The 57,671-nt window shown below is 48.4% G+C and carries 48 protein-coding genes and 1 pseudogene (1 of these 49 running past the window's edge); 29 read left to right on the top strand and 20 right to left on the bottom strand.

Annotated elements, in window-relative coordinates; all coding sequences use genetic code 11:
* From HMPREF9442_RS07610 to HMPREF9442_RS07575, 8 genes are all read left to right on the top strand, one after another.
* Positions 1-668, top strand: partial view of a ribonuclease Z gene (locus HMPREF9442_RS07610; RefSeq protein ID WP_008627058.1) — the 3' portion only. The gene continues 247 nt to the left of window position 1, outside the view; only the last 668 of its 915 coding nucleotides appear in the window; its start codon lies beyond the left edge, outside the window; it ends in the stop codon at positions 666-668.
* Positions 669-761: 93 nt separating this feature from the next.
* A complete protein-coding gene (locus HMPREF9442_RS07605) occupies positions 762-1,067 on the top strand; it encodes a T9SS type A sorting domain-containing protein (protein WP_232038491.1) in 306 nt (101 codons plus the stop codon).
* 8 nt (positions 1,068-1,075) lie between these two features.
* Positions 1,076-2,602 (top strand): L,D-transpeptidase family protein, encoded by a 1,527-nt coding sequence (locus HMPREF9442_RS07600; RefSeq protein ID WP_008627055.1) that lies wholly within the window; start codon positions 1,076-1,078, stop codon positions 2,600-2,602.
* 48 nt (positions 2,603-2,650) lie between these two features.
* Positions 2,651-3,196: an RNA polymerase sigma factor gene (locus HMPREF9442_RS07595; RefSeq protein ID WP_008627053.1), complete on the top strand. Its 546-nt coding sequence runs from the start codon at positions 2,651-2,653 to the stop codon at positions 3,194-3,196.
* 49 nt (positions 3,197-3,245) lie between these two features.
* On the top strand, positions 3,246-3,620 hold the full coding sequence (locus HMPREF9442_RS07590; protein ID WP_232038490.1) for a hypothetical protein: 375 nt from the start codon (positions 3,246-3,248) through the stop codon (positions 3,618-3,620).
* Positions 3,621-3,639: 19 nt separating this feature from the next.
* Positions 3,640-4,101, top strand: coding sequence for a hypothetical protein (locus HMPREF9442_RS07585; RefSeq protein ID WP_008627049.1), 462 nt, complete (start codon positions 3,640-3,642; stop codon positions 4,099-4,101).
* 143 nt (positions 4,102-4,244) lie between these two features.
* A complete protein-coding gene (locus HMPREF9442_RS07580; RefSeq protein WP_040602815.1) occupies positions 4,245-6,107 on the top strand; it encodes an SLC13 family permease in 1,863 nt (620 codons plus the stop codon).
* Between the two features lie 361 nt (positions 6,108-6,468).
* Positions 6,469-7,794 carry a DUF1593 domain-containing protein gene (locus tag HMPREF9442_RS07575; RefSeq protein WP_253271059.1) on the top strand — a complete coding sequence of 442 codons (1,326 nt, stop codon included), beginning with the start codon at positions 6,469-6,471 and terminating at the stop codon, positions 7,792-7,794.
* Positions 7,795-7,805: 11 nt separating this feature from the next.
* Here HMPREF9442_RS07575 and mazG read toward each other — a convergent pair whose 3' ends face one another.
* On the bottom strand, positions 7,806-8,603 hold the full coding sequence (mazG, locus tag HMPREF9442_RS07570; RefSeq protein WP_008627041.1) for a nucleoside triphosphate pyrophosphohydrolase: 798 nt from the start codon (positions 8,601-8,603) through the stop codon (positions 7,806-7,808).
* Between the two features lie 194 nt (positions 8,604-8,797).
* Here mazG and HMPREF9442_RS16435 point away from each other — a divergent pair, with 194 nt between their 5' ends.
* Genes HMPREF9442_RS16435 through HMPREF9442_RS07550 form a run of 4 tightly spaced genes read left to right on the top strand, consistent with a single transcriptional unit; the run spans position 8,798 to position 11,166 of the window.
* Entirely contained in the window at positions 8,798-8,962 is a 165-nt protein-coding gene (locus HMPREF9442_RS16435; protein WP_008627039.1) for a hypothetical protein, read from the top strand.
* On the top strand, positions 8,934-9,755 hold the full coding sequence (locus HMPREF9442_RS07560) for a threonine/serine exporter family protein (RefSeq protein ID WP_008627037.1): 822 nt from the start codon (positions 8,934-8,936) through the stop codon (positions 9,753-9,755). Before HMPREF9442_RS16435 ends, HMPREF9442_RS07560 begins: the two co-directional genes overlap by 29 nt.
* Positions 9,746-10,249: a threonine/serine exporter family protein gene (locus HMPREF9442_RS07555; protein ID WP_008627035.1), complete on the top strand. Its 504-nt coding sequence runs from the start codon at positions 9,746-9,748 to the stop codon at positions 10,247-10,249. Before HMPREF9442_RS07560 ends, HMPREF9442_RS07555 begins: the two co-directional genes overlap by 10 nt.
* Positions 10,250-10,260: 11 nt before the next feature.
* Positions 10,261-11,166, top strand: coding sequence for a LysR substrate-binding domain-containing protein (locus tag HMPREF9442_RS07550; protein ID WP_008627034.1), 906 nt, complete (start codon positions 10,261-10,263; stop codon positions 11,164-11,166).
* Here the strand turns inward: HMPREF9442_RS07550 and HMPREF9442_RS07545 are convergent.
* Complete coding sequence (locus tag HMPREF9442_RS07545) at positions 11,158-12,525, bottom strand: MATE family efflux transporter (RefSeq protein WP_040602813.1); 1,368 nt, start codon at positions 12,523-12,525, stop codon at positions 11,158-11,160. The genes HMPREF9442_RS07550 and HMPREF9442_RS07545 overlap by 9 nt on opposite strands.
* Positions 12,526-12,679: 154 nt before the next feature.
* On the opposite strand from HMPREF9442_RS07545, the gene HMPREF9442_RS07540 reads away from it, so the two are divergent.
* The 3 genes and pseudogenes from HMPREF9442_RS07540 (at position 12,680) to HMPREF9442_RS16980 (ending at position 18,360) form a co-directional block, all read left to right on the top strand.
* Entirely contained in the window at positions 12,680-13,879 is a 1,200-nt protein-coding gene (locus tag HMPREF9442_RS07540; protein WP_008627032.1) for an efflux RND transporter periplasmic adaptor subunit, read from the top strand.
* A gap of 11 nt (positions 13,880-13,890) precedes the next feature.
* A pseudogene (locus HMPREF9442_RS07535) lies at positions 13,891-16,989 on the top strand (efflux RND transporter permease subunit); the annotation flags it as partial.
* Between the two features lie 27 nt (positions 16,990-17,016).
* A complete protein-coding gene (locus tag HMPREF9442_RS16980) occupies positions 17,017-18,360 on the top strand; it encodes an efflux transporter outer membrane subunit (RefSeq protein ID WP_261795443.1) in 1,344 nt (447 codons plus the stop codon).
* 62 nt (positions 18,361-18,422) lie between these two features.
* Here the strand turns inward: HMPREF9442_RS16980 and HMPREF9442_RS15345 are convergent, their stop codons facing one another.
* The 5 genes from HMPREF9442_RS15345 to HMPREF9442_RS07510 form a co-directional block, all read right to left on the bottom strand.
* Complete coding sequence (locus HMPREF9442_RS15345; protein ID WP_008627029.1) at positions 18,423-19,040, bottom strand: hypothetical protein; 618 nt, start codon at positions 19,038-19,040, stop codon at positions 18,423-18,425.
* Positions 19,037-19,732: a hypothetical protein gene (locus tag HMPREF9442_RS07525; RefSeq protein ID WP_008627027.1), complete on the bottom strand. Its 696-nt coding sequence runs from the start codon at positions 19,730-19,732 to the stop codon at positions 19,037-19,039. Before HMPREF9442_RS07525 ends, HMPREF9442_RS15345 begins: the two co-directional genes overlap by 4 nt.
* Positions 19,733-19,870: 138 nt before the next feature.
* Positions 19,871-20,284, bottom strand: a complete 414-nt coding sequence (locus HMPREF9442_RS07520; protein WP_040602806.1) for a hypothetical protein — start codon at positions 20,282-20,284, stop codon at positions 19,871-19,873.
* Positions 20,285-20,385: 101 nt separating this feature from the next.
* Entirely contained in the window at positions 20,386-20,709 is a 324-nt protein-coding gene (locus tag HMPREF9442_RS07515) for a hypothetical protein (RefSeq protein ID WP_040602805.1), read from the bottom strand.
* A gap of 317 nt (positions 20,710-21,026) precedes the next feature.
* Positions 21,027-21,845, bottom strand: a complete 819-nt coding sequence (locus HMPREF9442_RS07510) for an ion transporter (RefSeq protein WP_008627020.1) — start codon at positions 21,843-21,845, stop codon at positions 21,027-21,029.
* 255 nt (positions 21,846-22,100) lie between these two features.
* On the opposite strand from HMPREF9442_RS07510, the gene HMPREF9442_RS07505 reads away from it, so the two are divergent.
* The 5 genes from HMPREF9442_RS07505 to HMPREF9442_RS07485 all read left to right on the top strand — a co-directional run bounded on the left by HMPREF9442_RS07505 (position 22,101) and on the right by HMPREF9442_RS07485 (position 29,606).
* Positions 22,101-22,745, top strand: a complete 645-nt coding sequence (locus HMPREF9442_RS07505) for a hypothetical protein (RefSeq protein WP_008627019.1) — start codon at positions 22,101-22,103, stop codon at positions 22,743-22,745.
* Positions 22,746-22,791: 46 nt separating this feature from the next.
* A complete protein-coding gene (locus HMPREF9442_RS07500) occupies positions 22,792-23,505 on the top strand; it encodes a hypothetical protein (protein ID WP_008627018.1) in 714 nt (237 codons plus the stop codon).
* A gap of 186 nt (positions 23,506-23,691) precedes the next feature.
* Complete coding sequence (locus HMPREF9442_RS07495) at positions 23,692-24,408, top strand: hypothetical protein (RefSeq protein ID WP_040602804.1); 717 nt, start codon at positions 23,692-23,694, stop codon at positions 24,406-24,408.
* A gap of 141 nt (positions 24,409-24,549) precedes the next feature.
* A complete protein-coding gene (locus HMPREF9442_RS07490; protein ID WP_008627016.1) occupies positions 24,550-27,198 on the top strand; it encodes a valine--tRNA ligase in 2,649 nt (882 codons plus the stop codon).
* A 203-nt stretch (positions 27,199-27,401) separates the two neighbouring features.
* Positions 27,402-29,606 (top strand): sodium-translocating pyrophosphatase, encoded by a 2,205-nt coding sequence (locus tag HMPREF9442_RS07485; protein ID WP_008627015.1) that lies wholly within the window; start codon positions 27,402-27,404, stop codon positions 29,604-29,606.
* 798 nt (positions 29,607-30,404) lie between these two features.
* Here HMPREF9442_RS07485 and HMPREF9442_RS07480 read toward each other — a convergent pair.
* The 4 genes from HMPREF9442_RS07480 to HMPREF9442_RS07465 all read right to left on the bottom strand — a co-directional run bounded on the left by HMPREF9442_RS07480 (position 30,405) and on the right by HMPREF9442_RS07465 (position 33,068).
* The gene (locus tag HMPREF9442_RS07480) at positions 30,405-30,845 is read right to left on the bottom strand and encodes a hypothetical protein (RefSeq protein WP_008627013.1); all 441 of its coding nucleotides are present in this window, start codon (positions 30,843-30,845) and stop codon (positions 30,405-30,407) included.
* Positions 30,846-31,067: 222 nt separating this feature from the next.
* Complete coding sequence (locus HMPREF9442_RS07475) at positions 31,068-31,679, bottom strand: hypothetical protein (RefSeq protein WP_008627011.1); 612 nt, start codon at positions 31,677-31,679, stop codon at positions 31,068-31,070.
* Positions 31,680-31,722: 43 nt separating this feature from the next.
* Positions 31,723-32,340, bottom strand: a complete 618-nt coding sequence (locus HMPREF9442_RS07470; RefSeq protein ID WP_008627010.1) for a DUF481 domain-containing protein — start codon at positions 32,338-32,340, stop codon at positions 31,723-31,725.
* Positions 32,337-33,068 (bottom strand): hypothetical protein, encoded by a 732-nt coding sequence (locus HMPREF9442_RS07465; RefSeq protein WP_147639894.1) that lies wholly within the window; start codon positions 33,066-33,068, stop codon positions 32,337-32,339. Before HMPREF9442_RS07465 ends, HMPREF9442_RS07470 begins: the two co-directional genes overlap by 4 nt.
* A 216-nt stretch (positions 33,069-33,284) precedes the next feature.
* On the opposite strand from HMPREF9442_RS07465, the gene HMPREF9442_RS07460 reads away from it, so the two are divergent.
* Positions 33,285-33,914 (top strand): TetR/AcrR family transcriptional regulator, encoded by a 630-nt coding sequence (locus tag HMPREF9442_RS07460; RefSeq protein WP_008627008.1) that lies wholly within the window; start codon positions 33,285-33,287, stop codon positions 33,912-33,914.
* Between the two features lie 78 nt (positions 33,915-33,992).
* Here HMPREF9442_RS07460 and secA read toward each other — a convergent pair whose 3' ends face one another.
* From secA to HMPREF9442_RS07445, 3 genes are all read right to left on the bottom strand, one after another.
* Entirely contained in the window at positions 33,993-37,289 is a 3,297-nt protein-coding gene (gene secA, locus HMPREF9442_RS07455; protein ID WP_008627007.1) for a preprotein translocase subunit SecA, read from the bottom strand.
* Positions 37,290-37,390: 101 nt separating this feature from the next.
* The gene (locus tag HMPREF9442_RS07450) at positions 37,391-38,938 is read right to left on the bottom strand and encodes an alkaline phosphatase family protein (RefSeq protein WP_008627004.1); all 1,548 of its coding nucleotides are present in this window, start codon (positions 38,936-38,938) and stop codon (positions 37,391-37,393) included.
* 46 nt (positions 38,939-38,984) lie between these two features.
* The gene (locus HMPREF9442_RS07445; RefSeq protein ID WP_008627002.1) at positions 38,985-40,163 is read right to left on the bottom strand and encodes an Lnb N-terminal periplasmic domain-containing protein; all 1,179 of its coding nucleotides are present in this window, start codon (positions 40,161-40,163) and stop codon (positions 38,985-38,987) included.
* Between the two features lie 150 nt (positions 40,164-40,313).
* On the opposite strand from HMPREF9442_RS07445, the gene HMPREF9442_RS07440 reads away from it, so the two are divergent.
* The 6 genes from HMPREF9442_RS07440 to HMPREF9442_RS07415 all read left to right on the top strand — a co-directional run bounded on the left by HMPREF9442_RS07440 (position 40,314) and on the right by HMPREF9442_RS07415 (position 48,762).
* Positions 40,314-41,045 (top strand): type III pantothenate kinase, encoded by a 732-nt coding sequence (locus tag HMPREF9442_RS07440; RefSeq protein WP_021980636.1) that lies wholly within the window; start codon positions 40,314-40,316, stop codon positions 41,043-41,045.
* Positions 41,046-41,070: 25 nt separating this feature from the next.
* Positions 41,071-42,339: a BamG family beta-barrel-assembly machinery protein gene (bamG, locus tag HMPREF9442_RS07435; protein WP_232038487.1), complete on the top strand. Its 1,269-nt coding sequence runs from the start codon at positions 41,071-41,073 to the stop codon at positions 42,337-42,339.
* On the top strand, positions 42,324-42,989 hold the full coding sequence (gene lptC, locus HMPREF9442_RS07430; RefSeq protein WP_008626997.1) for an LPS export ABC transporter periplasmic protein LptC: 666 nt from the start codon (positions 42,324-42,326) through the stop codon (positions 42,987-42,989). The genes bamG and lptC overlap by 16 nt, the downstream gene beginning before the upstream one ends.
* Positions 42,986-44,254 carry a hemolysin family protein gene (locus HMPREF9442_RS07425; RefSeq protein WP_008626995.1) on the top strand — a complete coding sequence of 423 codons (1,269 nt, stop codon included), beginning with the start codon at positions 42,986-42,988 and terminating at the stop codon, positions 44,252-44,254. The genes lptC and HMPREF9442_RS07425 overlap by 4 nt, the downstream gene beginning before the upstream one ends.
* Before the next feature lie 103 nt (positions 44,255-44,357).
* Positions 44,358-46,508: a peptidylprolyl isomerase gene (locus HMPREF9442_RS07420; protein WP_008626993.1), complete on the top strand. Its 2,151-nt coding sequence runs from the start codon at positions 44,358-44,360 to the stop codon at positions 46,506-46,508.
* 115 nt (positions 46,509-46,623) lie between these two features.
* On the top strand, positions 46,624-48,762 hold the full coding sequence (locus HMPREF9442_RS07415) for a cation:proton antiporter (protein WP_008626992.1): 2,139 nt from the start codon (positions 46,624-46,626) through the stop codon (positions 48,760-48,762).
* A gap of 38 nt (positions 48,763-48,800) precedes the next feature.
* Here the strand turns inward: HMPREF9442_RS07415 and HMPREF9442_RS07410 are convergent, their stop codons facing one another.
* From HMPREF9442_RS07410 to ilvD, 6 genes are all read right to left on the bottom strand, one after another.
* Positions 48,801-49,973 carry a TlpA family protein disulfide reductase gene (locus tag HMPREF9442_RS07410; protein WP_008626990.1) on the bottom strand — a complete coding sequence of 391 codons (1,173 nt, stop codon included), beginning with the start codon at positions 49,971-49,973 and terminating at the stop codon, positions 48,801-48,803.
* 73 nt (positions 49,974-50,046) lie between these two features.
* Complete coding sequence (gene ilvC / locus HMPREF9442_RS07405) at positions 50,047-51,090, bottom strand: ketol-acid reductoisomerase (protein ID WP_008619856.1); 1,044 nt, start codon at positions 51,088-51,090, stop codon at positions 50,047-50,049.
* A 112-nt stretch (positions 51,091-51,202) separates the two neighbouring features.
* Positions 51,203-51,970: an acyl-[acyl-carrier-protein] thioesterase gene (locus HMPREF9442_RS07400; RefSeq protein ID WP_008626988.1), complete on the bottom strand. Its 768-nt coding sequence runs from the start codon at positions 51,968-51,970 to the stop codon at positions 51,203-51,205.
* A 17-nt stretch (positions 51,971-51,987) separates the two neighbouring features.
* Entirely contained in the window at positions 51,988-52,551 is a 564-nt protein-coding gene (ilvN, locus tag HMPREF9442_RS07395; RefSeq protein WP_008626986.1) for an acetolactate synthase small subunit, read from the bottom strand.
* A 15-nt stretch (positions 52,552-52,566) separates the two neighbouring features.
* A complete protein-coding gene (gene ilvB / locus HMPREF9442_RS07390; RefSeq protein WP_008626983.1) occupies positions 52,567-54,264 on the bottom strand; it encodes a biosynthetic-type acetolactate synthase large subunit in 1,698 nt (565 codons plus the stop codon).
* 14 nt (positions 54,265-54,278) lie between these two features.
* On the bottom strand, positions 54,279-56,081 hold the full coding sequence (gene ilvD, locus HMPREF9442_RS07385; RefSeq protein ID WP_040602802.1) for a dihydroxy-acid dehydratase: 1,803 nt from the start codon (positions 56,079-56,081) through the stop codon (positions 54,279-54,281).
* Positions 56,082-56,471: 390 nt separating this feature from the next.
* Between ilvD and HMPREF9442_RS07380 the strand changes: the two genes are divergently transcribed.
* Together HMPREF9442_RS07380 and HMPREF9442_RS07375 are read left to right on the top strand one after the other, a co-directional pair.
* The gene (locus HMPREF9442_RS07380) at positions 56,472-56,732 is read left to right on the top strand and encodes a hypothetical protein (protein ID WP_008626977.1); all 261 of its coding nucleotides are present in this window, start codon (positions 56,472-56,474) and stop codon (positions 56,730-56,732) included.
* A gap of 93 nt (positions 56,733-56,825) precedes the next feature.
* Positions 56,826-57,671: ATP-binding protein (locus HMPREF9442_RS07375; RefSeq protein WP_040602801.1), on the top strand; the 846-nt coding region annotated here is incomplete at its 3' end.

The raw sequence follows: 57,671 nt of genomic DNA, 5'->3' as shown, positions 1-57,671 counted from the left end.
GGCGTACAGCGCCTCTATACGTACATGCCCCGGCGGCATTCGGCCCCATATTGCAAAGTCTGCTGAGCTTTTTTTGTAAAGGGTTAGATTTCCGTGTTGAGTTCTACCCCGTAGATACCTCGCGCCATACTTTGATTCATGAAGACCGCTCCGTCTACGTTTACTCCATCCCCCTGCGCCACCGTATTGAATGCTGCGGTTTTCTGTTTCAGGAGAAAGCCACTCTGCCACACATCCGGCGAGACATGATCGATTTCTACCGTATCCCGATCTGTGAAATCAATAACATCAAAAACGGAATGGACTGGACTACGGAAGACGGCACACTCGTCCCCAACCACCGGCTTACCGAACCATCGGACCCTCCACGCTCTTTCGCCTATTGCTCGGATACGTGCTATCTACCGGAACTTGCCCAATATATCCAAAAAGCAGATTTATTATTTCATGAAGCCACGTTCTCGCACGATGACCTGGCAAGGGCAAAAGAAACATTCCATACCACGGCCCTACAGGCAGCCACACTCGCACGGGACAGCCAAGTCAAAAAGCTCTGTATCGGTCATTTTTCGGCACGGTACGAAGACGAAAGCCAACTCCTGAAAGAAGCCCAAAGCATATTTGAACCGACAATCCTTGCAAGGGAAAATCTTCTCATAAAAATTTAACGAAGGGAAAAATCGTTTTTCACACAATAAAATTTGTTTCTTCCGTTAGGAATACCTATATTTGTACCATTAGAATAAATGAAGAATAAGACTATGATGAAAAAGACACTTCTTTTAATATTGACGACCTTCCTCCTGAATACCGCAGGAGTTTGTTGGGCGCAAGAAGAGAAGAACGAGCCGGAGACAGAACTTTCGGCCACATCCATAGTCGTGAAAGGCTCTACTTTATCAGTCTATAACGCCAACGGAAGCATATTGGAGATTTTCTCCCTGACAGGTACTAAGGTGGCAACAATAAGAATTGACAGCAACGAAAAAACAGTAGACTTATCTCTGAAGAAAGGCTGTTATATATTAAAGGTTAATAAAGTAGTGCGCAAGATTTCCATCCGCTAATTCATGTAATGGGATTTTCTCGTTTTTTCAATCTCTTCCTCTTCGGTCTGATTATCATTTCATGCCATGAAGAGAAAAGAAATGCAAACATCAACATCCAGTTGGACGATTTTGCAGATTGGAACATACGGGAATATAGTTTGTCCAGTCGGAAAATACGACATGAAATCGACAGCCTGCGGCTACTTCCTCTCAAAATGTATGCAGACGAGCATACCCGTAAATACTATGCCTCCAGTGCTCCTTTCCTTTGGATTACCCGCTCGGGCATAGATGAAAAAGCGGATACGTTACTGACTTACCTCCAAAAGGCTTCTTTGGCCGGTCTACGGGAAAGTAATTTTTATATATCCGAGCTTCAAACGAACCTGCGACGAATCCGTCAACTGGATTTCGACACCGAAAACAACATCAATTCCGTTTTCGGACGTACCGAGTTCCTGCTTACGAAAGCTTATCTCAGATACGTATGCGGACAACGCTTCGGATACGTCCAACCGAACTATATTTTCAACCGGTTAGAACAAACGGACACAACGAAAAAAGCTCCTTTTCGCCGATTGTATGACACCGAGACGGAAAGCGCGAATCAAGAATTCATCCATAAAGCCCTCTCTATACTGAAAGACGGGAACTTTACCGATTTTTTCCGGGACATACAACCCGATAACCCATTATACTACCAACTGACAAACCTTTGCCTGCAAACGCAAAATCCAGAAACACGCCGTAAAGCCATCATCAATATCGAACGGAGCCGTTGGCGAACCCCTCGCGCCGCGCACGACAAGTACGTATGGGTCAACCTGGCTGCCGCGAAGCTTTATGCCGTAGACGAAAAGAAGCCGGAATATCTGGACATGAAAATATGCATCGGCAGCCCCAAAAGTAAAACCCCCATGTTGCAAAGCCGTATCGAAAGGGTAGACATGAATCCATATTGGAACATCCCATACAGCATTGTAAAAAAGGAGATAGCCCCTCGACATGCAGGAAACGAGGCTTATTTCTCACGCAACCGTTATCGTATTTTCAGTAAAGAAACCGGAGAAGAACTACCTCCTGCAGCAGTCACGGCCGACATGCTTACCAGTGGCCGTTACAGGGTACGCCAAGATAACGGAGAAGGTAATTCCTTGGGAAGACTTATATTCAGGTTTCCCAACAATTTCTCCATCTACCTGCACGACACCAACAACAAACAGGCTTTCAAGCGCACAAACAGAGCCATCAGCCACGGATGTATCCGAATAGAAAAACCGCTCGAACTGGCTGTCTTTTTATTAGATACACCAGAAGAAAAAACAGTAAACAGACTTCGGGAAGCTATCGGACTACCTCCGTTGAATTCATCTATTCCCATAGAAAAAAAAGAAGGCGAACCGTTGAAAGTAGGCATACAACGTTTCGATCCTTCCATACCTGTCGTCATAGACTATTACACCCTCTATCCGAAACCCGACGGCGGATGGGAAGAAAGTCCCGACCCATACGGTTATGATGAAATTTTACTCAAAAAGTTAGAAGCTTTTTAAACCATCTTCCCTTCCGGGTGTCCTATCTAAACAACGACTTGTACGAGCATGAATTCTACGGAGGAAACTTCACTCATCCACCGGCTGAACCAACCGGAACATCAACGCCAAGCATTTGAACAATTGGTGAACCTTTACAGCCCTCAGCTGTATCGTCAAATCCGCCGTATGGTATACAGTCATGACGACACCAATGACATTTTGCAAAATACATTTATCAAAGCATGGGTCAATTTAGACACTTTCCGCGGCGATGCCCGTCTGAGTACATGGCTTTACCGTATTGCCACCAATGAAACCCTGAACTTCCTACAACGGAAAAAAGACACGACCGGACTGGACGATGCCCCGTCGGCCATCGTCAGCCAACTGACGGCCGACGAATATTTCGATGGAAACGAAACGGAGCTTCAGTTGCAAAAAGCCATCGCCAGTTTGCCGGACAAGCAACGCGCCGTATTCCATTTAAAGTATTACGAAGAAATGAAATACGAAGAAATGAGCTGCATATTAGACACCAGCGTAGGTGCCTTGAAAGCCTCCTACCACCATGCCGTGAAAAAAATATGCGATTTTTTTAAATCCCAAGATTAAACCTTTTGAATCCGGAAATATCAAATATACAAAGAAAGGAATGCCAATTATGAAAGAAGAAGATTTCATCCGAAAAAAATACGGTTCCGGCAACCCGTTCAAGGTTCCGGAAGAGTATTTCGAGCAGTTTACGTCCGAATTGATGAGCAAATTGCCGGAGAAGGAAATGAAGCCTGTTCTCTCTATGCCCTCCCGCCGACGAACACGCATACGCACGCTATGGTATGCAGTGGCCGCCGCCCTATGCGGTGCCATGTTTCTCGGAACATATTATCTCCGGTCCGTAATTCACCCCCACAGTGAAAGCCCTGTGGCACAATATGGAGAGACCATAGAAACCGAAGACATTTATATGGATGACGTTCTCGATTACGCCATGGTCAGCAACCACGAAATCGCCCTATATTTGACAGATGTGTATTAATTCATAGACATAAAACCAGATGAAAAGAAAAATACTGCCCATGTTCGTCTTGTTTTGGGTACTCGGTCACATACAGTTCATGGCCCAACCGCCCAAAAGACAGTTCTCTCCTCAAGATTTTGTGAAGCGTCTGGAGAGTTTCATCGTACGTGAAGCCTGCCTGACTCCGACCGAAGCCACGGCCTTTTTCCCGATTTTCCACGAACTTCATGACAAACAACGGGGCATCAACTGGCAAATCAGGGAACTTAAAAAAAGAAGCCTCCCTGCCCATGCGACAGACAAAGATTACTATAACCTCATCAAAGAAATCAATAAATTAAAGATTGAGTCGGCCGAACTGGAAGACCTTTACTACAAAAAAATGTGCAAAGCGATTCCGGCCCGGAAAGTACATGAAGCGATGCAGGCCGAAGACCGCTTCCACCGTCGCATGTTACGTAAGTTCAGCAACCGGCCGGACAAGTCCAAGCAAAAGTAAGCACAGCTCGCAAGGCTGTGCTTTTTCGTTTCAAGTCCATATCTAAAGAATACATAAAAAAGCCCCCTCCCCATCCCGATAACAGATTAATCTTCGTAACTTTGAAGAAGATATATGATATAAACCCTAACATGTTTTCATCCATGCTGACCACCCTCTGCATCTTGATTCTTTCCGCCATATTTTTTGTCAGCGGAAAAATACGTTCCGACATCGTGGCATTATGCGCCTTAGTAGCCCTGCTGATATTCCAGATCCTCACTCCGGAAGAAGCCCTGTCGGGATTCTCCAACTCCGTAGTCATTATGATGGTGGGCCTGTTTGTCGTCGGAGGAGCCATCTTCCAGACCGGCCTGGCCAAAATGCTAAGTTCGCGCATTCTCAAACTGGCCGGAAACAGCGAGCTACGCCTGTTCATCCTCATCATGGCTGTCACCTCGGCCATCGGCGCTTTCGTCAGCAACACTGGTACCGTGGCCCTGATGCTCCCGATTGTCGTCAGTTTGGCGGCATCCAATCCCCACATGAACGCTAGCCGGCTACTTATGCCGCTAGCCTTTGCCAGCAGTATGGGCGGCATGATGACCCTAATCGGCACGCCTCCCAACCTCGTCATACAGAACACGCTGACAGACGCGGGCTATCCCAACCTCTCTTTCTTTTCATTTCTTCCCGTAGGACTTATCTGCGTAGTTACAGGTACCATAGTCCTGCTGCCACTCAGCAAAATGTTCTTATCCAAGCGAGGTACAGAAAGCCGCACAGGCAAGCATTCGGGAAAGTCGCTCAAAGAGTTAGTACATGAGTACGGACTCTCCGACAACCTTTTCCGGTTAAGAGTCCCTGCACAGTCCGCGCTGAAAGGCAAAACCATCATAGAACTGGACATACGCCGCAGATACGGGCTGAACATCCTGGAAGTACGGAGAGGAGAGGCATCGCAACACCGTTTCCTGAAAACCATCACGCAAAAATTGGCCGAGCCGGACACCATCCTGCAAGCAGAAGACATCCTATATGTCAAAGGAGATTTCGAACAAGTACACACTTGGGCTGTAGCACACCGGTTGGAAATCCTTGACGGCCGGGCTTCGGAAGACATACGCAGAGACCGTTCGCTGGATTTCTATGACATAGGCATCGCAGAAATCGTCTTAATGCCGGCCTCAAGGATCGTCAACCGCACGATTAAAGAAATAGGCTTCAGAGACAAATTCAATGTTAACGTATTGGGTATCCGCCGTAAGAAAGAATACCTGTTGCAGGATTTGGGAGACCTTCGCATCCACTCCGGCGACGTACTACTCATACAAGGTACATGGAGCGACATCTCGCGGTTGAGCAAAGAGGATGAAGACTGGGTCGTATTGGGAGAACCGCTTGACGAAGCGGCCAAGGTGACCCTGGACTACAAAGCCCCGTTGGCAGCAGCCATCATGATACTGATGGTCGCCATGATGGTATTCGACTTCATCCCCGTAGCCCCCGTCACGGCAGTCATGATAGCCGGTATCCTGATGGTGCTGACCGGATGTTTCCGCAATGTGGAAGCGGCCTATAAAACCATCAATTGGGAAAGCATCGTGCTGATTGCCGCCATGCTTCCCATGTCGTTAGCCTTGGAAAAAACGGGAGGAGCCGAGTTCATATCCAACAGCCTTGTCAACGGACTGGGCAGTTACGGCCCTTTGGCACTCATGGCCGGAATCTATTTCACGACCTCCCTGATGACCATGTTCATCAGCAACACAGCGACGGCCGTATTGTTGGCTCCCATAGCTTTGCAAAGTGCGCAACAGATTGGTGTCAGCCCTGTCCCTTTCCTGTTTGCCGTCACCCTCGGTGCCAGCATGTGTTTCGCGTCTCCGTTTTCCACTCCTCCCAACGCATTGGTCATGCCGGCCGGCCAATACACCTTCATGGATTACGTCAAAGTCGGATTGCCGCTGCAAATCATTATGGGCATCGTCATGATATTCGTACTGCCCTTGCTTTTCCCCTTCTGACTTCACCTTCGAAGTTGCAGATAATCTTAAGCTAAAAGTAGGGTTCAGACACACTCCGAACCGTCTTCAGATATTGGATTTTCATTCTGCGCCAAACGATTTTTCAATCTCCTGCGATTGATTTTTCGTTTGGCGCAGAACGATTTCACATTGTAAGGCAGATGATTTTTGCCTCTCAAAAAAGCACAAAAAGTTACTTTAAACAAAAAATATGCAACGCAGCCGAAAACAAGATAATCCCATACCGCTTACCTTTGCAACGTACCGAAAGGACAGGAAAAACAATATAAACAAAAAACATCATTTGAATGCCATGTATGTATCTACGTTAAAACTTCAACCCGGAATATGCCTGAAAACGGTGTTCGCATTACTATTGGCCGCCTCCGCCTCTGCATGCCATTGCCGTAACGCACGGACGTGTCCGGACAAGCAAAGACTCATCGTCACCACAGACCTCGGGGGCACGGACCCGGACGATACCCAGTCGATGATTCATCTTCTGGTATGTTCCAATGCGATAGACATCGAAGGGTTGGTCAGCTCGCAGGTCTGGTCGGACATGCCGGACAAGGTGGACCGAATTTATGAAATTGTCGGGCAATTTGAAAAAGTCCTGCCACGCTTGAAAAAACATGCGGAAGGCTATCCTGAACCGGGCTACCTCTGCTCCGTCATCCGGCAAGGCCAAAAGACATCCAATATGGCGGGCGTGGGAGACGGCAAAGCATCTCCCGGCTCCGAACTCATCATCGAAGCCGTGGACAAAAAGGAGGACCTGCGACCGGTATGGATTGCCGCTTGGGGCGGCATGAACACTGTGGCTCAGGCACTTTGGACTGTGACGCACACGCGCTCCCCCGAAGACATCGAAAGGTTCATACGTAAAATCCGCATCTATGATGTGTTGGGACAGGACGACGCTGGTGCTTGGATTGCCAAAAACTATCCCGGCATCTTATACATCCGTAACAAAGCGGTTTACGGATGGACACCATCGGACACGTGGGTCAGGGAAAACATACAAAGCCACAGCCCGTTCGGGAAATGCTATCCCGACAAGGAGTGGGTGTTTGAAGGAGATTCGCCATCTTTCCTTTACGTATATGCCAACGGGCTGAATGTCCCCGAAGAACCTACTTTCGGGGGATGGGGCGGACGCTTTTCCACTTACAAGGCCAAGAACGTGCGAGGTATGGATTTCATCACCCGGAGCGGGAACAACGAAAGCCAATACGATCCGTACTGCATGTACGTCAGCGCAGCCGAAGGAGGCGAGGCTATAAAAAGATGGCAACAGGAAATATGGAACGACTTCGCTGCACGCATGGCATGGACTACCACAAGCGAATATTCCGCCGTCAACCACCATCCTACAGCCATTGTGGACGGGCATGACGACATGAACTGCATATATAAAAAGGTGAAGGCAGGCCGTGATATGGAATTCGACGCTTCCGCATCTTACGACCCCGATGGGAATCCGTTGGATTTCCGTTGGGAAATCTATGCCGAACCCAGTACGTATAAGGGTAAGGTAAACATGGAAAACGGGGATTCCCCGAAATGCCGCATACACATCCCGGCAGAGGCATCCGGAAAGTCCCTGCACGTCATTCTCTCCCTGACCGACCGGGGCACGCCGGCACTGACGGCATATAAACGGATTGTCGTACAAGTATTATAAGAAACGGGGCGTTACAAGTCGCCCCGTTTCTCCATTTCTTTCGCCTCGTTCCAAAGCGCATCCATTTCTCCCAAGGTCATATCCTTCAAAGATCGTCCTTGGCGGATGGAATGTTGCTCCACATAATTGAACCGCCGGATGAACTTGCGGTTCGTACGCTCTAAGGCGTTGTCAGGATTGATATGATAAAGCCTTCCGGCATTGATGACACTGAAAAGGAAATCGCCGAACTCATCGGTGGATTTCTCCTTGTCCCCCCGAGCCAGTTCTGCCTGCAATTCGCCAAGCTCTTCCCTCACCTTGCCCCATACGTCCTCTTTCTTTTCCCAATCGAAGCCGACATTACGAGCCTTGTCCTGAATGCGGTAAGCCTTGATGAGCGAAGGCAAAGCTTCCGGCACGCCACCCAACACGCTCTGGTTGCCGTCTTTCTCCTTCAATTTGATTTGTTCCCAATTCTGGCTTACCTGGCCTGCCGTGTCTGCCTGCGCTTCGCCGTACACATGCGGATGGCGGAAAATCAGTTTGTCCGTCAACTTGTCACACACGTCTGCTATATCAAAATCCCCCGTCTCACTGGCAATCTTGGCATAGAAACACACGTGCAACAGCACGTCGCCCAGCTCCTTGCAAATGTTTTTCTTGTCGTCTTTCATCAGGGCGTCACACAACTCAAAGGTTTCCTCTATCGTGTTCGGCCGCAAACTCTCGTTCGTCTGTTTCCTGTCCCACGGACACTTTTCGCGCAACGTATCCAACACGTCGAGGAAACGCCCGAAAGCCTCTAATTTTTCTTCTCTGCTATGCATAAATATTCCTGTTTATCCCGCAAAAATACGCTTTTTTCCCGCTTCGCCCAATACCGGCGGGACATTTTTGCCATAATAAACACCGATGGCAGAGACTCGGCAAATGCGATAGCCACTATCGAAACTTTCGCGAACGAAAACTTTCCGGAGAACGACAAACCGCCTACTTTTGCGGTACCAAAAAGAAAAAAGACATGAATAATCAGATGACCATTTGGATTTTAACCGTAGGTTGCTTATTTTTGATTTTTATTTTCAGAAGCATCCAAAAGGTGCGCAAGGAAACGGGAGACAGCAAGATTCTTGAAATAGGAAACGAAAACAATATCTATGACGAATTCGACGACGACGAATCATAAAGAGGCACTCATTGCAGAGACGGATATTCCTGCAACGCCGAAAGATGCATGCATCTTTCTTTCCGACTACGCCGCATGGCTCTTAGGATGCGGTGCCACATGTATCCGTATAGAAAAGAATGTAAAACGGATGGCCGACAGATGGAACATGGTATCGGAAATGACCATCTTGCCCTCTCATATACACATGACGGTGTGGAACGATGACCGCAGCCACTCGTACAGCAATATCGTAAGGCTGCATCATACGGGCATCAGTTTCGACATCAATACCCAACTGAGCAAATTAAGTTGGGCGATAGCCGACCGGAAAATAGGTTTCGCAGAGGCCCAACGGAATTTTGAAGCCATCGTGCAGACCCGACCGGCCAATCCTTGGATGGTGTGGATATTGGCATCCTTGGCCAACATGGCATTTTGCCGTCTGTTCGGAGGAGATTTCATAGCCATGGCCATCGTACTGACAGGGACATTGGCAGGCTACAAACTGAAACAGGTCATGTTGGAAGACAGGCAAGACGTACGTTTCGTTTTCTTCTGCTGCGCGTTCTTCTCTTCCGTAATCGGTGCGGCGGGTTACGTATTCGACCTCAGCGATACACCGGAAATCGCCCTTGGCACCAGTGTCCTGTACCTGATACCGGGCATTCCTTACATTAACTCCGTAAGCGACCTTCTGGACGGCCACTATATCAGTTCATTCAGCCGTTTCATGAATGCCATGGTACTGACCGCTTGTTTGTCGGCCGGCTTGTGCGGCGGTTTATTACTCATGAATATCAAATGGCTTTAACGATGATGACTTATCTCTTCAATATTCTTCAGGACGGATTCTTTGCGGCGATTGCTGCCATCGGCTTTGCCAGTATCAGTAATCCTCCGCGTCAGGCTTACAAGTATTGTGCCCTCATAGCGGCCTTGGGCCACGCCACACGGTATGTCCTCACCCACAACGCTTACGGTGAGATGCACCTCATCGGTGCTAGCTTCATCGCGTCGTTGGTCATCGGCGTACTGACAGTGTTTCTGGCTCCACGTGCCAAATGCCCGGCGGAGACCTTCTCCTTCCCTGCACTGCTACCCATGATTCCGGGAATGTACGCCTACCGTACGATTGAAGCTCTTTTGCTCTGCCTGACCTATCAGGAAGAACATGCTTTCAACCACTATTTCTATCTGTTGTCCTACAACGGTTTGACTTGCACATTTATTATATTGGGAATGGTCGTAGGAGCCACGCTACCCATCTTCCTGTTCAAGAACACTTCATTTAAAGCCACACGCTAATCACCGACAATATGGAATTACGACAACTCAGGTATTTCGTCAAAGCAGCCGAAACACTCAACTTTTCCGAAGCCGCCAAAGGGCTGTACATCACACAAAGTACATTATCCCAACAAATCCGACAACTGGAAACCGAGTTGGACGTACAACTCTTCCAACGCAACAGCCATGAAGTGACGCTGACCGAAGCCGGAGCGGAACTTTTGCCATACGCCAAAGAAACCCTGTATGCCGCCGACACGTGCAAAGAGCACATACGCGACCTGCAACAACTGCTCACCGGCACGCTAAACATCGGCGTGACCTATTCGTTCAGCCCGATTCTGACGGAAACTGTGTTGGCTTTCATGAAACTGTACCCCGAAGTGAAACTGAACATTTTCTACAAGACCATGACGGAACTGATGCAAATGCTCGTCAAGCGAGAAGTGGATTTCGTATTGGCCTTCAAGCCCACACGCCGTTACGAACAGATCGAATCGCACATCCTCTTCGACAACCACCTGTCGGTCATCGTGCGTTCCGACCATGCTTTGGCCCAAAAACAGAAAGTGACACTCAGCGAACTGGAAAAATATGAATTCGCCCTGCCTAGCAAAGGCTTGCAGGCCCGGAACACATTCGACCAAGTGTTTTCCGAACGCGACTACAAATTCAAAGTCCGTGTGGAACTGAACGAAGTCAATATCCTGCTGAAACTGATTAAGAAAAGCAATCTGGTGACCATACTCTCCGAAGCCACCATACACGACGAAACGGATGTCAAAGCCATCCCGTTGGATGTCAAAGAATATGAGATGGAAGGATGCATCCACACCTTAAAGCACACCTACCGGAAGCACTCGGCCCTCAAATTCATCCAACTGCTCAGTGAATCGAACGCCATCCGCGAAAGGATGCACACTTGGTTAGGATAGCAAGTTAGAACGGGGTCTCAACGTACTGCCGGTCAAGAGCACATGGCGCCGCAAAACCAACCAACCGAACAAGACACAGCCTTTCAGGATACTGGACATACTGATGGCCCACCATACGCCGGCTATCCCCCATCCCCAATGTCCTAAAAGCAAAGCCAGAGGGATGCGCAACATGTTGCCGGTGATACTGACCAAAGCCGGGGGCACCGTACGCCCGGTACCGTAGAAAACACCTTGCGTAGTGATCTCAAGCATCATAAAAATCATGGAATAACTATCTATTTTCAAGAAAAGCCCTCCGGCACGGTAAGCATCCTGCTCCGGTGTAATAAGGGAAAAAATCCATTCGCCGCCTACATAAAACAAGGCCGTGCATCCGATACCTATGGCAGCCGTAATCCCCAACGTCATTTTAAACGCCTTGCGGATACGCTCCTCACATCCGGCCGCATAGTTTTGTGCCACGAAGGTACCCAGTGCAGTGCTGAATCCTTGTGAGGTGTACCAAGCTATGGCTTCCAACTGCCCACCGGCCGTCAAAGTCATTACCCCCAAATATCCTCCCTCTGCCGATGCCGTACGCCCCATGAACAAACTAATCAAAGAGAAAAAGATATTCAACAAAGCCACCGGCAACCCGACTTTGAAGATTAAAGGTACATAAGGCAAACGCAACGGAACCAATATCCGAAAACCTTCGAACAACCGGTGCCTCCTCATCAATACGTAAAAAAACATCAGGCAAACCGTAGCCTGAGAAATCCAAGTAGCCCAAGCTGCCCCCAAAATCCCCATGTCGAGACCTAAAATGAAAAGCGGGTCAAGCAGCATATTGAGTGCCAATCCTATTCCATTTACATAAAAAGGAACCTGCGTATGCCCCGAAGCATTGTAGATCCCGGTGAAAGCAGCAGACGTAAAAATAAAAGGGAAAGCCGTAGATACCACCCGCAAATAGTCCACTGACAACTGCGACACATCACGTTCCATCCCGAATATCCCTATCAACGGAGTTGCACACGTCCAGATTAATGTAGTCCATACGATGGAAATCAACAAAGCCAACGTCAGATTATGCGATGCATAAGCCTGTGCCTTATCCATACGCTGTGCACCTATGCACTGGCCGACATTTACCTCCGAACCAACCTTGTTGATAAGAGCCAGGGAATTACTCGTCCAAGTCAGCACCCCGACTGCCCCAATAGCCGCAACCGATTTGCTACCCAAGCTTCCTACCCAAGCCATATCGGTAAAACTATAGGCCATTTGGACAAATGACGAGCCCATGACGGGAAGAGCCAGTCTCACCAGTTGTCCGCGAATAGAACCGCAGGTCAAATCTTTAACGTATTGCATCATAGGAATAAAAAAGCTGAAAAGCGGTGCAAAGATAGTGATAATCCGGAAGATTAGTCTTTTTTCATATTTATTATTAGGCAAAATGCAATAAAACAAACTACTTTTGCAGCCGAATTATCCTATACCGTTTGAACATCCAACCCATTATGAAATGAAATATCCATTGAACAAGAAAGAATTGAGATTTAAGAAAAAGAAGTTTCTTTATGCTTTTATATGCATCGCATTGGTGGTAGGCGTATACTGGATTCTGACCCGCGAGAAACAACCGGCCCCCGAAATTCCGGTGGTCTCCGTCATGCCCGTGGAGCAGCAAAATGTGGAAATCTTCGGAGAATACGTAGGACGCATACGTGCCCAACAGTTCGTGGAAGTACGTGCCCGTGTGGAAGGTTTCCTGGAGAACATGTTATTTGAAGAAGGCACGTACGTCAGCCGCAACCAGGTTCTTTTTGTCATCGACCAACGACAATACCGTGCCAAAGCCGACAAAGCGCGTGCACAATTAAAAAAAGACGAGGCACAAGCCCGAAAGGCCAAACGCGACTTGGACCGCATCAAGCCCTTGTACGAACAAAATGCAGCCAGCCAGTTGGATTTGGACAATGCCGTGGCAGCATACGAAACGGCTGTGGCCAGCGTGGGAATGAGCCAAGCCGATCTGGACCAAGCGGAACAAGAGCTGGGCTACACCATCGTGCGTTCCCCCATCTCCGGTCACATCAGCGAGCGGCATGTAGACTTGGGTACTTTGGTGGGCAGCGGCGGCAAATCGCTGTTGGCTACTATCGTCAAGAGCGATACGGTACTGGTGGACTTCAGCATGACCGCCCTCGACTACCTCAAGAGCAAGGAACGTAACGTAAATATTGGGCAAAAGGACCAGAACCGCTCTTGGCAGCCTACCGTCACCATCACGTTGCCGGACAACACGACCTATCCTTTCAAGGGATTGGTGGACTTTGCGGAACCCCAAGTAGACCCGCGGACCGGCACCTTCTCCGTACGTGCGGAAATGCCTAATCCGGACCACGTGCTGTTGCCGGGACAGTTCACAAAAGTCAAAGCCCTGCTTGATGTCCGCGAGAAGGCCACGGTGGTCCCGCAAAAGGCACTTATTATCGAAAAAGGCGGGGCTTACGTCTTTGTCATGCGTAAAGACTCCACCGTGGAACGGCGTTTCATCGAATTAGGACCGGAATTCGGGAACCACGTCGTAGTGGAACGCGGCCTGGTTCCGAACGAACAGCTTGTCACCGAAGGTTACCATAAGCTGACCCCCGGCATGAAAGTGCACGTAGCCACGGCTGAGACAAACGAAAAGAAACAGCAAACGAAAACTGCCCAATAATCAAGAAGCCCATGAAAGTGACTTATTTCATTGACCGTCCGGTGTTCTCGATGGTCATATCCATACTGATTGTCATCGTGGGATTCATAGGTCTGACCTTATTGCCCATTGACCAATATCCTCAAATTACGCCTCCGGTAGTCAAAATCAGCGCATCCTACCCGGGAGCCAGTGCGCTGACGGTATCGCAGGCCGTAGCCACCCCCATCGAACAGGAACTGAACGGAACACCGGGCATGCTGTATATGGAATCCAGTAGTTCCAATTCCGGAGGTTTTTCCGCCACGGTTACGTTCGACATCTCGGCCGACCCCGACTTGGCGGCTGTAGAAATACAGAACCGCGTGAAACTGGCAGAATCACGTCTGCCTGCCGAGGTGATACAAAACGGAATCTCCGTGGAGAAACAGGCTCCCAGCCAACTCATGACCTTATGCCTGACTTCCGACGACCCGAAATTCGATGAAATCTATCTGAGCAACTTTGCCACCATCAATGTGCTCGACGTATTGCGACGCATACCGGGTGTAGGCCGTGTGTCGAACATCGGAAGCCGCTATTACGCCATGCAGATATGGGTTCAACCGGACAAGTTGGCCAACTTCGGCCTGACGGTACAGGACGTGCAGAACGCCTTAAAAGACCAAAACCGCGAATCCGCAGCAGGCGTACTCGGACAGCAACCCATAGAAGGTTTGGACATCACCATCCCTATCTCTACCAAAGGGCGGCTCTCTACCGTCAGCCAATTCGAGGAAATCGTGCTCCGTGCCGATGCAGATGGCTCGCTCATCCGGCTGCGCGACGTGGCACGCATCTCGCTCGAAGCCCAGTCTTACAACACGGAAAGCGGTATCAACGGAGGGAATGCTGCCGTACTCGGCATTTACATGCTACCGGGAGCAAATGCCATGGAAGTGGCAGAGAACGTGAAAAAGGCCATGGACGAAATCAGCAAGAGCTTTCCGGAAGGACTGGAATATGAGATTCCGTTCGACATGACGACTTACATTTCGGAATCCATCCACGAAGTGTACAAGACGCTCTTCGAAGCATTGGTATTGGTGATTTTCGTAGTTTTCCTTTCCCTGCAAAGTTGGCGTGCCACGCTGATACCCGTCGTGGCCGTACCGATTTCCCTTATCGGAACTTTCGGCTTCATGCTGATATTCGGATTCTCGCTTAACATGTTGACTTTGTTGGGACTGATTTTGGCCATCGGTATTGTGGTGGACGACGCTATCGTCGTGGTAGAGAACGTGGAACGCATCATGGAAGAAGAACATCTCGGCGCATACGAAGCCACAAAGAAAGCCATGACAGGACTGGCCGGTGCCCTGATAGCCACATCATTGGTATTGGCAGCCGTGTTCGTGCCAGTAAGCTTCCTGCCGGGCATCACGGGACAACTCTACCGCCAGTTCACCGTAACGATTGTGGTATCGGTACTGATTTCCACCGTAGTGGCCCTGACGCTAAGTCCGGTCATGTGCTCGCTCATCCTGAAACCGGCCGACCCGAACAAACCTAAAAACATCGTTTTCCGCAAAATCAACGAATGGTTGTCCGTCGGAAACCACAAATACATCCAAGGAATCCAAAAAGTCTTGATACATCCTAAACGAATCATTCTGAGTTTTTGCCTGGTCATCGGGCTGACTTTCGTCCTTCACCGTATGGTGCCGACCAGTTTCCTCCCGGTAGAAGACCAAGGATATTTCAAGGTGGAACTGGAGCTTCCGGAAGGAGCCACACTCGAACGTACACGGAACGTGACCGAACGTGCCATCCGTTACCTGATGGAGAACCCGGCTGTGGAATACGTACAAAACGTAACCGGAAGCAGCCCCCGCGTAGGTACGAGCCAAGCGCGTAGCGAACTGACCGTCATCCTGAAACCATGGGAGGAACGGGACAAGACCACGATTGATGAAGTCATGGCCGAGGTCAAAACGCATTTTAAGGAATACCCCGAATGCAAAGTCTACCTGTCCACCCCTCCGGTCATTCCCGGGTTGGGTTCATCGGGCGGCTTTGAGATGCAACTGGAGGCGCGTGGCGACGCCACATTCGAGAACCTCGTACAGGCCACCGACACCTTATTATATTATGCGGCGCAACGCAAGGAACTGTCGGGACTTTCATCTTCCCTCCAGGCCGAGATTCCGCAGCTTTATTTCGATGTGGACCGCGACAAGGTGAAACTGTCCGGCGTACCAATGGCCGACGTTTTCTCCACGATGAAAGCCTATACCGGGTCGGTCTACGTCAACGACTTCAACATGTTCAACCGTATCTACCGCGTGTACATACAGGCTGAAGCCGACTACCGTGAGCATCCCGAAAACATCAATTTGTTTTTCGTACGCGGAAGCAACAACGCCATGATACCACTGACCTCCTTAGGTACGACTTCCTATACGACGGGGCCGGGCAGCATCAAACGTTTCAACATGTTCAACAGTGCCATTATCCGAGGAGACGCCGCCGACGGTTACAGTTCAGGACAAGCCATGGAAGTCATCGAACAGGTAGCCCGCGAGCATCTGCCCGACAACATCGGCGTGGAATGGAGCGGACTGTCCTATCAGGAAAAACAAGCGGGCGGGCAGACCGGCCTCGTGCTGATGCTCGTGTTCATCTTCGTTTTCCTGTTCCTTGCAGCCTTGTATGAGAGTTGGATGGTACCCATCGCCGTACTGCTGTCCCTACCGGTAGCCGCCCTCGGTGCATACCTTGGCATCACGCTTTGTGGGTTGGAAAACGACATTTATTTCCAAATCGGACTGGTGATGTTGGTCGGACTGGCCGCAAAAAACGCCATCCTGATTGTCGAATTTGCCAAAGACGAAGTAGATCGTGGCGGAGACTTGGTAGCCTCGACCCTCCATGCGGCACGCCTGCGTTTCCGTCCCATCCTCATGACTTCACTGGCCTTCATTTTGGGCATGTTGCCCATGGTAGTGGCCAGCGGTCCCGGATCGGCTAGCCGCCAAGCCATCGGCACGGGCGTATTCTTCGGTATGATAGTGGCCGTATCGGTCGGCATCCTGTTGGTACCGTTCTTCTTTGTGCTGATATACAAAGCCAAAGGCAAATTCAACCGCAAACGCCTTTCCGGTGCCGGACTCATCTTATTGGCAGCCGGCACGGGACTGTCATCCTGCCAAATCGGCAAATCCTATACCCGTCCGGATATGCCCTTGCCCGCCCGGCTCGACACGCTTACGCAAGACACGGCATCCATAGGCGACCTCTCGTGGTGGGAACTTTATAACGACACTACTCTTCAACAGCTGATTCACCGGGCACTCACGTACAATAAAGACCTGAAAATAGCATCGGCACGAATGAATGAATTGGCAGCCCTGAAACGTGTCGACTTTGCGAACATGTTTCCACAAGCCACCGCTCGCCTGAACGGCAATCGTGAAACGACAAACTACGGCGATGACAATTTCGATGCCGACTCGGAACTCAGCCTTACCGCTTCCATTTCTTGGGAACTTGACTTGTGGGGCAACCTCCGTTGGGCACGCGACCGCAGCACGGCGGAATTTCTGGCTTCGGTGGAAAACTGCCGGGCCGTAAAAATGGGGTTGGTGGCACAGGTGGCACAGTCTTACTTCGAACTGATGGCGTTGGACAACGAACTGGCCATCGTGCGCCGTACGTTGGAAGCTCGGCGAGAAGGCGTACGGTTGGCAGAAATCCGTTTCAAGGGTGGGCTGACCTCCGAAATCGTATTCCAACAAGCTAAAGTGGAATTGGCCAAGACGGCCACCATGGTACCAGACCTGGAACGCAGGATTTCCCTGAAAGAAAGCGAAATCGCACTCTTGACTGGTGATTTCCCCTACGCCGTAAACCGCAACATCCTACCCGAAGAAATACAGTTGCCCGACGCTCTTCCTTTGGGGTTGCCCTCCACGCTTCTGGAACGACGCCCCGACATACGGAAAGCCGAACGGGAGCTGATGGCAGCCCATGCCGAAGTTGGATTGGCTTACACCAACATGTTCCCCCGCCTGGCACTGACCGCCACATTAGGTACGGAAAGCGAAACGCTTCGGGATTTCCTGAAATCGCCCTACTCCTACCTTGCAGGCAACTTACTGAGCCCCCTCTTTGCCATGGGCAAAAACCGTGCAGCCCTGAAAGCGAAACGGGCCGCTTACGAAGGTGCCGTGGCCGAATATGAGCAAACAGTGCTCACAGCCTTCAAGGAGACACATGACGCCATCATCAACTTCAACAAAATAAAAGACATCTACGAGTCGCGCCGCCAACTGGCCGAAGCTTCGCGCACGGCAGTGGAGTTGGCACAACTGCAATACATCAACGGGGTCATCGGTTACCTGGACCTTCTGGACGCCCAACGTAACTACTTCGACGCCCAAGTGTCGTTGAGCAACGCCGTGTGCAACAAACAGCTGATGATTATCAACCTCTATAAAGCCCTCGGCGGAGGTTGGAAGTAATTTATTTATTCCCCCACTTTCTTGCAATTAACACAGAAAGTGGGGGAATGTATATTTCATCACTATTTTTCTTTGACCCGTCCCTTGTAATACATCACCCTTGGCTTAGTTCCCATATATACATATTTGATAAAAGAATAGACAGAATCCCTTCCGGCTTCTATATCCTCCACCATTTCCTGTTCCCATTTCGGCTCAAAGAATCTCCGCCCGATATCCCGCGAGCCAGCAAAGAGCCCCTCCACATTGCCATCTTGATTCCTGATGCTAATCGTAGCCAACTGGTCGAGCAGTCCATAATCTTCACGGGCGGCATCAAAAAAATACTGCAAATAATAAGTCTCACCTTTCCTGACAATCCGAGGATAGGCATAGTCGCAATAATAATCAGGAGCAAGCTGCAAAATGACCAGACTTCCCTTGGCTTTTAGGTATGCCGCCCGTTCATCCCTCGGCCAATGAGAAAGCCACCCGCCATTTTTCTCCAAAAGCTTCTGGCAAACCTTCTTTGCCCTTTTAATCAGCCTGTCATGCTCACGCAACGTCAACGGGTAGGGATTCACCGCACTCACATAGCCATAAACCATCACTGAATCTACCTTTTCTCCTTGTGCCGGGGCTGCCAGCACACCACCGCACGCGAGCATCCCGGCCATCCATATTTTCATTATCGTCTTCATCGCTTCCACCTCTTTTCTATAATTTTCGGTATTACTTCATGCCTCATCACGATATTCCCCTTGTAATTCCTGTTGGGAATGATATAAGGGAATGGAATCCATGTCTTTGCCAACCCGTCTTCCCACTCCGGAGGGTAAAGCCTTATCCCAATATAATAGGGTACCTCAAAAGAATAAGCCTGCGCATCCTCATCACACACCTTCACCTCTACCATACCATGACGCCGGGCATCTTTTTCATACGCCCGGTCTTCAATTCTTGGATCAAACCAAAACAAGGCACTGTACACCTTGATGGCACGCTCTCGTTCATACACTCTCATTTCCGTTACGGACATCTCCCTAATATTCATGTTGTCCGAATAATAATCCGGCAACAACTGCAATATGACTTTCTTGGCCTTGGCTTCCAGGTATGCCCAACGTTCTTTAAAATTCCACTCTCCCAAGCGACGGTATTCGTTTTCCTTGAGCAGACTGTCGCAAACCGACCTGTATTTCTCCACCCGCTCCAAACGTTCGGCTTCCGTCATAGGGAATGGGGGCGGAACCACCATCAGGTAGTTTCCCAACGTCACAGTCCTGCGTCCCTCCACATGGTAGGTATACTCCCGGTAACGCTCCTGCGCCCCACCACACAAGCAGGCACTTGCAAGCCCTATGGCACATATCACTTTAACTCCGTTTCTCATAATCCCATTCAATAAGTGTCCAAATCCGCCCAACTTTTCGGAGTCGGACGACGTTCTTCACAATTCTCGTAATAAAGTTTAGCAGCCTGATGCAAATCATGGCCACCATATATCTCCCCCTCAAAGTCTGCACTATAATCATAAAAGATAAAAGGCGATACCGTGCGCACCCACGGCTTGTATATCCCCACCGGAAAACCCCACTCCCCGATGCGCCTCCGGTGGACAATAAGTCAACGGGGTATGTGTATGGAAAAAACCGATAGGATACCAAGCCTCATCCAAAGGATCCAATGGAGAAATGATTTCAGGAGCAGTAAAATCCGTATGGGCGGTTTCGTCACAATTCATAATCCATGGCCCATCTTTGATTTCATCTCTCTGCACCGAGACCTCACCATTTTTTGCCACTGCATATATCCAAAAAGACTTTTCCCTCCTTCCCATTTCACTGGCATCTTCCAAAGTTTCATTCCAAGCCTCATACATGTCATCTGACAGTGCTGCTTCAATTTCTAATGGATCCGGAAACCACACCTCTACGTTTTCCACCTTTGAGACTCTAATGGTATCCTTTTTCTCATTTTGGACGACTAACTTAAACTTCCATTCCCCAGGAATGGACAAGAAAATACGGGGTACCACCTTCTGACTCACCTCTCCATCGGCATATATGATACCTTATAATGGATAGACGGATCATCGATTATTTTATAATTCGGTTCTGCCCCGATATTCCCTATCACGTAATACCGCCATCCGTCATATTCCCCTTCCGGAAACGTCAACACATTCTCTTTCCTTACGCCCATATAGTCGTTTGTACCATCTAAATTGAGTGACAATCTCGAATCCATCGCAAAAACGACTCCATTCTTTTTTAATATCCTGACGCCATATTCGTCAAACGACTCCTCTTCCGTACAAGAAACGATGACTATCAACAACATGAACACATAAATTATTTTTTCTTTCATAAACCTTATTTTTAAGATGGCTAAAAATAGAAACAAATATGAGAAACGGATGCTAATAATCATTCAGCCCATCACTCATTTAATATATTTAACGAAAGTTAGACAAGTTGTGATGATATAACACATATCGGATACAGCACTTTTTTAATAATCAACCCAAATAACGGTTTAAACAGCAAATCAAGCCAGAACAGAAATTCAAAAAGAGACAACAATGCTCAAAAGAAATCCCTCAAAAATGCGCGCCAAACGATTTTCCGCTTTCAAGAGGACAAAAAGACGGGCAACGTAGAGGATGAAAATCCCTTTTCCGGAAATCAGTTTTTGTGTTCTTCTTCCTCTTTCCGTTTCTTTTCTTGAATCAAACTCATGAAAGCCGAAGATATAAGACCAGTGGGAATGGCTATCATCGCAATGCCTACCATACAAATCACACCGCTCAGCAACCGTCCCAATGCCGTAACCGGATAGACATCCCCATAACCCACGGTGGTGAACGTCACCACAGCCCACCAAAAACCGTCGCCGATATTGGCAAAGGCTTCGGGTTGTGCCTCGTGTTCGATATAGTACATCAGGATGCCCGAAAACCCTAAGAGGATGCCACAAGCCGTACAAGCCGTTATCAATTCATCCTTCACCATCTGCAACACACGTCCGATAAGTTGGAACGAGCGGGAATAGCGTATCAACTTAAAAATCATTAAGATGTAGGCCAGTACCGCCAAATGTACAAAGATGGTCTCCCGATACAGGTAAATGATGAGAAAGGGGATGACAGCCACAAAATCTATCAAACCATAAAACGAAAACAAATACCTGAAACGGGAACGCCAAGCACGATACTGACGATATTGGACAGGAGCTGCTATGACGCGCAACACATATTCGACCGTAAAGACGAAGGAGGCCAAATAACAAAAGCTGTATAATTGCAGGCGATAAGGTGCAGAGGACTCGAAAGAACTGCAAATCACGGAGAAAATCGCCCCGACAATGAAAAACAAGACCGTATAGCGGAACCACCTTGTCGTTAAATATCGGTGTACGGCAAGATACAACTTTTCATGATGAATCACGAACCTCTTCTTGCCCCGAGCCGGAATCGTAGGATGCGCCCTGTGTTTTATTTCCATTTTATCACTAATTAAACATCCAAAGGTAACATTTTATTCTTGAACCTCCATCTCCTTATTAGTTTTTATAAAGAAGAATCGCGTTGATATGTAATATATATTAAAATCATGTTTTTTATACCTATTTTCTTGTCTATCCTAAAACATTTCATTATAATTGCCAAATTCAGGAGATAAAGATGTAGTTGGCATTCAGCCCTACAAGAACAAGGGGGTGAGAAAAGACTATTTTTGTTTATTAAAAAACGGACGCTTATGAAACAGAAAATTCTCAGCTTAATCATTATTCTAATGGCAGGAGCACAGCCCTTATTTCCTTTCGAGTGGGAAGAAGACACCTTGACCAAAGAGGTGGACTTTAGTGAGGAGGTAGACGATGTTGTACAAGATGGTGATGCTTGGTGCGTCTATGCCTCCATGGAAGCGGTAGACGGTACGGAGCAATGTACGCATTGTTTTAACTATATCCACAATTTCTTAGTTGGAAAAGACTACAACGTCTATGGTTCATCTTACATTCCTGATGACAAATACAAAGCTGCGATGGAGATGTTCAATAATAATTCTAACTCGACATGCACTTCCAAAGAAACTTTCTCAAAGTTCGGAGTGGCAGGAGGAGACAACCGCTTCTTTGAATCGGAAGGATATAACAATGTCAGCGGTACGACTTTTGCGAAACAACTGATGAATCCAAACGAATACATATCCTCTCCCGTTTTATTGCAAAAAGCAGACGGAGAATTTGGACATTGCGTCGTATTCGTACGCTCTCAATATTATAATAAAGATTGGTACGACCGCTCAAGTTCCATAACGATAATGGATCCATCCGATGGTCATATACATGATATAAGTTGGGACGACTTAATGAGTTATGACGCGGTGTATAGCAAATAAGTCTTATAAGTCTTTTTTATTAGTATAACATTAAATTCATAGAGCTATGAGATATAATTCATCCATTTTCATATTATTGTTTGGAATCAGTATTTTATCTTCTTGTGTAAATACTGACATTACGGCTGAAGAACCTACAGCCATCGCCCCTAAAGTGTCCCCCGTACATGCCATTCAACCCAAAGCCCTGTTACCGGGTGGAAGCCTATTCACCGCGCTCACCGAAGGCGGCCGTGACACAATTTTGAGCAAAATCCGAAGAATCGAGAACCAACAAAAAAGAAAGAATCCAATCTTTACCGCCCAAATTAAACGAGATTTCCATTACTTCCCTATAGTGGAAGAATTCAGTGAGAACGGCAAAACCTATTACCGGCCATCCAAAGACGTTGTATGTGTGGATGAAACTATTCCTACTTACTATATAGCTTATTACCACGACCGGAGCAACTTTAAGAAAGAAGATAACCTTTTCATGTACAATGGCGTAAAAGAAGTGCTCGGGCAAGAATTTGCCGATGATATGGTAAGGCGGTACAAGGCGAACAAATGGACTATTTCATATTCATATACTGGTGGAGGGCTAAATGATGATATTGATTATGCCATCAAAGAGTCTGATGACGGTAGTTTCTTCCTCCTAAAACACATTTCACCACCATACGGCCGTAGCATCAATGCCTGCTATTTCAAAGACGGCAAACCGTACATCTGCAAGAAAGATGACGACGGTTCCATCATCGGAAAAGAACTGCAATAAGGTTCTTACCGGGAACGCCTTTCAAGGAGGACACATTTGTGTCCTCCACGATTTAATGGCCTCAACCTTTATCTATATGAACTTGTTCACTCCCCATAAGTCCTAAAAGAAATACATAACATAATACATTTTGAATGAACCATTACGGGATTTATAGCAAATGAATCCTATTTTACCAACAAAGCTATGAGATACTATTTATTCATCTTCATATCATCATTTACCATCAGCATTTTATGTTCTTGCGTAAATACAAATACTACGGCGAAAGAACCTTCATCCACCGCCCCTAAGGCATTGCCAGTATATGCCCTTCAAGCAGCCGCCCTACTGCCGGGAGGAAGCCTGTACACCCCCATCACAGAAGGTGCTCGCGACACCATTTTAAGCAAAATCCAAAAATATGAAACACGACAAAAGGATAAAAGTGTCGCAGTTTCCACCAAATCACTACGGAATATCCGTTACTTTCCTGTAATAGAAGCATTCAAAGATAGTACAGACCACGTACAACATTATCGGGCATCGAAAGGTGTAGTCTGCCTGAATGAAACAAGCCACATTTACTATGGGGCAGAATATCAAGACCGAAGCAATTTTAAGAAAGAAGACAACCTCTACATGTACAACGGCATCAAGGAAGTACACGGACAGAAATTTGCCGACGAAACGGTAAGACGGTACAAGGCCATCAAGTGGACTGTTGGTAAATATTTTAAGGACGGAAAAATGTCCAATAAAATGGACTATGCCATCCAAGAGTCTGACGATGGCAGTTTCTTTATGCTAAAATCCACTACCCTATACGGTGGTAGTAACGACATCTGCTATTTCAAAGACGGCAAGCCGTACATCTGCAAGAAAGATGACGACGGTTCCATCATCGGAAAAGAACTGCAATGAGATGCTTGACCTACCGAACGGAATTTACCGAGTACACAAAGGTATTTACCGTAATTTAATTGTCCCAAACTCCGGCATATATAACCTTTTTTATGTAACTTTGCAAGTCCTAAAAAGAAATACATAAAAACGTTATATACAATGGAATTAGCAAGTAAATACAATCCGGCCGACGTAGAGGGCAAATGGTACCAATACTGGCTCGACAACAAGCTTTTCAGTTCTAAACCCGACGGACGCGAACCTTATACGGTAGTCATCCCGCCCCCCAATGTGACGGGTGTGCTCCACATGGGGCACGTGCTCAACGAAACCATTCAAGACATCCTCGTGCGCCGCGCCCGTATGGACGGCAAGAACGCTTGTTGGGTGCCAGGCACCGACCATGCTTCCATCGCCACCGAAGCCAAGGTGGTGAACCGCTTGGCGGAAAAGGGTATCAAGAAAACCGACCTCACCCGCGAAGAGTTCCTGAAATATGCCTGGGAATGGACGGACGAACACGGCGGCATAATCCTGAAACAGTTGCGCAAATTAGGAGCTAGCTGCGACTGGGACCGCACGGCTTTCACCATGGACGAGAAACGGAGCGAAAGCGTCATCAAGGTGTTCTGCGACCTGTACAAGAAAGGATTGATTTACCGTGGCGTACGTATGGTGAACTGGGATCCGAAAGCCCTGACAGCCCTCTCGGACGAGGAGGTGATTTACAAGGAAGAACACAGCAAGCTGTACTATCTGAAATATATGGTAGCCAATGAAAACGGCCAACCGGACGGAAGCGGACGCTATGCCGTGGTAGCCACCACGCGCCCCGAAACCATCATGGGCGACACGGCGATGTGTATCAACCCGAACGACCCGAAGAACACGTGGCTGAAAGGACAAAAGGTGATTGTGCCTCTGGTAGGCCGCTGTATCCCCGTCATCGAAGACGACTATGTGGACATCGAGTTCGGAACGGGTTGCCTGAAGGTGACACCGGCACACGACGTGAACGACTATATGTTGGGCGAGAAATACAACCTGCCTTCCATCGACATCTTCAACGACAACGGCACGATTAGCGAGGCTGCCGGGATGTACGTGGGCATGGACCGTTTCGACGTGCGCAGGCAAATCTGCATCGACTTGGAAAAAGCAGGATTGTTGGAGAAAGTGGAAGACTATACCAACAAGGTGGGCTTCTCCGAACGCACCAACGTGCCCATCGAACCGAAGCTTTCCATGCAATGGTTCCTGAAGATGGAACACTTGGCGCAAATCGCTTTGGAGCCGGTGATGAAGGACGAAATCAAGTTCTATCCGGCCAAATACAAAAACACTTACCGTCACTGGATGGAGAACATCAAAGACTGGTGCATAAGCCGACAGTTGTGGTGGGGACACCGCATCCCGGCCTACTACCTGCCGCAAGGCGGATTCGTGGTGGCCGAGACCGCCGAAAAAGCACTCGAACTGGCCAAGGAGAAGACCGGTGACACCAACCTGACTGCATCCGACCTACGTCAGGACGAGGACGCATTGGACACTTGGTTCTCCAGTTGGTTATGGCCGATTTCGCTGTTCGACGGCATCAACCATCCGGGCAACGAAGAACTCAACTACTATTACCCCACGTCCGACCTCGTAACGGGTCCGGACATCATCTTCTTCTGGGTAGCGCGCATGATCATGGCAGGCTACGAATACGAAGGGAAGATGCCGTTCAAGAACGTGTACTTCACCGGCATCGTGCGCGACAAATTAGGACGCAAGATGAGTAAGTCGTTGGGTAACAGCCCCGACCCGCTCGATTTGATAGAACGATACGGTGCTGACGGCGTGCGTATGGGAATGATGCTGTCCGCCCCGGCAGGTAACGACATCTTGTTCGACGACGCACTCTGCGAGCAAGGCCGCAACTTCAACAACAAGATATGGAACGCCTTCCGCCTCGTGAAAGGCTGGCAGACGGCCGACATCGCGCAACCGGAAACGGCAGCCATCGCCACACGTTGGTTCGATGCCATGCTGAGAACCACAGCAAGGGAAGTGGCAGACTTGTTCAAGAAGTACCGTCTGAGCGAGGCCCTCATGGCCGTGTACAAGCTGTTCTGGGACGAGTTCTCCAGTTGGTACCTCGAAATGGTCAAACCGGCTTACGGACAGCCCATCGACAACAAGACGTACGAACAGACCTTGTCGTTCTTCGACACGCTGTTGAAACTCCTGCACCCGTTCATGCCTTTCATCACCGAAGAACTTTGGCAACACATCTATGACCGCCTGCCGGGTGAGAGCATCATGATTTCACCGCTCCACACCGCTGCACCTACGGAAGACGATGCCACACTTATCTCCCATGTCGAAAACGTAAAAAGCATCGTGGCCGGCGTGCGTACCGTACGCAACCAAAAGAACATCGCCCCGAAAGAGGCATTGACATTGGAAGTCGTGGGCGGGAATCCGGAAGCAGACTTTGAAGGTGTCATCAAGAAAATGGGCAATCTGAGTGCCGTCAACACTGTGGTACAGAAAGGCGAAGGCACGGCTTCGTTCATGGTGGGCACGACGGAATATGCCGTACCGTTGGGCAACCTGATAGACGTGGAAGCGGAAATCGCCAAACAAGAAGCCGAACTGAAACACTTGGAAGGCTTCCTTGCAGGTGTCTTGAAAAAGCTTTCCAACGAACGTTTCGTAGCCAACGCCCCCACTGCCGTGGTGGAAATGGAACGCAAGAAACAAGCCGATGCCGAAAGCAAAATCGCGGCTTTGAAAGAAAGTTTGGCCAAGTTGAAGAAGTAAAGCCCTTCACCACTATTATTGGAAGCAACCGTTTGCACGCCCTACCAAGCATGCAAACGGTTCTTTTTATTTCCAACTCCCCCTATTCATCCATAAAATCAAACCAAGTGCTTTTTTAACAGAGTTTTCTTTGTCCGAACCCCGCTTTTCACTACCTTAGCCCACGACAATAACATATCGTTAACTCAAAAACACATTTTACTATGGAGCATCTCCTGTTTTGGATGATTCCCGTATCATCCTTGTTGGCATTGCTGCTGGCTTGGTACTTCTACCGCCAGATGATGAGAGAGAGTGAAGGCACACCGGCCATGCAGAAAATCGCCTCGCATGTGCGCCAAGGTGCCATGTCGTACTTGAAACAACAGTACAAAATCGTGGGACTGGTCTTTCTGGCACTCGTCGTGCTGTTTTCGGTCATGGCCTACGGCTTCAACCTGCAAAACTCATGGGTACCGATAGCCTTCCTCACCGGTGGTTTTTTCTCCGGACTTTCCGGCTTTTTGGGCATGAAAACGGCTACCTACGCATCGGCACGTACAGCCAACGCAGCCCGTAACTCCCTGAACAAAGGACTGCGCGTAGCTTTCCGCAGCGGCGCGGTCATGGGGTTGGTCGTTGTCGGCCTCGGCCTGTTCGACATCTCTTTCTGGTATCTCCTTTTGGATGCCTTTATCCCTGCCGACATCTACGCCCCGACAGCCAAACTCTGCATGATTACCACCACCATGCTGACCTTCGGCATGGGAGCCAGCACGCAGGCCCTGTTCGCCCGTGTGGGAGGCGGCATCTACACGAAAGCGGCTGACGTGGGTGCGGACTTGGTAGGCAAGGTGGAAGCCGGTATCCCGGAGGACGACCCGCGCAACCCGGCCACGATAGCCGACAACGTGGGCGACAACGTGGGCGACGTGGCCGGTATGGGGGCCGACCTGTACGAGTCTTATTGCGGCTCCATCCTGGCCACCTCCGCATTGGGTGCCGCGGCATTCATGGCCGGAGGCGACGTGGACATGCAGTTCAAGGCGGTCATTGCCCCGATGCTGATAGCCGCAGTGGGCATCCTGCTCTCCATTTTAGGCATATTTTCCGTGCGCACCAAGGAAGACGCTGGCATGAAAGACCTGCTCAACTCCCTGTCCGTAGGCACGAACCTGAGTTCCGCCCTGATTGTCGTGGCGACCTTCCTTATCCTTTGGGTGTTGCAGATAGACAACTGGCTGAACATTTCGTTTGCCGTGGTCATCGGGCTTTTGGTGGGTATCGTCATCGGACGCTCCACGGAATATTACACGTCACAGTCCTACCGCCCCACCCAACTGTTGGCTGAGAGCGGAAAAACGGGTCCGGCCACAGTCATCATCTCCGGTATCGGGTTGGGCATGGTGTCCACCACCATTCCGGTGATAGCCGTCGTTGTCGGCATCATCCTTTCCTATTGGCTGGCTGCAGGGTTCGACTTTGCCAACGTGAGCATGGGGCTTTACGGCATCGGTATCGCCGCCGTGGGCATGCTCTCCACCTTGGGCATTACCTTAGCCACGGACGCCTACGGCCCCATAGCCGACAATGCAGGCGGAAACGCCGAAATGAGCGGACTGGGCGAGGCTGTGCGCAAACGCACAGATGCCTTGGATTCGTTGGGTAACACCACGGCAGCTACCGGCAAAGGCTTTGCCATCGGATCGGCAGCCCTGACCGGTCTGGCACTTTTAGCTTCTTATATTGAAGAAATCCGCATCGGGCTGACACGCTTGGGCGAAACTGTACTGACCATGCCGAACGGCGACACGTTGGCTATACATGACGCCTCTTTCACCGACTTCATGACCTACTATGACGTAACGCTGATGAACCCGAAGGTCCTCTCGGGCATGTTCATCGGCAGCATGATGGCTTTCCTGTTCTGTGGGTTGACCATGAACGCCGTAGGGCGTGCAGCGGCTCACATGGTAGAGGAAGTGCGGCGGCAGTTCCGTGAAATCAAGGGCATCCTGAGCGGAGAAGCCGAACCGGATTATGCCCGTTGCGTGCAGATTTCCACCAAAGGCGCACAACGCGAAATGGTCTTCCCGTCGCTGTTGGCCATCGTGGCTCCCATCGCTACCGGACTGGTGTTCGGCGTACCGGGTGTCATCGGCCTTTTGGTCGGCGGCTTGTCGGCCGGTTTCGTGTTGGCTATCTTCATGGCCAACTCCGGTGGCGCCTGGGACAATGCCAAGAAATATATCGAAGAAGGTAATTTCGGCGGGAAGGGCGGCGAGGTACACCGTGCCACCGTGGTGGGCGACACCGTGGGCGACCCGTTCAAGGACACTTCCGGCCCAAGCCTGAACATCCTCATCAAGCTCATGTCGATGGTGGCCATCGTCATGGCCGGACTCACCGTCTCGTGGAGCCTGTTCTGACCTTAACTTTATACTATATAAAACCTTCCCCTCCGTCTTATCTTCACGATAAACGGAGGGGATTTCTGCACAATAAACACATAAAAACAAATATTCTTGAATCTAATTCACCCAATCGGATATTTCCCTGTATTTTTCACTATACTAAAAGTGTCACGCCCTCAATTTACAAATTAATCCCATTCTCCTCTATATCCCGACAAAAAGACATTGTTTTAATCCTTTACGCTTGTTTTAAATTGAGAAAACAGCATCAGATAAAGCCCCAAAAGAGAATAATCATACAAAGAAGCTGTGTATTTCCGCATAAATCCTGCATATATGCAAATCAATCTCAAGAGATTGAAAAATCGTTTGGCTGAAAGCGATTTTCCGATGTGCGCAGAACGAACGGAAAACATATACCACACGACTTAAAACCAAGCTCCAAACGCCCCCAAACAAGATTTTAAGCATACGAAAAACACTATTTGAACTCATTTTGTTTCCAAAAAACAAAAAACAAACGGATAGGAATTGCGACATTTCGCTTACATCCTATCCGCATCTGTTCGTATGATTCGACATAAAGGCGAAACAAAAAACGGGAAAAACAGCCGACGGCTTACACTCTGCCTTTTCCCCAACACGCGAGAATGCCCTCGCACGGAACAAAACGCCTTCTGTCCGAAAATACGCGATTCTCGTCCCATGAGATTTGACATTCTGACATTTTGATAAATCCTCGCACCCGGCAAACCCCAAACGGACTTGACTTTGCCCTCACCCAATCGCGATTTTGTCCGTTCAAAGGATACCTTATTCCTCCAAAAGCTTTTTCAGGAAATCATCCAAATCTTCGTCCAACCCCTTCAGCAATTCACCGTCCACAATCACCGTCTCATCGTCCACAAGGTACAAGTCGCAAAGCGTTTCCTTGTCCTCATCCACCAGGACGAAAGAATAAGGCTTCAATAAGGACAGGTTCTCCAACGTATCTTTCATATTTTGGATACACTGGCGCAACACGGGCGTAATCTCTTCATAGAAATCCTCATCTCCGTTATCCATCCACTGCTCTACTACGCAACGCGTCAGCTCTTCATCGTCATCGTTGAACGCCAACAACTCGCCGGAATCGGCTTTTACCTGAAGATGGATATCCGTCAAGGCCAAATCCTCCCGGCCTTGCGGGTATTTGGCTGCAATTTTCCTGAGTGCACGTTCAATCTGCTGGATGGTCTGTGAAGTAGCTTTCATAATCTGTCGTTTTACTTATACTCGTATCAAAGGTACAAAAAAAACAAATTCCAAAAGCAAATCCGTGGAAAATAAAAATCCTTGCCCCAAAAAGACATCAGTTCACCCAAACATAGCCGGATTGTACAGGGAGGTACCTCCCACAATCCGGCCACGAAACGCAAAATTTTAATTCTTCCTACTTTTCTACCACTGGAGCATAATGAAACAATGCTTCGTCTCTCATTTTGCCGGGTCGTAGGCTTCGCAAATCCTTTCAAAATCAAACGGGCCGATTTCACCATCATCCAATGCGGTACACAAATCCGGATCGTCGGCAAAGTATTCCATCAAACTCTTACGTGCCCGCTTTTTACTGGAATCGGAAGAACACACCACCGTACCTTCCTCTTCACCCGGACGGAAAGCAATGTAGCTGATGGACGTGCCGGACACTGTCATCGTACCGTCCTTACCCACAAAGAAGTCTGCGGCATAAGCAAATATGGCCACATGCTCTCCAACAGCCTTCGGAGTCATCCATTTCTTGTCCTTATACACCATGGCAAACTTGGAATCGGGCATCTTCGGGTTCCAAGCCGTCAGATACGCGATATCCTCGGACTCCACTTCTTTTTTGGTACCATCCGCCAACTTCAGGTTCACATCCCGGGTACCTCCATTGGGCATCCGGGCCTCCCCTGCCAACACCGTACCGTCATGCAACTTGATTTCCATAGGGAAATCCTTCACTTCACGTGCCACTTCTATGGCACCCGCCACCAATTGGCACGACTGCAAACCGGCCAAGGCCATCAAACCCAAGACCAAAGACCAACCTACATTCTTTTTCATACGCTTCTTGTTTTAAACTTTTATTTATTTCCCGCATCCGGCATCAATAACTTGCCGAAGGCTTCTTCCAACTAAAGTCACTCGTACGGAAACCTATGCGCAGGCCTATCCCCCAATTGAATTCCTCACCCACGTAGGCACCTTGCAAAAAACCACCAAGGGAAAACGAACGTCCGAATTGGTGCTCGTAGCCCAAACGGGCCATCCCCCAAAAGCCATTCAGGTTCTCGTCCCGGCTATCCCTCAAAACATCATCGCACACGTCGTATTCATAATCCACCACTGCATAGCCACCGTAAAGGTTCAAGTAAAAACGGTCGATTTGGTTGCTCAACAAATCGAAACCCGGCCCTAAGGCAAACAACATCTGCGTCTTCTTGTCGGCCAAATTATCGCTGACGAGGCCGAAATCCGATTCCAACGTAATCGGCTTGGAACCTTCGTAAGTTGACAAGCCGACCAGAAACGCACCGTACACACGCCGCTTGGAATGCCCTTCGGCCTCGACCGCCAAGGTGTAACCGGAGTTTTCAAACGTGTGGGCAAAGTTCTCATAGGCACCGGAAAAAGAATATTGGACCCACCCATGCCCTTGCGCCCTTACCGAAACTACAGCGCAGCACACCATAGCCAACATCATGTAAAACCTCATCCGTTTCATACATTACCTCCTTTCTCTGTTTCGTCCATTCCGTCTAGCAATGGAACGGCCATCACTTCATAGCTTCCATGCCCTTGTTCCCTTCCGGGAGTATACCGGTTGCAGATTTCTTGAAAATCAAAAGCATCCACCTCTTTATCTTCAATCTGCCCACACAATACGGGATCGTCGGCCAACAACTTGCACAAAGCCTTTCTTACCACAGCCTTTGTCCGTCCCAACGTGGAAAGGAATTGCCCCTTTCCATCTTCCTTAATGCCTATTATATACACATCCCCATCAGCAAAACTCATAGGAGCCAACTCACCCTTGCGGTTGAATTGCCAATCAAAGGCCAACAAACCTATCTTCAGATGCCTGCCCACACCTTGGCAATTAACCCAACCCGGTTTGCTTTCCTTTCCGCCACGCGCCACGTAAGGCACATAAACAAACACCCCGGACTGCTTTCCGTCACGCCTGAAACGCAACTGTTCCACTTCGCCCGACTTGATTTTAACCCGCTTGCCTTCATCCGTCACCAAACGAAACGACTTGCCTTGGAAATCAGGTAAAAACGTCTTTCCCACATATCGTGTACTGTCCGCCATCAAGACCATGGCCTCTTCCTTTCCTATTTCTTCATGGAACAAAGAAGCTACGCTACACGAAGGCAACAGACAGGCCACCACCATACATGCCCCCATCTCCGCAATAGGAACGGATAGCCTTTTAACCAATTCTTTCATAAACCGTATTATTTTAAGTTTATTCACTGTCATCATTACGAAGTACACTGCAAATATACATATCGATATGTATATACTATATAAAAAGCCACAAGTTTAACCCTCATTAACATAAAAAAAAAAAACAGAAACTAAAGCTTCTTATAGCAAACGTATCATCAATAAACTTGTTGTTTTTTAGTTACTTTTGTAATAGAAAAAACATGCAAGCACAAAATGATGAACGAAAAGAAGAAGACAAGAAAGGCCAGACGCACAAAGGCAGACATAGAAAAAGCCATAAACGAAGCAGCCCGAAGCACCATCATGGAAAAGGGGTTCGCGCAAACGACCATTTTAGACATTATCAAAAAGGCAAAAATAGAACCTGCCACTTTTTACAAACGCTATAAGAACCTAGAAGATTTTTACAACAACTTCACACATCAATTTGATTACTGGTTCAGCGACACTGTCAAACACTCCACGTCCGGAGCGTGCTCGGAAGAACGTTACTCCAACATATTAAAAGGACTACTCAGAGGATTGGGCGAAAGTCCCCTGATGCAGGAACTGCTCAGGTGGGAAGTAACTGACGCAAACGACATAACCAAACATACGGCACAAAACCGCGAACTTCACACCTTGCCACTCGTAGGGGGATATGAAGAAACTTTTAAAAACACAAGCATAGACATCAATGCCGTATCTGCCCTACTCACGGCCGGCATTTACTACCTCACCTTACACAGCCCATGCGCACCATTTTGCGGCATCGACATAAACACAGAAGAAGGATTCAAACGCATAGAGACATCCTTAGAAAAACTCACCCATATCCTTTTCAACCTGCAGGGGTGGAAATAAGGCATCTCCCGGGAAAGAGGATTGCCTCCTCTCCATTCCGGGAGATGCCTTACATACTATGGCAGCACGACCTACGGATTACAATCCGCGTCCGTGACAGTTCTTAAATTTCTTTCCGCTACCGCAAGGACAAGGGTCGTTACGTCCCGGAAGCTTCTCAGCCACTACCGGTTGCTGCTTCTGCGGTTCACGCGTATCCTGACGGGCAGCTGCCTCCTGGTTGGGGTCGGTCAAGTCCTCGCGGGATTCCACGTATCTCTCCTGACGGGGAGCCGGTTCCGGTTCGGCCTCACGCACCTGTTCGGGCTGCTGCACCGGAATCTGCCCGCGCATCAGTACGCTGACGGTCTGGTTGTTAATCTTGTCCACCATGGCATCGAAGAGCTTCACGCTTTCGAGTTTGAAAATCAACAAGGGGTCTTTCTGTTCGTAGCTGGCGTTCTGTACGGAATGTTTCAGCTCGTCCAGTTCGCGCAAGTTCTCTTTCCACGCCTCGTCAATGGTATGCAGCATGATGGCCTTCTCGAAAGCCTTCACGATGGAACGGCTTTCCGTTTCGTAAGCCTCTTTGAGTGGAGTGGAAATCTGATAAATACGACGTCCGTCCGTCACGGGCACCATGATGTTCTCATACATGTGCCCTTGTGCCTCATACACCTGTTTGATGACAGGCTGGGCCACAGCAGCCAACATATCCGTCTTTTGCTTGAAACGTTCCATGGCAGCCTGGAAGGCCTTTTCGCACAAATCTTCACGCTTCATGCTGTTCATCTCGTCCTCCGTAAACGGCACTTCCATGGCCATGACCTCGATAAAGCCTTCCTTGCAACCCTGATAGTCGTTATTCTCGATGATGTTCACGCAACGGTCCCAAATCATATTGGAGATGTCCATCCCGATACGCTCCCCCATCAGGGCGTGGCGACGCTTCTCATAAACCACCGTACGCTGTTTGTTCATCACGTCGTCGTATTCCAACAGACGCTTGCGCACGCCGAAGTGGTTCTCTTCCACCTTCTTCTGGGCACGCTCGATGGCATTGCTGATCATCTTGTGTTCAATCATCTCGCCGTCTTCAAAGCCCAACTTGTCCATCACCCTGGAAATCCGTTCGCTGGCAAACAGACGCATCAGCTTGTCCTCCAAGGACACGAAGAAAACGGATGAACCCGGGTCTCCCTGACGTCCGGCACGACCGCGCAACTGACGGTCTACACGGCGGCTCTCATGACGCTCCGTACCGATAATGGCCAAACCGCCGGCTTTCTTCACCTCGTCGCTCAGCTTGATGTCGGTACCACGACCGGCCATGTTGGTAGCAATGGTCACCGTACTGCTTTGTCCGGCCTGTGCCACGATATCAGCCTCTTGTTGGTGCAATTTGGCGTTCAACACGTTGTGAGGAATCTTACGCATCTGCAACATCTTGCTCAACATCTCGGAAATCTCCACCGAAGTCGTACCGACCAAAACGGGACGTCCGGCCTTTACCAGTTCTTCTATTTCCGTGATGACGGCCTTATACTTTTCACGCTGTGTCTTATACACACGGTCGTTCATGTCCTTACGTGCAATCGGACGGTTGGTCGGAATCTCCACCACATCGAGTTTATAGATGTCCCAAAACTCGCCGGCCTCGGTTACGGCCGTACCGGTCATACCGGCCAACTTATGATACATACGGAAGTAGTTCTGCAAGGTAATCGTGGCAAAAGTCTGGGTGGCAGCCTGCACCTTGACATGCTCCTTGGCTTCCACAGCCTGATGCAAACCATCGCTCCAACGACGCCCGTCCATGATACGTCCCGTCTGCTCATCCACAATCTTCACCTCGCCGTCGATGATGACATATTCATCGTCGCGGTTGAACATGGTGTAAGCTTTCAGCAACTGCTGCAAGGTATGCATACGCTCGCTCTTCACGGCATAATCGGAATAGAGCTGGTCTTTCTTCATCACGCGCTCTTCGTCGGAAAGCGACTTGTCCGCCTCCAAAGCCGACATGGCTGACGTGATGTCTGGCATGACGAACAAATCCGGATCGGAAGTAGCCTTAGACAACCAGGCAAAGCCCTTGTCCGTCAAATCCACGCTGTTCAACTTCTCATCCACAACGAAATACAACGGTTCCACAGCCTCGGGCATGCGCTTGTTGTTGTTTTCCATATAGATTTCCTCGGTCTTCAACATACCGGACTTGATTCCCTGTTCGGACAAATACTTGATCAAAGGTTTGTTCTTGGGCAACGCCTTATGGCTACGGTACAGTTGCAGGAATCCCTGCTCCACCTTTTCCTTGTCTCCCGAAGCTATCATCTGCTTGGCCTCGGCCAGATATTGCGTAGCCAACTGGCGCTGTACGCCCACCAACTTCTCTACCAAAGGTTGGTATTGTTCGAACAACTGGTCATCGCCTTTAGGCACAGGCCCGGATATAATCAACGGCGTACGGGCATCGTCGATCAATACGGAGTCGACCTCGTCCACGATGGCGTAATTGTGTGCACGTTGCACCAAATCCTTGGGATTCGTTGCCATATTGTCGCGCAAGTAGTCGAAACCAAACTCGTTGTTCGTTCCGAACGTGATGTCGGCCAGATAGGCACGACGGCGGGCGTCGCTGTTGGGCTGATGCTTGTCGATACAGTCCACACTCAAACCGTGGAACATGTAGAGCGGCCCCATCCACTCGGAGTCACGCTTGGCCAGATAGTCATTGACCGTCACCACATGCACGCCGTTTCCGGTCAGGGCATTCAGGAACACAGGCAGGGTTGCCACCAATGTTTTACCCTCTCCGGTCGCCATCTCGGCAATCTTGCCTTGGTGCAGCACGACACCACCGAAAAGCTGCACGTCGTAGTGTATCATATTCCACACCGTATCGTTTCCTCCTGCCGTCCAATGATTGTGGTAATGCGCCGTGTCGCCCTCAATGTCCACGAAATCGAACTTTGCCGCCAACTCGCGGTCAAAATCGTTGGCCGTCACGTCCACGATTTCCTGAGTGGCAAAACGCTCGGCCGTAGACTTCACGATGGAGAACACCACCGGCATGACTTCGTTCAAAGCCTGTTCGTAGCGTTCCAACACGTCTTTCTCCAACTTGTCAATCTGCGAAAAAAGAGAAGAACGGTCTTCAATCGGCATTTCTTCCACCTTTGCCTTCAACTCTGCAATTTTAGCCTTGAGGTCGTCGGCCGAAGACTGCACGTACTTTTTCACTTCCTGCGTCTTGGCACGCAGGGCATCATTACTGAGTGCCTGAATTTCAGGGTAAGCTTTTTTCACGGTCTCTACCAACGGCTGAATCAACTTCATGTCCCGGGTAGACTTATTCCCGAAAAGCTTGCTCAAAAACTTGTTTATATCCATATATTTTGTTTTGTTTTTTATTCACGCGATGCGCTTTGCGCTTCTTTGCGCAAAGTTAATCAAAAAAAGTAAAAGAATAGAAAATTATTTAAATATCTTCATCAGCGGACGGCCGATAAAGGGGCTGCGGAACATGCGTTGGGAGCGCGGATACGCATGAAACGGGCCACAGTGGGGGCGATACAATCCACCGTCACCGGCGTCTTTACCGTTTCAGGCCGTACGTTACACCCAAAAAAGAAAATGGGAAAACCTACGTATGAAGCCCTTTCCAAGGTCTGTTCATGCGTCTCTTCGTTGACAACCTTCCAACCTGGAGATACTTCAATGAAAATATCTCCCGAACGCATCTGGTTGAAGCTGTTCCTCAAACGGCGTATTTCGGTCTCTCCCGCAGACAAAGCCAACCGTTGGGAAGTGTACACGTCTTTTACACCGGCCATCTGTATCAAGAAAGCCTGCGCACGTGTCAGCACGTCGCTCAAATTCAGTTGTTTGTCTTCTATAAGTTTCTGGTTTAAGAACAGTTGCGAGCCGAACTCCGTCTCGACATACTGCCCTTGGCCATATACTGCCATCAGGTACATGTTCAACAACGCAGAAGCACGCGTCACGCTGAACGTACCGGTGGGTATACGGTATTTCGAGAAATCGGTGATTTCGTCATCGGTATATCCCGTAGAAGTAACGACCAATAAAAAACGCCCGGCTCCTACTTTCTTTTCCAACATCGTAATCAACTCTGCCAATTCAAGGTCAAGGCGCACATACGTGTCCTGCAACTCTACCGGAACCTCGGCTACCGGCTTATGATCAAACGTCCCTGCATAATACGTCAGAGACAGGAAATCCGTCACAAGGTCTTCGCCCAACTCGGTATGATCCAAACAATGTTTGGCGAAACGGTTGACTTCGTCATTGACATAGGCACTGGTCTTGAACTCATAAATCTTACGGTCCCCTGCAAACTTATGTGTGAACCCCTTGCTCTCTTGAGGCGAAATAAAGAAATTGAAATTCTCTACAATCGGACTGATTGGGGTCCAGGACAAATCGGAAATACGACCGGACAAACGGTCGGAAACATCATAACGTAAGGCCCAATCCGGATACTGGCCATAATAAGACGTACTGCTCCACTGCCCGGAAGCATTGTCTATCCAAAAAGCACCGTCGGCGGCATGCCCGGCTGCTAAGATTGCAGCATCGGCATCCGGGGCAATGCTGTACACCAAAGCCCGCCCTCCGGTAGCCATCTTCAGTTCATCGGTGACGGTCGATACATTCAACGCCACCGGAGAGTACTTCTCGGAAGTCAGCCATCCCTCGCACGCTGTGTCGTCCACACAATACATCGGACGCAAAGTCTTACGATCCATCCAACGTCCGCCCACGATTCCATTATCGTAAGGCACCGTGCCCGTCATGATACATGCCACTGCCGAGGCACGGTCTATGTGGGAAAAAGGATAGGCTGCATCCATATAGCTACGCCCGTCGCGCATCACCTTATTGAAACCTCCGGCTCCGAAAAGCGAAGAAAAGGCTTCCATATAGTCCGTACGCAACTGGTCTATCGTCACGTTGACCACCAACCGAGGGACAGGATGCGACGTCTGGGCTTCCATATTGGCCCAGGTCAGTACCATAATCAACGGAGTCAGAAAACGATAGCTTCTATAATGCATGGCTTGCTTATTTTTCTTTTTTTCGATAGCTTATCCAATAACTACACGAACGTAGCAACAAAGCTAAGGCCAAAGGTACAATTACCACACAGAAATCTTGTGGTATCAGGGCAGAAAAAAACATAAATAATATTAAAACCGACGCGTTTAATGGATGGTAGTAAGTTTTTCTCCTTTTAACTGCACACCAAACTACCCACGGCATGGCCACCAACGGAATGGGATTGAAGACCCAAATCTGCCAATTCGAGCCTACTGTGGGATGAACGGAGAAGAAAAAGAGAAACGTGACCACCAATCCGATTCCTCCGACCAATGACATCAAAAAAATGTCTATCCCCCAAAAACATGCATGACGCCACCGTTCCACTACGGTCAACCCCGCCACGCAAAAGAAAAGTATCCATGCTGACAGTGCCGGAGACCAAGGGAATTCTTTCTGTATTTCCACATCACGCCCTTCAACCACTTCCGATTGAGACAACACCAACGGCCGCGTACTGCCGTCAGATTCCTGAATCACCGCGTCATTGGCGTAACGCAACAAATAAAAAGGAGCGAACATCTCGTCACGTACAGAAATAGGACGGTCGGCCTCCGCCCCCAAACAAATGTCATTACCCAATTCCGCCCAAGGATGCTGAGCCGTATACTGATGAATAATCTCGCGATATGTACGGACAGTGTCCTGTTCCGGATAAATAATCTTTCCTTCCACAGCCTCCTCTATACGGTCGCGCGCCCGCGTCGTACAATTATCATAAAGAAAGTTGTAGCGGTATTCCCTGTTTTCCGGACGCATATTCTCTACCAACAACGTCCAAAGCCGTTCCTTCTCCGACGCACTCAGATTCAGCACTTGCTGATAGACGGTCGACCCGCGCTCTTCATATTCCTCGGCAAAGTAAGCAAAAGGCAAGGCTCCAATCTGATAATCACACTCGCCTCGCGTAAAGCGCCATATAAAATTCGGACGGTTAAAGCTGAACACCCCGTAATTAAAAACCCAATCCTCCGCCGTGGTATATGATTTCACACGAATGGCCGTATGGCCATACAAAGAATAAACCTCGGTTCCGGGAGAACAAGTCAAAAGGCTAACCTCAACAGAGTCGGCCCGAAAGGCATGAGCCACTCCTCCTATATATAATAGGGTGTATAAAAACAAAAATCTCAAATATCTCATTCCATGCCATATTTAGCTTTGCAAAGTTAGTGCATTTTCCCTTTTGCCCCATGCCATTCACAGAAAAAAGCGAGACGAGCATCTTTTTGACAAAGAATTAATCTGCCATGTTATTTTTTGATTAACTTTGCAACCGCAAAGCATGAACACGTGAACTTAATCATAGACATAGGAAATACGTTGGCCAAACTGGTAGCCTTTGACGGTGACACTCCGGTGGAAGAAATCAAGACCTCAAATGAAACACTGGAACGCCTGCCGGAGTTCGTGAATAAATATGCGTTTAAACAAGGTATCGTAGGAAGTGTGTTCGGCATCACCGCAGAAGCCGAACGACAACTGAAAAGGCTCGACTTCCCTTTGTTGTATTTAAATGCACAGACTCCCGTCCCGATTACAAACGATTACCGGACTCCGGATACGTTGGGGGCGGACCGGTTGGCTGCGGCCGTCGGTGCCTACATGCAATATCCTGGACATGACATCCTTATTGTCGATGCCGGGACATGCCTGACCTACGAATTCATCGACAAAAACGGACATTACAAGGGGGGGTGCATTTCCCCAGGACTTCAAATGCGCCTAAAAAGCCTCCGCGCTTTCACGGCCAAACTTCCGTTGATAGACAGCGAGGGGCCGCTCTTGGACATCGGATATGACACGGAAACGTCTATCCGCTCCGGAGTCATTCAGGGTATGAAGTTTGAAATTGAAGGGCGCATCAAATATTTCCAAGAAAAATACCCGTCCCTTTTGGTTTTTTTAACTGGCGGCGATATTTTTAACTTTGATAGCAAAATAAAAAATCTCATCTTTGCAGACAAATATATAGTGCCCAGAGGGCTAAACCGAATATTAGCATTTAATAATGAGCAGTCATAAACTTATACTATGCGTGTTGCTGACCATGGCAACACTATATGCTCCCGCACAAACCAATGGTTCAAACTCCCCGTATTCCCGCTTCGGACTCGGCAGCTTGAAAGACCAGTCGCAAGGTTTCAACAAGGCTATGAGCGGAGTGGCACTGGGCTTTCGCGACGGGAACCGCATCAACATGCAAAATCCGGCATCTTACTCTGCCATAGACTCTTTATCATTCATATTCGACGTAGGCCTCACGCTGCAAAACGTAAATTTCAAAAGTGGAGGTAATAGTATCAATGCGCACAACACAACGTTGGACTATATCAACGCCGGCTTCCGTTTGTGCCCGGGACTGGGATTTTCATTCGGTTTTATTCCTTTTTCCAGTATTGGATACAACTTCTCGGAAAGCAAATATCTGGGCGACCATTTCAACAGCGGTTCGACCATGACTTATACCAACAGCTATACCGGCGACGGAGGGCTGCATGAGGTGTACGTGGGTTTGGGGTGGAATCCGTTTGCAGATTTGTCTATCGGAGCCAATTTCGGATACGTTTGGGGAAACTATGCCCAAAACATCACACAGACATTTTATGAAAATGGAACAGCCACTAGCGCAAGCAACGGATTACGTCGACAAATAGATGCCGACCTCTCATCTTATAAAATAGATATCGGTATACAATATCCTATACAACTTGGTAAAAACGACGTTTTGACTCCCGGTATTACATACGGTATCGGACATGCGATCAACTCTCCCGCCCATTATTACAGTTATGTGGCCAATGGAGACACCACGAAATCAGTCATAGAAAAGGCTTTTGAACTACCCACATCTTTCGGAGTCGGATTGGCGTGGGCACACAAAGAACAATGGAAAATAGGTTTGGACGTAACTCATCAAAGGTGGGGAGAATGCCGCGTGCCTCAAATCATAAACGACAAGTTTGTCAGCACTACGGAAAACTATATGAACCGTACCAAAATTGTTATCGGAGGTGAGTTCCAACCGGACCGTTACAGCAATAAATATTTAAGACGAGTACAGTACCGCGCAGGAGCATCCTTTTCCACACCTTATTATAAGGTAAACGGACATGACGGCCCACGGGAATTCGGCGTAACGGCGGGATTCGCCCTCCCCGTATCCAACAATATCAATAACCGTTCCGTGGTCAATATCGCATTTCAATGGGGCAGATCCGTTCCCGGCGTATCATCTTTGATTACAGAAAACTACCTGCGGCTCAACGTCGGTATTACGTTCAACGAAAGATGGTTCATGAAATGGAAGATTCAATAATGAGGAAAAGTAAGATAAAGTCTACGGCGGGATTGTCCCGTTCGACCCACATAACAGTCTCCGTTTGGGCGACTGTTATGCTTATTTTAGTACTCTCGTGTTCTACGGAAAAGTCAAACCACGCTCCGGCCATAAACGAAAACGACTCCTTACCTTTCATGCAATCATGGGGCATCTCGACCCTTATTTCGGACTCCGGAGTCATCCGCTATAAAATCACGGCAGAAGAATGGAATATCTACAATACGACCAATCCGCCGCGATGGACTTTCGTAAAAGGCATACTTTTGGAAAAGTTCGACTCCACGTTCCACATCGATTGGTTTGTGCAATCGGATACGGCATATTGCCACAACCAACAACTATGGGAGTTGCGCGGACGTGTGGTTATACGAAACCAAGAGGGTACTGTCTTTACCAGCGAAGAACTTTTTTGGGATATGGACCGTCACGAAATGTATTCCAACATGTTCATGACCATCCGGAAACCGGATGAATTCCTCCAAGGTTATAATTTCCGTTCCAACGAGCAAATGACACGCTACTCTGTCAGCAATGCCAATGCCGAAACGCCTTTCAGCGATAGTGGCAGTTCGTCCTCCAATGACTCGGTCATGCGTGCCGCTCCCACCAAACCCAATCAGCCATGACACTGACCATTATAGAAATCATCATCATACTGTTGCTCTCCGCTTTTTTCTCGGGGATGGAAATTGCATTTGTCTCTTCCAACAAACTTCGAGTCGAACTGGACCGCAGCGATGCCAGTCTGACGTCCAAAATTCTGACCATATTCTATACACGCCCAAATGATTTCATCTCAACCCTTTTGGTCGGAAACAACATTGCGTTGGTCATCTATGGTATTTTAATGGCAGGAGTGATTAACGAATTCGTCCTTTCCCCGATCCACTTAAACCAAAATGAAGGGCTGAATGTGGCTCTGCAAACCATCATTTCAACCCTAATCGTGTTAGTAACTGGAGAGTTCCTTCCGAAAACGCTATTCAAGATAAACCCGAACCGTATGCTGAAGATATTCGCCGTTCCGGCGTTTATCATCTACATTCTACTTTATCCCGTATCCAAATTCACCAGTGCGTTATCTCGCGGCATATTGCGCCTGATGGGACTTAAAGTAAACAAAAAAGCGTCGGAACAGGCTTTTACCAAAATAGACTTGGACAACCTGATACAGTCCAGCATCGAATCGGTTCAAAATGAAAACGAAATTACGGATGAAATCAAGATATTCCAAAATGCCCTGTACTTCTCGGAAGTCAAGGTTCGGGACTGTATGGTGCCGCGAACAGAAATAGAAGCGGTGGAAATCAGTTCATCCATAGAAAACCTTAAAAACAGGTTTATTGAAAGCGGAAATTCCAAAATCATCGTTTACAAAGAAGACATTGATCATATCGTAGGCTTTATCCATTCATCCGAAATGTTCCGGAATCCGGCTGACTGGACTTTACGAATTAAAGAAACTCCTGTGGTCCCGGAAACGATGTCTGCCCAGAAGTTATTAAAGAAGTTCATGCAGCAGAAAAAATCTCTGGCTATCGTAGTAGACGAATTCGGCGGAACTTCGGGAATCGTAACGATGGAAGATTTAGTAGAAGAAATCTTCGGCGATATTGAAGACGAACACGACAATACAAACTACATTGCCCAAAAGGTTGATGAGAATGAATACGTCCTGTCCGGACGACTGGAAATAGAAAAAGCCAATGAATTGTTGGGATTGGATTTGCCGGAATCCGAAGAATATGTCACCGTCAGCGGATTAATTCTACATCAATACCAAAGCTTTCCGAAACTGAACGAAATCATCAGATTCGGCCATTTCGAGTTCAAAATCATCAAGAATACAACGACAAAAATAGAACTTGTACGTCTGAAAATCATCGAATAACTAAAATTTAGCCTGACAGACATGAATATGTGCGAAGATTTTTGTATCTTCGTGCGCTTAAATCGTTTAAAGAAAATAATAAAAACAATAATCATTTAAATCAATGGCAACATTACAGAAAATCAGAGCTAAGGGGCCTTTGTTGGTCATCGTGATCGGCGTGGCTCTTTTTGCATTCATTGCCGAAGAAGCCATGCGCTCCATCCAGTCTGCTTCTAACGAAAGCAAGCAGCAAGTCGGCGAAATTTACGGAGAGCGGATTTCAGTACATGAATTCCAAAACTTAGTGGACGAATATGCGGAAGTTGTGAAGTTCACCAGTGGCAACAGTGCACTCAACGACCAACAGCTTACCCAATTGCGCGACCAAGTTTGGAACACATACGTCAACAACAAACTCATCGAGCACGAAGCTGAAGAGTTGGGACTGACCGTCACTGACGCAGAAATCCAATCCATCATTTCGGAAGGCAACAGCCCCATACTGATGCAAACACCTTTCCGCAACGAACAAACTGGCCGTTTCGATGCCAATGTCCTGAAGAAATTCCTGACCGATTATGAAGGCATGAAAACCAAAAGCGAACAGATGCCGGCCGAATACATGGACTACTATAACAGTCTCTACAAATTCTGGATGTTCATTGAAAAGACCCTCCGTCAGGAAAGTCTTGCGCAAAAATACCAAGTACTGTTGGGCAAAGCGATGTTAGGCAACAAAATCATAGACAAGGCCGCATTCGAGGCACGTGCCAATGAAAGCGACATTATCATGGCTGCCGTGCCCTACTCTACCATTAATGACAAAGATATCAAAGTGGAAGAAAGCGATTTAAAAGCCAAATACAATGAGTTGAAAGAAAGATTCAAGCAAACAGCCGAAAGCCGCGACATCAAATTCATTGATGTACAGGTCAAAGCCAGCGCAGCCGACAAGGCAGCCTTAGACAAAGACATGGCGGAGACTGCCACAGCGTTGGCTGCCGGAGGCGACATTGCTAAAATTGTCCGTGAGAGCGGCTCTACGATTAATTACAGTCCGCTTCCGGTCAGCAAGAACATATTCCCCAACGACATAGCTTCACAATTGGATTCCATGGCTGTAGGACAGATGAAAGCTCCCTATTATTATGCAGGAGACAACACGATGAACATCATCAAGGTAATCAACAAGATTTCCGCACCGGATTCCATTCAGCTCCGCCAAATACAAGTGGCAGGTGCCGATATGAATGCCATCCAAAAGACAGCCGACAGCATCATGACGGCATTGCACAACGGTGTGGCTTTCGATTCCATCGCCAAGAAATACAACCAGACCGGCGAAAAGACATGGATTACTTCACGTAATTATGAAGGTGCTCCTTTGGACGGCGACAACTTGAAGTTTATCAAGACCATCACCAACATGCCGGTGAATGCCACCGAAAAGATTGACTTTGCCCAAGGATGTATCATCGCACAAGTTACAGACCGCCGTGCCATGATCAATAAATATGATGTGGCCGTAATCAAATGCCCGATTGAGTTCAGCAAAGATACTTATGCAAAGGCTTATAACGACTTCAGCCACTTCATTGCTTCCAATCCTACCCAAAAGGATATCGAAGCCAAAGCACTGAAAAACGGCTATAACTTACAAGAGCGTAAAGACTTGTTCAGCAATGAACATTATGTAGGAGGAGTAAGCAACACGCGTGAGGCCATGCGATGGATATTCAATGAAGACACCGAAATAGGCAATGTATCTCCTCTTTACGAATGTGGTGAGAACGATCACATGCTTGTGGCCATCCTTACTGGTATACACAAGGACGGTTACCGCACGATGGAGGATATGAAAGAATATCTCACGCAAGAAGTCATCAAGGACAAAAAAGCCGAGATGCTGAAAGAGAAACTGGCCCAGACAAAAAGCATAGCAGACGCCATGAAAGTACAAGGTGCCGTAAGCGACACCATCAAGCACGTGACGTTCAGTGCCTCCGCTTTCGTAATGAAGACCGGCTCTAGCGAACCGATGTTGAGTGCCGTAGCCAGCAAAACAGCGGCCAATCAATTCGCAGGTCCGTTCAAGGGCAATGCCGGAGTTTACACGTTGCAGGTTATCAACAAGAACAAATCGGCCGAGAAGTTCGACGCTAAAAAAGAAGAGGCTCAACAAGAGTCCCTCAACATGCGCGCCATCAGCCGTTTTGCCAATGAACTGTATGAAAAGGCCGAAGTAAAAGACAATCGTTACCTCTTCTTCTAAAAAAGCGGAGACTTTACGATAAAAACAATAGAAACCTACAAGATTATACTATCTTGTAGGTTTTTTTCGTTATATTTGTAAAGTAGAGCTTTTTCTACCCATTAAAAAGAATATTATGGAAGATTTCAACTTACTGGCCCCCCTGCTGTTGGCCATTGTCGGCTTGTTAGTCGGTGCTATATTAAAGTCCATACTGAGACGAACGGGCTTTCCCTATACCGTAGGACTGTTTGTATTCGGTTTATTGATAGGACTCCTCAACCGTTTCCACTATTTCGACTTCATGCCACGCGTAGAAAACGCAGTGGCAACCGTAGCCGATACGAATCCGGATTTCATTCTATATGTTTTCCTCCCCATTTTGATATTCGACGCGGCATACGAAATGAACATGCACATCTTCAAAAAAACATTAGCCAATTCCACCCTACTGGCTGTCCCTGGATTAGTCGTCTGTATGCTGCTTACAGCCGCCCTCATGATTGGCATCAGCCTGTTTGTTCCGGAATACGCCTCATGGACATGGCCATTGGCTCTCATGTTCGGCGCCCTCATCAGCGCGACCGACCCGGTAGCCGTCGTCGCTTTATTGCACGAACTGGGTACCAGCAAACGGTTCTCCACTTTAGTAGACGGAGAGTCTTTGCTCAACGATGGAACCGGCATAGTATGTTTCATGCTGTTTTTCGGAGCCTATACGCTTAGTGGAGCAAGCATAGCTTCTCCCATAGTGCAATTTCTGGAAGTAGTTATTGGAGGAATACTTTTAGGCTTCTGCCTGGCTCGACTGACCATCTGGTTCATTACACGTATCAACTCGGAGGAGATGATACAAAACAGCGTCATTATCCTTTCTGCCTACGTCACGTTTATTCTATCCCAATACTATATGGGCATATCCGGTGTCATCGCTTTAGTGGCTTTCGGACTGACCATCTCTTATACCGGACGCCCCAGACTGAAACCGCAAGTAAACATATTCATGGAAAAGTTTTGGGGACTTCTTACCCACATAGCCAATACATTGGTTTTTATCATGGTCGGCGTGGTCATTGCAGAGAAAGTAGGCTTGAATTGGTCCGACCTCATCATTTTGTTGCTTGTCTACGTAGGACTAAACCTCATCCGTTTTGCCATGATCATGCTTTTCTACCCCGCTATGAAAAGATTGGGATACGGACTTTCCAAACGCGAGTCCGTCATCCTGACATGGGGCGGCCTTCGCGGAGCATTAGGCATGACATTGGCCCTGATGGTTTCTTACACACCGGGGATTCCGGAAGACATCAGGCGACAGGTCCTGTTTCTCACAGCCGGTATCGTCACGCTCACTCTTTCCATCAATGCCACCACCATGCGTTGGCTATTGAGACGATTGGGCTTAATACAAGTTTCCAACGCCAGAGTACTGATAGATTCCAAAATCCAAGGATACTTACACGACAGTGCAGAAAAATATATGGAAAAACTGTCTGCAAAGCCAACATTGCATGATGCTAACTGGAACAAAGTGAAAAAATACCTTCCACCGTCTCTGCCGTTGCCTTCGTCTGGAACTCTTCCCACAATGGAATTCCTTTCCGAAATACGTCTCCGTATATTGGACCGCGAAAAGGCTGTATGCCATAAACTTTATGATGAAGGTGTCGTTTCGAAAACCACATTCCTTCATTTGATGAACTCTCTCGACGAGATGTATGACCATGACGGACAGTATACGTTGGATTTCCGTCCTTCCATATTCGATTATTGCGACCGAACCTCCATCCTGACTCATATTCAAAAGAAACTTCACTTGGGGGACAGTGTCAGTTTCTACTTCCGCGAACGTATTGTAAACGTATATGACATGGCCAGAGGGTTCATCATTTTACAAAACGAGGACCTGAACCTGTTAAACGAACTCAACGCTTCCGAACTCCTCACGCCCGAACAGAAAAAACGATTGGACATTCTCCGTACGGAAATCAACCATAACATAGACCGAATGAATCACGTCACCTTGCAACTGGAACAAAATTACCCGAAGGCTTACCGCCACGCGCTCACCGTCAAGTCTATCCGTATGATGCTCACTTACGAGCGTCGCACCATCCGTAAACTCCAAGACGATGGCGTGATTTCCGAAAAAGACGCAGAACGCTTCATCGAAAAAGTAGACGAACGGACAGACCAAGGCAATTCTTTCCGCTATTCAGTACCGGGCACTCTATTACGGGGAATACTACACGCAATAGGCCCGAAGAAGAGATGACCCACAATGGGGGACGGAACGTCAGGTTCCGTCTCACTTTATTTCACCCATTCTTCCAATTTCTTTTTCAGCACTCCTGTCCCATAGCCACGCCAGACATGCATAATCCGCCCTTCAGGTGATACAATCACGTAATGAGGAATGCCTTTGATACCATAATGAGCGTATATTCCCACTGTCCCTTGCATATCATTCAGGTTGGTCCATGTAATACCCTTTCTTTCGGATGCTTCTTTCCAAACCTTTTCACTGTCAGAACTGATACTCACTACAACAAGCCTGTCTTTCCACATCTCTTGTACCTCACGCATCTCAGGAAAAGCCATCAGACAAGGACCACAGCCTGCACTCCAAAAGTCGAGCAACAAATACCGTCCTTCAAAATCCGACAGATGGCATACCTGCCCTTTCAAGTCATACAAGTCCGTGTCGTACACGCAATCGCCTACTGCTACGACTTTAGGAGGAAACAACTGTGCGGTTACCTTCTTTCCTGCTTCCGTCCCAAGCCAATCCTGAGGAATACGCTCATACAATCGTTTCAAATCTTCGGTATAAGGAAACGAATCCACCACACTCACAAATGCGCTCCGTGCATTCATTTGCTGCATCCACACCTTATTTACCGGCATCTGTTCCATGACGGCTATGTCATTCCTGATAATGAGCATTTCAAGCGAATCTACCATGGGATTCAAATTCTCTCTAATACTGTCTTGATAGGCTTTCAGCATCTCTTCTGACAAATCCGGATCGTCTACTCTATCCCACAGTTCTCTCGTCTTTACCATGACTTCCTGTTGTTCATCTATCAATGTCCTCGACGCATCAATAAAGCGGTTATACCACTGTTGTTCCGGAATCTTGCTTGCAACCGACCAAGTACGCAACAATTTATTGCAACCTTCTATCCTAACCGTATCTCCGGCAGCCGCATAAACATCAAGATAAGTACTCGGAAATCCCTCACTTAGCCCCATCAGTACAAAATTCTCCACTTGGCTATTCAAAGAATCAACTGTAAACGAGAACCTTCCGGTTTCCAATGTGTCCGTCTCCATCTGTCTCATCACTCTTCCATCCGTACTATACAGCCCTATACAAGCACCATCTTCCACATGGAACAAACGTCCGGTTATCACACACGGTTCTTGTGCCTCAGCCGTAAGGGATACAAAAGCACCCAAAAACAATATCAGCTTTTTCTTCATGGTGCTACTAAATATAAGACCCAAAGGTGTCAGATAAACCGACACCTTTGGGTCTTATTAAATTTTCAATTCATCAATTATTCTCCGGACGCAATTTACGCACCGTTTCTGCCGTACGCCACATTTCGCTGTCGTGCAAAGCCTTCAATTCAGCTTCCAACTTCACGCGGTAGTCAGGCTTCGAGTTGGAATCAATCGAGATTTGCGCCTCATTACCGGTCACTACGCTCTGGTACAACTTCTGCACCACCGGCTTGATGGCATCGTGGAACGGGCCCATCCAATCCAATGCGCCACGCTGCGCCGTCGTGGAACAGTTGGCATACATCCAGTCCATACCATTCTTGGCAAACAACGGCATCAAGGATTGGGTCAATTCTTCCACCGTTTCATTGAAAGCCTCGGAAGGAGTATGTCCGTTCTCGCGCAATACCTCATATTGTGCCAATAACAAGCCCTGGATAGCACCCATCAAAGAACCACGCTCACCGGTCAAATCGGATGTAGCCTCACGCTTAAATGTAGTCTCGAACAAATAACCAGAACCGATACCGATACCGAAAGCCAGTACTTTATCCAATGCCTTACCACTGGCATCCTGATAAATAGCGTATGAAGAGTTCAAGCCGCGGCCTTCGAGGAACATCGTGCGCAATGAAGTACCCGAACCCTTGGGAGCCACCATGATGACATCAATATCTTTAGGAGGTACCACACCCGTACGGTCACTCCAGTTAATCGCAAAACCATGAGAGAAATACAAGGTCTTGCCCGGAGTCAGATAAGGCTTGATGGTCGGCCACAACTGCATCTGAGCCGCATCGGAAAGCAACATACAAACTATCGTACCCTTTTCGGCAGCTTCTTCAAGAGAAAACAAAGTCTCCCCCGGCACCCAACCGTCAGCCACAGCCTTGTCGTATGTCTTGCCCTGACGTTGGCCTACAATTACATTAAAACCGTTATCACGCAAGTTACAAGCCTGACCAGGTCCTTGAACACCATACCCTAAAACTGCAATCGTCTCGTTCTTCAATATTTCACGAGCCTTTTCCAATGGAAATTCCTCACGGGTCATCACAGTCTCGATGACACCGCCAAAATTCAATTCTGCCATTTTCTATTTCTGTTTTGTGCGACAAACAGCCGCGTTCTTTATTAAAATCCTTTTTTGCACTAAACTCGACGACAAAGTTACAAAATTATTCTAATACACCTACAATAAATTGCTATTTGTTATCAAATTTAAGTTTACTTCGACACACGACTTCCCCCTCGGGATTCTCTCCTCCCACGTTTTTACGGACTTCAACATCGTAAGTCCCGTCTTCGTTTTCCTCGCGGAAGAAGCTGAGCGTGTCACCGGAATAGCTTTCAGCCACGTAGGCCATTTCAAAACGGCGTATCACATGCCCGGCATACCATTCCTTGGAAAACAAGTCCAACACATGTTCAATATATTTAATACTGTTCACATGCCCGTTGATGTCTATATCACTATAATACACATCAATAGAACGTACCGGCATACAACTGCTCACCTTGATACGGCCAGGCTTCTCTATCGGGCAAGCCTTTTCCGTCTCTATATAGTCTACGATATCACCGCCGTGCAGCGACAACAAATCTGCCGGTTTACGGGTATCCATATTGATCATGGCCCACACGGAACGCGCATAACCGTAAACCTTACCGTCCTCCCCGTAAATGGAAAAGTTACGGTCGGTAAACAAACGGTATACGTTCTCCACCCACGTATCGACAGAGAACTCCTCATATTGGGACGGCATGTCTTCCAATTCAATGGCCAAACGTGACAACACCCACGTGTAGTTGCTCTCATTCAGTTCTGCCATACCGAAACCGCGCTCCGTGGCATGGAATCCGGCACAGTTGAGCAAATGGTTGCCCAACACCCCCATGAAAAGCTTTCCCGTGAAATCCACGTGAAAAGGTTCGGCCACAAATGAATAAGTCCCGACTTTATTCTCTTTCATTCGAATCCCTACCTTATTTATTCTTTATTTTGAAGCTCCTCATACGCACGCCGCCTTTCTTCCAAAAACTCGTCCAGATATTCCGTACAACTCTTTGTAATGGCTATACGCCCCGAACGCACGTATTGCAATACGCACTTATACTCGTTCAAAGCGAAATAAAGCGACATGATGTCATCTGTCATTCCCTTTTTGCTGACCACGGTATAAGTCGGGTTCACCTCCACAATCTGCGCTCCGTGCTGACGTACGGCCTTTGAGATGTCCGGATTCTCCAACACCTTGGGAGTGGCCAGTTTATAAAGCGCCACTTCCTGGATGAAGATTTCGTCGTCCGTGAAATAATGAGCCTGAAGCACATCTATGCGTTTCTCTATCTGCTTGGTGATAATCTGCACCTGTTCCTCCGTGCTCCAACAAGTAATGGTATACTTATGTACCCCCTTGATACTGGAAGCCGACACATTCAGACTTTCGATATTCACCTGCCTGCGGGTAAAAACCGCAGTCACCTGATTCAAAAGCCCCGCAAAGTTCTCGGAGAAAACAATCAAGGTATAGAATTTCTTCTCTTGTTCCATCTAAAAATCCTCCCGTTAATAATCCAAAACCATGTCGTCCACGTCATTGCCCGGACAACACATCGGCAACACACGGCCTTCTTCAATCACGGCCACCTGCAACAAGTAAGGCCCTTCTGCCTCGACCATCTCCCGTATGGCCGCAGCCAAATCCTCACGCTCCACGACCGTACGGTTCGGTATGCCGTAAGCCGAAGCAATCATATTGTAGTCCGGATTCATCATCGGCGTGAAAGAATACCGTTTCCCGAAGAACATTTCCTGCCACTGGCGCACATTACCCAGGTAGTTGTTATTGAGCAATATGATTTTCACCGGACTACGTTGTTCCATAATCGTGCCCAACTCCTGAAGCGTCATCTGAATGCCTCCGTCGCCTAAAAAGAGACATACCATACGTCCCGGAGCGCCGAATGTGGCTCCGATGGCAGCCGGCAATCCGAATCCCATCGTTCCCATACCACCGGAGGTCACGATGCTGCGTTGTTCCGAGAATTTGAAATAACGGGCAGCCATCATCTGGTTTTGTCCCACGTCGGTCACCAAGACAGCCTTATTACCGGTCATCTCCGTTACCTTACGTACAACCTCCCCCATCTTTATCGGTCCGTCTGCCGGATGGATTTCAGGTTCTACCACTGCCTCCTTTTCTCTCTCGTGATGTTCCCCGAAACTGTCAATCCACTCCGTATGCCGGTTAGGCTTCACCAATTCGAGTACCTGGGCCAACGTCTGTTTGCAATTCCCCAACACGGCTACATCTACCGGTACATTCTTGTTGATTTCACTGGGGTCTATTTCAAAATGTATCTTTTTGGCCTGACGGGCGTATGTACTTAATTTGCCAGTTATACGGTCGTCAAAACGCATGCCCACGGCTATCAGCACGTCACACTCCTGTGTCTTTACGCTGTTGGCCAGACTTCCGTGCATACCCAACATCCCCATATTCAACGGATGGTCGGACGGCAAAGCAGACAAGCCCAACAAAGTGCAACCGGCAGGAATATCGGCCCGCTCAATCAACTGACGGACTTCTTCTTGCGCGCCGCCAAGCTCAACCCCTTGTCCGACAAGGATAAACGGACGTTTCGCGTTGTTTATCAATGCAGCCGCCTGACGTATCGCCCACGGATCGGTCTTGGGCACAGGCACATAACTGCGAATGAAATCCGTACCCTGCGGTTCGTAGTCCACCAAGCCGACCTGCGCATTCTTGGCAAAATCCAGCACGACCGGCCCCGGCCTGCCGCTCTTTGCAATATAAAAGGCACGGCTTACCGCCCAAGCCACATCTTCCGGACGGCGGATCTGATAGGCCCATTTGCTAATGGGTTGCGTCACGCCTACCAAATCGCATTCCTGAAAGGCATCGGAACCCAACAAAGAAGCACCGACCTGCCCGGCAATCACCACGATGGGCGTACTGTCCATCATGGCATCCGCAATGCCGGTAATGGTGTTCGTCGCCCCCGGTCCACTGGTCACCAATGCCACTCCGACCTTACCCGACACACGGGCATACCCTTGTGCCGCATGGGTAGCCCCTTGCTCATGCCGTACCAATACATGGTTCAACTTATCCTTATATCCGTACAAGGCGTCATATACCGGCATGATGGCACCTCCAGGATAGCCGAAGAGCGTCGTAACCCCTTCGTGCTCCAACGAACGCATCAAAGCCTCTGCGCCTGTTATCTTTTCTTTTGCCATATTGAAAACTGTTTTTAATCTACCATACGAACTCCACCCTTGTCGGCCGAACTCACCATTGAAGCGTATGCTTTCAGCGATTTGGGTACGACACGCTTACGCGTCATCGGACGTTGCGGACGGGCTGCCAATTCAGCTTCGCTCAACTTGACGTTGATGCTCCGGTTCGGGATGTCTATTTCGATAATGTCTCCGTCCACAATCTTACCGATATTCCCACCGGCTGCCGCTTCGGGCGAAATATGGCCGATACTTAAACCGGAAGTGCCCCCGGAAAAACGCCCGTCGGTAATCAGGGCACACTCTTTCCCCAAATGACGGCTTTTCAGATAGGATGTCGGATAAAGCATCTCCTGCATACCCGGTCCGCCCTTTGGTCCTTCGTGCGTGATGACCACCACGTCGCCACTCACCACACTTCCGTTCAGGATGCCTTCACAAGCGTCTTCCTGAGAATCGAAGACTTTAGCCGGCCCGCTGAAATGCCAGATGCTTTCGTCCACTCCGGCCGTCTTCACCACGCAACCGTCTTGGGCTATATTCCCGAACAGCACGGCCAAGCCGCCGTCCTTGCTATAAGCATGTTCCACATCGCGGATGCATCCCGTGGCACGGTCGGTGTCCAACGTATCGTACACCTTGCACTGCGAACCCATCTTGTTACTGAAGACCCCGCCCGGCGCACTGCTGTAAATGCGCCGCGCCTCATCGTCCACCTGTCCGGACGTAATACTATATTTCGCAATATCTTCGCCTAAAGTACGGCCGTTCACCCTGCGGCACGACGTATCCAACAAACTGGCCTTTGCCAATTCACCTAATATATTAAGGATGCCGCCCGCACGGTTACATTCCTGGATGGAATACTTCTGCGTGTTGGGCGCCAACTTGCACAGGCAAGGCACTTTACGGCTCAGCGCGTCGATGTCCGCCATCTTGAAGTCCACCCCGGCCTCGTTGGCCACGGCCAACAGATGCAGCACGGTATTGGACGACCCGCCCATGGCAATGTCCAACGTCATGGCGTTCAGGAAAGCCTGACGCGTGGCGATACTCTTCGGCAATACGCCCTCATCTCCTTCCTCATAATATTTGAACGCATTCTCTACCACTAATCTGGCCGCATCCTGAAACAAACGGATACGGTTGGCATGCGTCGCCAAAATAGTCCCGTTCCCCGGGAGGGAAAGGCCGATAGCCTCCGTCAGACTGTTCATGGAGTTGGCTGTAAACATCCCCGAGCAACTACCGCAACCCGGACAAGCACATGCCTCAATCTTCGCCATCTCCTCATCGCTCACCGACGTGTCCGCCCCTTTGATCATGGCCGTAATCAAGTCGGCGTTCTCCCCGTTGATTTTGTGTGCCTCCATCGGTCCTCCGGAAACAAACACCGTAGGGATATTCAGGCGCATGCTAGCCATCAGCATGCCCGGCGTGATCTTGTCGCAATTCGAAATGCAAATCATGGCATCCGCCTTATGCGCGTTGACCATATACTCCACGCTGTCGGCGATGATATCGCGCGAAGGCAGAGAATACAGCATCCCGTCGTGCCCCATAGCGATACCGTCGTCGATGGCTATCGTATTGAATTCCGCAGCATAGCATCCCATCTTTTCGATTTCAGCCTTCACCATCTGCCCGATTTCATGCAAATGGGTATGCCCCGGCACGAACTGGGTGAAAGAATTGACGATAGCCACGATCGGCTTCCCGAACTGTTCACGTTTCATCCCATTGGCCACCCACAATGCACGGGCTCCCGCCATACGGCGTCCTTCTGTGCTCTGCGCACTGCGCAACTTATGTTTCATCTTTATAGCGTTTTTATACTTTTTCTTTATAGCTGCAAATTTAGTCCCTTTTTTCCTATTAGACAAAAGTTTGGGGTATAAAAGTGAGATATTCATAAACAACAGTTACCAAATCAGGTCACACCAAAGAAAATCGATACAAATATACGTTGTTTTATTTTAAACTGTCATCCTACTATCGAAACGATATTTGTAGTCAAAAAATGGATGGAAATATGTCACGTTGCAGTCTCATATACGCACACCTCTTCACTAACGCCTCATACAACACAAATTAAAAGCAAAACCGATTAATGCGCGACTTGACACGTTACAATGCCAAATATCCTGCACACCTGATGTCGAAAGACAAAAAAAAGAGAATTCGACAATCCCCCCGATGGTATAAGTATGGAAGCCACCATCCAAGGAAGGCATGGACGCTTTATTTGGGCCGTGAAACCTGTCGAATTGCCCCATTATTACCGTCCGGACGAAATCACCCCGGAGATGTACAACCGACGGATACGCATTATCGGTGGACAACTTAATGATTGTGAAGATGGACTGATAACCACAAGAGGTTCAAAGACCAAGAGGTCGTTGGTTAAACGACCAACCTTGTTGGCTTCTTCTGTGGAAGTAGAACCGGAATACTTCCAACTCCTCTGAAAGATTTATGCTATTTTCCACAAGAAACGGAAATGGCATATAAACTTTTTCGCTATCTTTGTAAATATATAAATTAAGGTGGAGGAACAAATCATGCAACAGGCCGGAAGACTTTACCCCATAGGAATACAAACGTTCGAGAAAATAAGGAACGGCAACTATTTGTATATAGACAAGACCCAATATGTCTATCAGATGGCGCACTCATCTTCGAATTACATGTTCCTGAGCCGTCCGCGCCGTTTCGGTAAGTCTTTGCTGACCAGCACCTTGGAAGCCTATTTCGAAGGCCGGAAGGAGCAGTTCAAGGAATTGGCCGTGGAAAAGTTGGAAACGGAATGGACGAAATACCCCGTCCTGCATTTCGACATGAGCACGGCCAAGCATGTGGACAAGGAGCGCTTGGAAAGCGAACTGAACCTGAAACTGATTGAATACGAAAACGTATATGGCCGTGGCGAAGGTGAGGAAAATGTGAACCAACGCCTACAAGGTGTTATCCGCCGTGCCTACGAACAGACGGGCCGCCAAGTGGTGGTGCTCATCGACGAATACGACGCGCCCCTGCTCGACGTGGTGCATGAAGAAAAAGACCTGCCCGTCCTCCGCAACATCATGCGCAACTTCTACAGTCCGCTCAAAGCCTGCGACCCTTACCTGCGTTTCGTCTTCCTGACGGGCATCACCAAGTTCTCGCAACTGAGCATCTTCAGTGAACTGAACAATATTAAAAATATCAGCATGCTGCCGGAATACGCCGCCATCTGCGGCATTACGGAGGAGGAGATGGCTACCCAGATGGATGAAGATTTGGACATTTTGGCCGGACGTTTGGGTGTGAGCCGTGAAGAGGCTGTACAGAAACTCAAGTACAATTACGACGGCTACCATTTCGCGTGGCCCTCGCCTGACATCTACAACCCTTTCAGCCTGTTGAAC

Source organism: Paraprevotella xylaniphila YIT 11841 (assembly GCF_000205165.1).
GTDB lineage: Bacteria > Bacteroidota > Bacteroidia > Bacteroidales > Bacteroidaceae > Paraprevotella > Paraprevotella xylaniphila.
This window is presented reverse-complemented; position numbering and strand designations above follow the sequence as displayed.

Excerpts from the sequence above, each read along its gene's own strand:
- HMPREF9442_RS07540 (WP_008627032.1), top strand. The coding sequence starts at position 12,680 with ATGAAATATCCATTGAACAAGAAAGAATTGAGATTTAAGAAAAAGAAG.
- HMPREF9442_RS07560 (WP_008627037.1), top strand. The coding sequence starts at position 8,934 with ATGACGAATTCGACGACGACGAATCATAAAGAGGCACTCATTGCAGAG.
- HMPREF9442_RS07545 (WP_040602813.1), bottom strand. The coding sequence starts at position 12,525 with ATGCAATACGTTAAAGATTTGACCTGCGGTTCTATTCGCGGACAACTG.
- HMPREF9442_RS07445 (WP_008627002.1), bottom strand. The coding sequence starts at position 40,163 with ATGAGATATTTGAGATTTTTGTTTTTATACACCCTATTATATATAGGA.
- mazG (WP_008627041.1), bottom strand. The coding sequence starts at position 8,603 with ATGCATAGCAGAGAAGAAAAATTAGAGGCTTTCGGGCGTTTCCTCGAC.
- secA (WP_008627007.1), bottom strand. The coding sequence starts at position 37,289 with ATGGATATAAACAAGTTTTTGAGCAAGCTTTTCGGGAATAAGTCTACC.
- HMPREF9442_RS07425 (WP_008626995.1), top strand. The coding sequence starts at position 42,986 with ATGACACTGACCATTATAGAAATCATCATCATACTGTTGCTCTCCGCT.
- HMPREF9442_RS07480 (WP_008627013.1), bottom strand. The coding sequence starts at position 30,845 with ATGAAAGCTACTTCACAGACCATCCAGCAGATTGAACGTGCACTCAGG.
- HMPREF9442_RS07525 (WP_008627027.1), bottom strand. The coding sequence starts at position 19,732 with ATGAGAAACGGAGTTAAAGTGATATGTGCCATAGGGCTTGCAAGTGCC.
- HMPREF9442_RS07510 (WP_008627020.1), bottom strand. The coding sequence starts at position 21,845 with ATGGAAATAAAACACAGGGCGCATCCTACGATTCCGGCTCGGGGCAAG.
- HMPREF9442_RS07465 (WP_147639894.1), bottom strand. The coding sequence starts at position 33,068 with ATGAAAGAATTGGTTAAAAGGCTATCCGTTCCTATTGCGGAGATGGGG.
- HMPREF9442_RS07595 (WP_008627053.1), top strand. The coding sequence starts at position 2,651 with ATGAATTCTACGGAGGAAACTTCACTCATCCACCGGCTGAACCAACCG.
- HMPREF9442_RS07450 (WP_008627004.1), bottom strand. The coding sequence starts at position 38,938 with ATGGTACTGACCTGGGCCAATATGGAAGCCCAGACGTCGCATCCTGTC.
- HMPREF9442_RS15345 (WP_008627029.1), bottom strand. The coding sequence starts at position 19,040 with ATGAAGACGATAATGAAAATATGGATGGCCGGGATGCTCGCGTGCGGT.
- HMPREF9442_RS07400 (WP_008626988.1), bottom strand. The coding sequence starts at position 51,970 with ATGAAAGAGAATAAAGTCGGGACTTATTCATTTGTGGCCGAACCTTTT.
- HMPREF9442_RS07605 (WP_232038491.1), top strand. The coding sequence starts at position 762 with ATGATGAAAAAGACACTTCTTTTAATATTGACGACCTTCCTCCTGAAT.
- HMPREF9442_RS07515 (WP_040602805.1), bottom strand. The coding sequence starts at position 20,709 with ATGAAAGAAAAAATAATTTATGTGTTCATGTTGTTGATAGTCATCGTT.
- HMPREF9442_RS07420 (WP_008626993.1), top strand. The coding sequence starts at position 44,358 with ATGGCAACATTACAGAAAATCAGAGCTAAGGGGCCTTTGTTGGTCATC.
- ilvC (WP_008619856.1), bottom strand. The coding sequence starts at position 51,090 with ATGGCAGAATTGAATTTTGGCGGTGTCATCGAGACTGTGATGACCCGT.
- HMPREF9442_RS07580 (WP_040602815.1), top strand. The coding sequence starts at position 4,245 with ATGCTGACCACCCTCTGCATCTTGATTCTTTCCGCCATATTTTTTGTC.
- HMPREF9442_RS07460 (WP_008627008.1), top strand. The coding sequence starts at position 33,285 with ATGATGAACGAAAAGAAGAAGACAAGAAAGGCCAGACGCACAAAGGCA.
- ilvN (WP_008626986.1), bottom strand. The coding sequence starts at position 52,551 with ATGGAACAAGAGAAGAAATTCTATACCTTGATTGTTTTCTCCGAGAAC.
- ilvD (WP_040602802.1), bottom strand. The coding sequence starts at position 56,081 with ATGAAACATAAGTTGCGCAGTGCGCAGAGCACAGAAGGACGCCGTATG.
- HMPREF9442_RS07490 (WP_008627016.1), top strand. The coding sequence starts at position 24,550 with ATGGAATTAGCAAGTAAATACAATCCGGCCGACGTAGAGGGCAAATGG.
- lptC (WP_008626997.1), top strand. The coding sequence starts at position 42,324 with ATGGAAGATTCAATAATGAGGAAAAGTAAGATAAAGTCTACGGCGGGA.
- HMPREF9442_RS07485 (WP_008627015.1), top strand. The coding sequence starts at position 27,402 with ATGGAGCATCTCCTGTTTTGGATGATTCCCGTATCATCCTTGTTGGCA.
- HMPREF9442_RS07590 (WP_232038490.1), top strand. The coding sequence starts at position 3,246 with ATGAAAGAAGAAGATTTCATCCGAAAAAAATACGGTTCCGGCAACCCG.
- HMPREF9442_RS07600 (WP_008627055.1), top strand. The coding sequence starts at position 1,076 with ATGGGATTTTCTCGTTTTTTCAATCTCTTCCTCTTCGGTCTGATTATC.
- HMPREF9442_RS07555 (WP_008627035.1), top strand. The coding sequence starts at position 9,746 with ATGGCTTTAACGATGATGACTTATCTCTTCAATATTCTTCAGGACGGA.
- HMPREF9442_RS07410 (WP_008626990.1), bottom strand. The coding sequence starts at position 49,973 with ATGAAGAAAAAGCTGATATTGTTTTTGGGTGCTTTTGTATCCCTTACG.
- HMPREF9442_RS07475 (WP_008627011.1), bottom strand. The coding sequence starts at position 31,679 with ATGAAAAAGAATGTAGGTTGGTCTTTGGTCTTGGGTTTGATGGCCTTG.
- HMPREF9442_RS07550 (WP_008627034.1), top strand. The coding sequence starts at position 10,261 with ATGGAATTACGACAACTCAGGTATTTCGTCAAAGCAGCCGAAACACTC.
- HMPREF9442_RS07500 (WP_008627018.1), top strand. The coding sequence starts at position 22,792 with ATGAGATATAATTCATCCATTTTCATATTATTGTTTGGAATCAGTATT.
- HMPREF9442_RS07585 (WP_008627049.1), top strand. The coding sequence starts at position 3,640 with ATGAAAAGAAAAATACTGCCCATGTTCGTCTTGTTTTGGGTACTCGGT.
- HMPREF9442_RS16435 (WP_008627039.1), top strand. The coding sequence starts at position 8,798 with ATGAATAATCAGATGACCATTTGGATTTTAACCGTAGGTTGCTTATTT.
- HMPREF9442_RS07380 (WP_008626977.1), top strand. The coding sequence starts at position 56,472 with ATGGAAGCCACCATCCAAGGAAGGCATGGACGCTTTATTTGGGCCGTG.
- ilvB (WP_008626983.1), bottom strand. The coding sequence starts at position 54,264 with ATGGCAAAAGAAAAGATAACAGGCGCAGAGGCTTTGATGCGTTCGTTG.
- HMPREF9442_RS07415 (WP_008626992.1), top strand. The coding sequence starts at position 46,624 with ATGGAAGATTTCAACTTACTGGCCCCCCTGCTGTTGGCCATTGTCGGC.
- bamG (WP_232038487.1), top strand. The coding sequence starts at position 41,071 with ATGGCAACACTATATGCTCCCGCACAAACCAATGGTTCAAACTCCCCG.
- HMPREF9442_RS07470 (WP_008627010.1), bottom strand. The coding sequence starts at position 32,340 with ATGAAACGGATGAGGTTTTACATGATGTTGGCTATGGTGTGCTGCGCT.
- HMPREF9442_RS07495 (WP_040602804.1), top strand. The coding sequence starts at position 23,692 with ATGAGATACTATTTATTCATCTTCATATCATCATTTACCATCAGCATT.
- HMPREF9442_RS07505 (WP_008627019.1), top strand. The coding sequence starts at position 22,101 with ATGAAACAGAAAATTCTCAGCTTAATCATTATTCTAATGGCAGGAGCA.